The 41,118-nt window shown below is 72.2% G+C and carries 38 protein-coding genes and 3 tRNA genes; 23 read left to right on the forward strand and 18 right to left on the reverse strand.

What is annotated here, in order from left to right:
- Positions 1-69 precede the first annotated feature (69 nt).
- The 3 genes from EST54_RS20260 to EST54_RS20270 form a co-directional block, all read right to left on the reverse strand.
- Positions 70-666, reverse strand: coding sequence for a histidine phosphatase family protein (locus tag EST54_RS20260; RefSeq protein WP_129249054.1), 597 nt, complete (start codon positions 664-666; stop codon positions 70-72).
- Positions 663-1,070 carry a thioredoxin gene (trxA, locus tag EST54_RS20265; protein ID WP_129249055.1) on the reverse strand — a complete coding sequence of 136 codons (408 nt, stop codon included), beginning with the start codon at positions 1,068-1,070 and terminating at the stop codon, positions 663-665. Before trxA ends, EST54_RS20260 begins: the two co-directional genes overlap by 4 nt.
- A gap of 326 nt (positions 1,071-1,396) precedes the next feature.
- The gene (locus tag EST54_RS20270) at positions 1,397-1,759 is read right to left on the reverse strand and encodes a cupin domain-containing protein (RefSeq protein WP_129249087.1); all 363 of its coding nucleotides are present in this window, start codon (positions 1,757-1,759) and stop codon (positions 1,397-1,399) included.
- A gap of 223 nt (positions 1,760-1,982) precedes the next feature.
- Here EST54_RS20270 and EST54_RS20275 point away from each other — a divergent pair, with 223 nt between their 5' ends.
- Positions 1,983-2,858 carry a glycosyltransferase family 2 protein gene (locus EST54_RS20275; protein ID WP_129249056.1) on the forward strand — a complete coding sequence of 292 codons (876 nt, stop codon included), beginning with the start codon at positions 1,983-1,985 and terminating at the stop codon, positions 2,856-2,858.
- 716 nt (positions 2,859-3,574) lie between these two features.
- On the opposite strand, the gene EST54_RS20280 is transcribed toward EST54_RS20275, so the two are convergent.
- The 3 genes from EST54_RS20280 to EST54_RS20290 form a co-directional block, all read right to left on the reverse strand.
- Positions 3,575-3,648 (reverse strand) — tRNA-Ile (locus EST54_RS20280).
- Between the two features lie 179 nt (positions 3,649-3,827).
- A tRNA-Asn gene (locus tag EST54_RS20285) sits at positions 3,828-3,900 on the reverse strand.
- Positions 3,901-3,905: 5 nt separating this feature from the next.
- Positions 3,906-3,978 (reverse strand) — tRNA-Asn (locus EST54_RS20290).
- A gap of 222 nt (positions 3,979-4,200) precedes the next feature.
- On the opposite strand from EST54_RS20290, the gene EST54_RS20295 reads away from it, so the two are divergent.
- Together EST54_RS20295 and EST54_RS20300 are read left to right on the forward strand one after the other, a co-directional pair.
- Entirely contained in the window at positions 4,201-4,500 is a 300-nt protein-coding gene (locus EST54_RS20295) for a YtxH domain-containing protein (RefSeq protein WP_129249057.1), read from the forward strand.
- Between the two features lie 98 nt (positions 4,501-4,598).
- Positions 4,599-6,080 (forward strand): FGGY family carbohydrate kinase, encoded by a 1,482-nt coding sequence (locus tag EST54_RS20300; RefSeq protein WP_174857477.1) that lies wholly within the window; start codon positions 4,599-4,601, stop codon positions 6,078-6,080.
- 81 nt (positions 6,081-6,161) lie between these two features.
- Here the strand turns inward: EST54_RS20300 and EST54_RS20305 are convergent, their stop codons facing one another.
- From EST54_RS20305 to EST54_RS20340, 8 genes are all read right to left on the reverse strand, one after another.
- Positions 6,162-7,388: a sigma-70 family RNA polymerase sigma factor gene (locus tag EST54_RS20305; protein WP_129249059.1), complete on the reverse strand. Its 1,227-nt coding sequence runs from the start codon at positions 7,386-7,388 to the stop codon at positions 6,162-6,164.
- 128 nt (positions 7,389-7,516) lie between these two features.
- Positions 7,517-9,436: a DNA primase gene (gene dnaG, locus EST54_RS20310; RefSeq protein ID WP_129249060.1), complete on the reverse strand. Its 1,920-nt coding sequence runs from the start codon at positions 9,434-9,436 to the stop codon at positions 7,517-7,519.
- Positions 9,437-9,532: 96 nt separating this feature from the next.
- Positions 9,533-10,534, reverse strand: a complete 1,002-nt coding sequence (locus EST54_RS20315; RefSeq protein ID WP_129249061.1) for a threo-3-hydroxy-L-aspartate ammonia-lyase — start codon at positions 10,532-10,534, stop codon at positions 9,533-9,535.
- A 9-nt stretch (positions 10,535-10,543) separates the two neighbouring features.
- The gene (locus EST54_RS20320; RefSeq protein ID WP_129249062.1) at positions 10,544-11,827 is read right to left on the reverse strand and encodes an NAD(P)/FAD-dependent oxidoreductase; all 1,284 of its coding nucleotides are present in this window, start codon (positions 11,825-11,827) and stop codon (positions 10,544-10,546) included.
- 250 nt (positions 11,828-12,077) lie between these two features.
- The gene (locus EST54_RS20325) at positions 12,078-13,391 is read right to left on the reverse strand and encodes a deoxyguanosinetriphosphate triphosphohydrolase (protein WP_129249063.1); all 1,314 of its coding nucleotides are present in this window, start codon (positions 13,389-13,391) and stop codon (positions 12,078-12,080) included.
- Positions 13,388-14,380, reverse strand: coding sequence for a sirohydrochlorin chelatase (locus EST54_RS20330; RefSeq protein WP_129249064.1), 993 nt, complete (start codon positions 14,378-14,380; stop codon positions 13,388-13,390). Before EST54_RS20330 ends, EST54_RS20325 begins: the two co-directional genes overlap by 4 nt.
- A gap of 259 nt (positions 14,381-14,639) precedes the next feature.
- Positions 14,640-15,653, reverse strand: coding sequence for an adenosine deaminase (locus tag EST54_RS20335; RefSeq protein WP_129249065.1), 1,014 nt, complete (start codon positions 15,651-15,653; stop codon positions 14,640-14,642).
- 78 nt (positions 15,654-15,731) lie between these two features.
- Entirely contained in the window at positions 15,732-16,226 is a 495-nt protein-coding gene (locus EST54_RS20340) for a gamma-glutamylcyclotransferase family protein (RefSeq protein ID WP_129249066.1), read from the reverse strand.
- Positions 16,227-16,399: 173 nt separating this feature from the next.
- Here EST54_RS20340 and EST54_RS20345 point away from each other — a divergent pair, with 173 nt between their 5' ends.
- On the forward strand, positions 16,400-17,101 hold the full coding sequence (locus EST54_RS20345; RefSeq protein ID WP_129249067.1) for a SanA/YdcF family protein: 702 nt from the start codon (positions 16,400-16,402) through the stop codon (positions 17,099-17,101).
- A gap of 21 nt (positions 17,102-17,122) precedes the next feature.
- Here EST54_RS20345 and EST54_RS20350 read toward each other — a convergent pair whose 3' ends face one another.
- Positions 17,123-18,121, reverse strand: a complete 999-nt coding sequence (locus EST54_RS20350) for a trypsin-like serine peptidase (RefSeq protein ID WP_244942571.1) — start codon at positions 18,119-18,121, stop codon at positions 17,123-17,125.
- Between the two features lies 1 nt (position 18,122).
- Positions 18,123-18,488 carry a divalent-cation tolerance protein CutA gene (gene cutA, locus EST54_RS20355; RefSeq protein WP_174857478.1) on the reverse strand — a complete coding sequence of 122 codons (366 nt, stop codon included), beginning with the start codon at positions 18,486-18,488 and terminating at the stop codon, positions 18,123-18,125.
- A gap of 277 nt (positions 18,489-18,765) precedes the next feature.
- Between cutA and EST54_RS20360 the strand changes: the two genes are divergently transcribed.
- Both EST54_RS20360 and EST54_RS20365 read left to right on the forward strand, forming a co-directional pair.
- Entirely contained in the window at positions 18,766-19,134 is a 369-nt protein-coding gene (locus tag EST54_RS20360; protein ID WP_129249068.1) for a cupin domain-containing protein, read from the forward strand.
- A 71-nt stretch (positions 19,135-19,205) separates the two neighbouring features.
- Entirely contained in the window at positions 19,206-20,024 is an 819-nt protein-coding gene (locus EST54_RS20365; protein WP_129249069.1) for a class I SAM-dependent methyltransferase, read from the forward strand.
- Between the two features lie 36 nt (positions 20,025-20,060).
- Here EST54_RS20365 and EST54_RS20370 read toward each other — a convergent pair whose 3' ends face one another.
- Positions 20,061-20,849 carry a sulfite exporter TauE/SafE family protein gene (locus EST54_RS20370; RefSeq protein WP_129249070.1) on the reverse strand — a complete coding sequence of 263 codons (789 nt, stop codon included), beginning with the start codon at positions 20,847-20,849 and terminating at the stop codon, positions 20,061-20,063.
- Positions 20,850-21,223: 374 nt separating this feature from the next.
- Here EST54_RS20370 and EST54_RS20375 point away from each other — a divergent pair, with 374 nt between their 5' ends.
- The 3 genes from EST54_RS20375 to EST54_RS20380 all read left to right on the forward strand — a co-directional run bounded on the left by EST54_RS20375 (position 21,224) and on the right by EST54_RS20380 (position 23,485).
- Positions 21,224-22,639: an Ig-like domain repeat protein gene (locus EST54_RS20375; protein WP_129249071.1), complete on the forward strand. Its 1,416-nt coding sequence runs from the start codon at positions 21,224-21,226 to the stop codon at positions 22,637-22,639.
- A 161-nt stretch (positions 22,640-22,800) separates the two neighbouring features.
- On the forward strand, positions 22,801-22,959 hold the full coding sequence (locus EST54_RS34740; protein WP_167511578.1) for a DUF7196 family protein: 159 nt from the start codon (positions 22,801-22,803) through the stop codon (positions 22,957-22,959).
- A gap of 238 nt (positions 22,960-23,197) precedes the next feature.
- Complete coding sequence (locus EST54_RS20380; protein WP_129249072.1) at positions 23,198-23,485, forward strand: hypothetical protein; 288 nt, start codon at positions 23,198-23,200, stop codon at positions 23,483-23,485.
- On the opposite strand, the gene EST54_RS20385 is transcribed toward EST54_RS20380, so the two are convergent.
- Complete coding sequence (locus EST54_RS20385; RefSeq protein ID WP_129249073.1) at positions 23,449-23,769, reverse strand: hypothetical protein; 321 nt, start codon at positions 23,767-23,769, stop codon at positions 23,449-23,451. The two genes, EST54_RS20380 and EST54_RS20385, sit on opposite strands and share 37 nt — an antisense overlap.
- 149 nt (positions 23,770-23,918) lie before the next feature.
- On the opposite strand from EST54_RS20385, the gene EST54_RS20390 reads away from it, so the two are divergent.
- The 14 genes from EST54_RS20390 to EST54_RS20455 form a co-directional block, all read left to right on the forward strand.
- A complete protein-coding gene (locus EST54_RS20390) occupies positions 23,919-24,755 on the forward strand; it encodes a helix-turn-helix domain-containing protein (RefSeq protein ID WP_129249074.1) in 837 nt (278 codons plus the stop codon).
- On the forward strand, positions 24,752-25,105 hold the full coding sequence (locus EST54_RS20395) for a DUF397 domain-containing protein (RefSeq protein WP_129249075.1): 354 nt from the start codon (positions 24,752-24,754) through the stop codon (positions 25,103-25,105). Before EST54_RS20390 ends, EST54_RS20395 begins: the two co-directional genes overlap by 4 nt.
- A gap of 52 nt (positions 25,106-25,157) precedes the next feature.
- Complete coding sequence (locus EST54_RS20400) at positions 25,158-26,114, forward strand: NAD-dependent epimerase/dehydratase family protein (protein ID WP_129249076.1); 957 nt, start codon at positions 25,158-25,160, stop codon at positions 26,112-26,114.
- 263 nt (positions 26,115-26,377) lie between these two features.
- Positions 26,378-27,931 carry an IPT/TIG domain-containing protein gene (locus tag EST54_RS20405; protein ID WP_129249077.1) on the forward strand — a complete coding sequence of 518 codons (1,554 nt, stop codon included), beginning with the start codon at positions 26,378-26,380 and terminating at the stop codon, positions 27,929-27,931.
- Positions 27,932-28,066: 135 nt separating this feature from the next.
- Positions 28,067-30,076, forward strand: a complete 2,010-nt coding sequence (locus tag EST54_RS20410; RefSeq protein WP_129249078.1) for a glycoside hydrolase — start codon at positions 28,067-28,069, stop codon at positions 30,074-30,076.
- Positions 30,077-30,237: 161 nt separating this feature from the next.
- Positions 30,238-32,895 (forward strand): nitrite reductase large subunit NirB, encoded by a 2,658-nt coding sequence (nirB, locus tag EST54_RS20415; protein ID WP_129249079.1) that lies wholly within the window; start codon positions 30,238-30,240, stop codon positions 32,893-32,895.
- Positions 32,895-33,335: a nitrite reductase small subunit NirD gene (gene nirD / locus EST54_RS20420; RefSeq protein ID WP_239013759.1), complete on the forward strand. Its 441-nt coding sequence runs from the start codon at positions 32,895-32,897 to the stop codon at positions 33,333-33,335. Before nirB ends, nirD begins: the two co-directional genes overlap by 1 nt.
- A 213-nt stretch (positions 33,336-33,548) precedes the next feature.
- Positions 33,549-34,046, forward strand: a complete 498-nt coding sequence (locus EST54_RS20425) for an SRPBCC family protein (protein WP_129249080.1) — start codon at positions 33,549-33,551, stop codon at positions 34,044-34,046.
- A gap of 158 nt (positions 34,047-34,204) precedes the next feature.
- Positions 34,205-34,510, forward strand: a complete 306-nt coding sequence (locus tag EST54_RS20430; RefSeq protein ID WP_129249081.1) for an ArsR/SmtB family transcription factor — start codon at positions 34,205-34,207, stop codon at positions 34,508-34,510.
- A 99-nt stretch (positions 34,511-34,609) separates the two neighbouring features.
- Positions 34,610-35,560, forward strand: a complete 951-nt coding sequence (locus tag EST54_RS20435; protein ID WP_129249082.1) for an oxidoreductase — start codon at positions 34,610-34,612, stop codon at positions 35,558-35,560.
- Positions 35,561-35,789: 229 nt separating this feature from the next.
- The gene (locus tag EST54_RS20440) at positions 35,790-37,763 is read left to right on the forward strand and encodes an APC family permease (RefSeq protein WP_129249083.1); all 1,974 of its coding nucleotides are present in this window, start codon (positions 35,790-35,792) and stop codon (positions 37,761-37,763) included.
- A gap of 94 nt (positions 37,764-37,857) precedes the next feature.
- Positions 37,858-38,658: a maleylpyruvate isomerase family mycothiol-dependent enzyme gene (locus EST54_RS20445; protein WP_129249084.1), complete on the forward strand. Its 801-nt coding sequence runs from the start codon at positions 37,858-37,860 to the stop codon at positions 38,656-38,658.
- A gap of 424 nt (positions 38,659-39,082) precedes the next feature.
- A complete protein-coding gene (locus EST54_RS20450) occupies positions 39,083-39,547 on the forward strand; it encodes a hypothetical protein (protein ID WP_129249085.1) in 465 nt (154 codons plus the stop codon).
- A gap of 107 nt (positions 39,548-39,654) precedes the next feature.
- Positions 39,655-41,118, forward strand: a 1,464-nt coding sequence (locus tag EST54_RS20455; protein ID WP_244942572.1) for a WXG100-like domain-containing protein, incomplete at its 3' end; no start/stop codon positions are given.

Genomic DNA, 41,118 nt, shown 5'->3' on the forward strand with positions numbered 1-41,118 from the left:
TCCCCGCCCTGACAGCCGTCGTCCCCGAAGACATCGTCCCCACGGCCGTCGTCCCCCCAGCCCTCGCCCTCACAGAATTCGCGCGTTCCAGGCCACCACCGCGGGGCGGTCGTGTTCGGTCCCCAGCACGCCCACCGTCCCGGTCTCGAAGGTGAAGAGCCCGCCGGCGGCGGCCGGCAGCCCGAGACGGCGGGCGGCCAGCACCCGCAGGAAGTGCGCATGCCCCACCAGCGCCACATCGCCCTCGTCGGCGGCGAGCTGTGGCGCGATCCGCGCCAGCACCCGGTCGGCGCGCGCCCCGACCTGCTCGGGCGTCTCCCCCGGATGTGCCGCGGGACCCTCGGCGACACCGTCGGAGAACAGATACCAGCCGGGCCGGCCGCGGTGGATCTCGGCGGTGGTGATGCCCTCGTAGCCGCCGTAGTCCCATTCCCGCAGGTCGGCGTCGATCTGTGGGCGGGCGAGGCCCGCCAGCTCGGCGGTGCGCAGCGCCCGCTGCATCGGGCTGGCGTACACCGGCCCGATCTTCCGGTCCGACAGCAGCGGCCGCAGGGCGCGGGCCTGCTCCTCACCGTCCACGGTCAGCGGCAGATCGGTCCAGCTGGTGTGCCGGCCGTCCCTGCTCCACTCGGTCTCGCCGTGCCGGACCAGAAGGAGATCGCTCACGAGCTCTGCGCCTGCTGTCCCTCTTCGCCCTGCGCCTGCTCGGCCTGCTGGGCCTCGGCGACCGACGCCCGGACCGCGTCCATGTCCAGCGCGCGGGCCTGGCCGATGACGTCCTCCAGGGCCTCCGCAGGCAGCGCGCCCGGCTGGGCGAAGACGGCGATGTTCTCCCGGACGATCATCACGGTCGGGATGGACTGGATCTGGAGGGCCTGCGCCAGCTCGGGCTGCGCCTCCGTGTCGACCTTGGCGAAGACCAGGTCGTCGTGCGTCTCCGACGACTTCTCGAAGACCGGGCCGAACTGCTTGCACGGCCCGCACCACTCGGCCCAGAAGTCGATCAAAACGAAATCGTTGCCGGAGACGATTTCGTCGAAGTTTTCCTTGGTGAGCTCGATGGTGCTCATGCGAATTTCCCTGCTTCCGGTCTGTCGACGATTACCAGTCGGTCTCCGGCTGCGGTAACGGGAACATCCCGTGACGTATTCCGCGCGCCGGACCGTCCCGCACCCCTGCCCACCGATCACGTTCCTAGACATCCCGATTCACGTGGGGCTCGCCACGCCGTCCGACGCCCTCCGGCCCGGCGCCCACAACGTCTCCGACGCCCCTGCGCGGGGGCGCCGGCCCGGCTTCCCGCCGCGCACAGCGCCCCTCACCGGCCGGTGCGGCAACCGACGGCCGCCGCGCCCCGGCCGTACTCCGGCCTCCACCTCGCGCAGGGCGCGGCCGGCTACCCCTTCGCCTTTCCGTACTCGGTCGCCATACCGCCCGCGAAGTCGTACACGACGACCTGCTCGTCGCCGACGACCCAGGCGTCGTGACCGGGCGGAGCGACGAAGACGTCGCCGGGTCCCACTTCGGACTCCGCGCCGTCATTCATCCGGATCCGCATACGGCCCTGCACCATGAAGCAGTTGTGGTGGATCTCGCAGCTGTCGGTCCCGGCGAGCGGGCGTACCGACTCCGACCAGCGCCATCCGGGGTCGAAGGTCGCCACGGCGAAGTCCAGCCCGGTGAGGTGCAGGGCTTCGAGGTGACCTAGGGGAAAGTCGCGCCGTTCATCCGGCTTGTCGACCGTCTTGACTTCCAACAACATGAGGGTTCCCTCCTGCCGCCCCCCTGGTCGTGCGTGCCTGCCCCCTGGCCCAACCATCTGGTCCTTCCATGGTGCGCCGCGACCGGGCCCCCGGCCACCGGTGAGGCCGCCCCGCCGGGGCCGCCCGGCCGGGATGTCGCCGGGGAGGTGCGATGGCACGCAGCCGCCTCCCCCGGCGGCTAGCATCCCGAAAGGACCGCAAAGAACGGAGCATCCTTCTGTGCGTCATCTGCGCGTAGGCGTCGCCATCTTGACCATGGGGAACCGCCCCGCCGAGCTACAGGCCCTGCTGGATTCGATCGCCAAGCAGGACCTCCAGCCGGCGCACATCGTGGTCATCGGAAACGGCTCGCCGCTCCCCCCGCTGCCGCACGGCGCGCGGGGCGTCGAGCTGACCGACAACCTCGGCGTCTCCGGTGGCCGGAACGTCGCCCTGGACGAGCTGCGCAAGCTCGGGGACCTCGACCTGGTGATCGACCTGGACGACGACGGCCTGCTGATCAGCCCCGACGTCTTCAGCCGGCTGGCGGAACTGCACAGCCGCGAGCCGAAGTTGGGGATCGTGAGCTTCCGCATCGCCGACGAACTGGGCCGCACCCAGCGCCGTCACGTCCCCCGCCTGAAGGTCGGCGACCCGGCACGCGGCGGCCTGGTCACCACCTTCCTCGGCGGCGGGCACTCGCTGTCCGTGCCGATGCTGGACAGAATCGGCGGCTGGCCCGAGGAATTCTTCTACGCGCACGAGGAAACCGACCTCGCCTGGCGGGCCTTGGACGACGGCTGGGACATCCGCTACGCACCGGAGCTCGTACTCCAGCACCCCTACACCTCCCCCACCCGGCACGCCGTCTTCCACCGCATGGTCGCCCGCAACCGCGTCTGGCTGGCCAAGCGCCACCTGCCCGCCCTCCTGGTACCGCTCTACCTGGGCGTATGGGCCATACTGACGGCCGCCCGCACCCGCTCCCTGCCCGGCATCCGCGCCTGGGCCGCGGGCTTCGCCGAGGGAGTACGCACCCCCTGCGGCCGCCGCCGCCCGATGCACTGGCGCACGGTATGGCGCATGACGAAACTCGGCCGGCCACCGGTCATCTGACGCCCGACGCCCATGCCGCCCGACGCGCCATGCCGCCGGCAGCGGATCCCGGGCCGGCACAGCGGAGGACCGGGGCGGCCGCGATCCGCTCCACGAGCGAGAGCATGAACGTTTTGAGACCGTCGGAATCGAGCCCGAGATCGCCCTGGTCGCGCAAGGCCGACTCGCTGCCGCGCACATCGACGGCCACCTGGAGCGGCCCGGCGGCGGTCCGGAGGATCCGCAGGACCCGTTCTCACGCGGCTTCAGGCGCCCTTTCAGCAGCATGCCCGCACCGGTGGTGATCCCGTTGAAGTCCGTGCCCTCGTAGACGGCACGCAGTAGTTGCACGAACCGGGCCCGGTCGTGCTGAAGCTGCGGACGACGGCAGCCATACCGCAGGTGCCATAGAAGCGGCTCAGCCCTCCAGGTGAGCGTGCGTCAAGGTCGTTGCCGACGGCGCCACTCTGGTGGGTTACTTGATTCAAACCGGTGAGCCGCACCCTCTCCCCCGGGGATGTGCGGCCCATACCTGTGGGGCCACATGCCAGGAGAGTGCCTCAGAAGGCGGCGTGAAGCTCCGCTGTCCACGGGTCCGGGCGCGCGTCCACTACGCGTCCACCACGTGCCCGCTGGATCTTGGTCTGAACGGATGAACGGGGGCCACCGCGCTGTGGCGGTGACCCCCGTTCTCACGTTTCCCCAGGTAGAAAGGGGCTTCGCCCTGGGTGCTGCGGTGGGGCGGGTGGGACTCGAACCCACGGCCGACGGATTATGAGTCCGCTGCTCTAACCGGCTGAGCTACCGCCCCCCACGGCGCGTCGCGCACATTTGTGCGCGCCGTCTGCCGCAGCATAGCCGCTCATACGATCTGCTGCCCGTGAGGGCTGCCGTCCGGCGACCACGCACGCCCAAGAGGACCGCGATCACCGGGGGTTCGGTTCCATGGCACAAGAAAAAGGACCCCTCGCGGGGTCCTCGTTCTCTCTGCTCCCCCGACTGGACTCGAACCAGTAACCCTCCGGTTAACAGCCGAATGCTCTGCCAATTGAGCTACAGGGGACCGAGCTCCCCCGACTGGACTCGAACCAGTAACCTGCCGGTTAACAGCCGGCTGCTCTGCCAATTGAGCTACAGGGGATTGCTCTGTGTGCCTCGAATGCGCCGCTGTCCGGGGGAACCGGACGGCGCGCGCTCGCTGCGACACATACATTAGCGCAAGCAGGGGGGTGCTCCGCCAATCGGTATCGCCTCAGGTCACCTCGGGTGATCTGCGGCCCCGGAGGGTAGGCGCGCGGCACAGCCCGGCACTCAGGTGCGTACCGGCACCGGACGGGAACCGACGAGAGGGAAAGGTGGAGCAATGCGCTACCGGCTCACGTTCATCGCGGGACTGGCCACCGGGTACGTGCTCGGCGCACGAGCCGGCCGGGAGCGGTATGAGCAGCTCCGCAAGGCCGCCCAGCGGGTCACCCAGAATCCGGCGGTCCGGAACACCGCCGAGTCCGCCGCGCTGACCGGGCGCGACGCGGCCTCGAAGGCGTTCGGGACGGTGTCGGCCAAGGTCGGGGAACGGATGCCGCACGCCGTCGGTGACCGGGTCCGTTCGCTGCGCGAGCAGCGCGGCTCCGACGAGGACGAGTGGGGTACCAGTAATACCTGAGTGGGGAGAGAAACTCGGCCGGGCCGACTCGGGGCCGAGCCCGGTCGGGTAATCCCTGACTCTTTGCTCAGGGGTCTCATGCGGCATCATCTGGAGTCATGGGGATAGTCGCCGGATTGGACAGTTCGTCCGAAAGCACACGGATCGTCGTCTGCGATGCGGACACAGGTGCCGTGATCAGGCAGGGGTATGCGCCGCACCCTGTCGAGAAGGGGCCCGAGGTCGATCCGCAGGCGTGGCTGATTTCCCTCGGTGAGGCGGCGGGCCACGGGCTGCTCGAAGGGGTGCAGGCGATCGGCGTCTCGGCGCAGCCGCACGGCCTGGTGCCGCTGGACGTCGAGGGCAACCTCGTCCGGCCCGCGCTGGTGGGCAATGACAAGCGGGCGCAGAGCGCGGCCGCGGATCTGATCGACTCGCTCGGCGGGCGCAGCGCCTGGGCGCAGGCCGTCGGGGCGGTGCCGCAGGCGACGCATCCGGTGACGAAGATGCGCTGGCTGGCGCGTACGGAGCCGGCGCATGCGGCCCGGATCGCGGAGATCATGCAGCCGCAGGACTGGCTGGCGTGGCAGCTGCTGGGGCGGCCCGCCCGGCGTACGACGGACCGTGGCGGGGCCTCGGCGACCGGCTTCTGGTCGGCGGCGACCGCGACGTACCGGCCGGATCTGGTGGAGCTGGCGCTGGGCCATCAGGTGCGGCTGCCGGAGGTGCTGAGCCCGTCGGGGACGGCCGGGTTCACCCCGGAGGGGCTGCTGATCTCGGCCGGTACGGGCGAGACGATGGCGGCGACCTTCGGGCTCGGGGTCGGGGAGGGCGACGCCGTGGTGTCGCTGGGCGCCTCGGGGTCGGTGTTCGGGATCCATCACGAGGCGCTGGCCGACCCGACCGGGACGATCACCTCGTTCGCGGACGCGACCGGCCGGCATCTGCCGGTGGTGCACACCAGCAACGCGGTGCGGGTGCTGCGCGGTGCGGCGGAGATGCTGGGGACGGACCTGGAAGGGCTGTCCGAGCTGGCGCTGAAGTCGTCGCCCGGTGCGTACGGCATGGTGCTGCTGCCGTATCTGGAGGGTGAGCGGACGCCGCATCTGCCACACACCGCCGGGTCGTTGCACGGGATGCGGCGGGAGAGCATGAAGCCGGAGCATCTGGCGCGGGCGGCCGTGGAGGGCATGCTCTGCGGGCTCGCGGACGCGCTGGATGTGCTGCGCGGGCGGGGTGTGGCGGTGCGCCGGGTGTTCCTGCTGGGCGGGGCGGCGGATCTGGGTGCGGTGCAGGCGGTGGCTCCGGGGCTGTTCGGGGTGCCGGTCGTGGTGCCGCAGCCGGGTAACTACGCGGCGCTGGGTGCGGCGCGGCAGGCGGCCTGGGCGTGGGGGGTGGCGCACGGCACCCTCACCCCGGCCCCCGGCGCGGAGACCGGGCCGGGCGGCCAGAGCGCCTGGATCGATCCGCCGCAGTGGCCGGCCGCGGCGAGCCAGGTCTTCGAGCCGGGCGAGGAGTTGCCGGTCGGCCGGGCCGTGCGCCAGCAGTACATGGCGGTGCGGGACGAGGCCCATCCGGGGGCGTTCCAGCGGGAGGGGTGAGGCATGCGGCGGAGCGTGCCGGGCCTTCCGGCGGGAACTGCCGCGTCACCGGAGCAGGGGCTCGCGGGAATCCGTGCGGCGTCAGTCGAGGTAGCCGCGGAGCTGGTCGGCGAAGGCGTGGTCGCGGAGCTTGCCGAGGGTCTTGGACTCGATCTGCCGTATGCGTTCGCGGGTGACGCCGAAGATCCGGCCGATCTCCTCCAGGGTGCGGGGGCGGCCGTCGACGAGGCCGTAGCGGAGCTGGACGACCTTGCGCTCGCGCTCGCCGAGGGTGGACAGGACCGCGTCGAGGTGCTCGCGGAGCAGCAGGAACGCGGCGGATTCGACGGGTGAGGCGGCGTCGCCGTCCTCGATGAGGTCGCCGAGCGCGACGTCCTCCTCCTCGCCCACGGGGGCGTGCAGGGAGACCGGCTCCTGGGCCAGCCGCAGCACCTCGCTGACGCGTTCCCCGGTCAGGCCGAGGTGGGCGGCGACCTCCTCGGGGGTGGGTTCGTAGCCGCGTTCCTGGAGCATCCGGCGCTGGACGCGCACCACGCGGTTGATCAGCTCGACGACATGGACCGGGACGCGGATGGTCCGGGCCTGGTCGGCCAGGGCGCGGGACATCGCCTGGCGGATCCACCAGGTGGCGTAGGTGGAGAACTTGTAGCCGCGGGCGTAGTCGAACTTCTCGACGGCGCGGATCAGTCCGAGGTTTCCTTCTTGGACGAGGTCGAGCATGGTCAGTCCGCGGCCGACGTAGCGTTTGGCGACGGAGACCACCAGGCGCAGGTTGGCCTCGATCAGGCGGCGCTTGGCCATCCGGCCCAGGACCACCAGCCGGTCGAGGTCGACGGCGAGCCGGGTGGAGAGGTCGGGGGTGTTGGTGAGCTTCTCCTCGGCGAAGAGACCGGCCTCGACGCGGCGGGCGAGCTCGACCTCCTCGGCGGCGGTGAGCAGCGGGATCCGGCCGATCTCGCGGAGGTACTGGCGGAAGAGGTCGGAGGACGGGCTGCCCGCCTCGGGGCGCGGTACCGGCTCCGGGGTGATCTCCTCGACGAGCATCTCGGCTGCCGGGGGTTCGGCCTGCTGCGGCACGGTGAGCGGTTCCGCGGCCGGGTCCGTGAGCGGTTCTTCTTCGGCGGCCGGCGCGTCGGCGAGGGTCTGGGTCTGCACGGGGGCGACCTCCAGGGTGATCGCTGCTGAGGCGGCAGAAAGGTCGGGCACGGTTGCGGCCGAGCCGCCGTCCGTCCCGTACGTCAAGAGCGGTTCCGCGGGGGTTTCCGGTGGGGGACGTCCGGGACCGCCGCGCTCCGATGACTCAGGCACCGCTTTTCAGTGTGGAGTACGACACAGGCTTGCCACGAGGGGCGTGCGAGCACTTTTTGAGTCCGTTCTGTGACCGGACGGCTACCGCGGGGTGGTCCAGTGGTGCTCGGGGCGCCCGGCCCGGCGGACTACAGTGCGGCGGCGCCGCGCTCGCGCAGTGTCTTGCCGTACTGCTGGAGGACCCAGAGTTCCTGGAGCATGGCCGCGGAGCCCGCGTGGTCGCCCTGGGCCTCGCAGCGGCGGGCGGCTCCCTCCAGATCGGCGATCCGGGCGTCGACGGCGGCGATGCGGACGGTGGCCAACTGGACGCCGGCATAGGCCTCGTCGGGATCCCGGCGGGTCAGCAGCGGTTCGACGGCGAGCTCGGTGACCAGGGCGCGGACGGTGTCGTCGGGGGCGGCCTCGCGCACCCGGGGGATGTAGGACTGGTCGGCGGCGCCGGCCGTGGCGCCGCCGGCCTCCTCGATGCACTGGCGGACCACGGCGTAGGGCGGGGCGGTGAACTCATCGGCACCGTAGGCGTCGAAGGCCGGGGAGACCAGGTCGGGGCGTTGCAGCGCCAGCTTGAGGAGTTCTCGCTCGACGCGCCGGGCGGGGCTGCGGAGGTTGAGGGCCGGGCCGCGCGGGGCGGGTGCGGAGGGAGCCTGCTCGGGGGGCGCGGCCTGGCCGCGGCGCGGCGGACGGCCCTGGCCGGGGCCGCCGCCCTCGCGGCCGCGTTCGCGGGCCCAGCGGGCGAGCTGGCTGACCCGGCGGACGACGAACTGGGTGTCCAGGATGCCGAGCATGCCGGCGAGCTGGACGGCGGATTCGTGCTGGATGGAGCTGTTCTTGATGCGGGCGACGATGGGCGCGGCCTCGTCGAGGGCGGCGGCCCGGCCGACGGTGGTGTCGAGGTTGTGCCGGGACGCCACATGGCGCAGCGCGAACTCGAAGAGCGGGGTGCGGGACTCGACGAGGTCGGCGACGGCCTGATCGCCCTGGGCCAGCCGCAGATCGCAGGGGTCCATCCCGCCGGGGGTGATGGCGATGGAGGTCTCGGCGGCGAACTTCTGGTCGTCCTCGAAGGCGCGCAGGGCGGCCTTCTGGCCTGCGGCGTCGCCGTCGAAGGTGAAGACCACCTCGGAGCCGGAGTGGTCCATCAGCAGCCGGCGCAGGATCTTGATGTGGCCCTCGCCGAAGGACGTACCGCAGGTGGCGATGGCGGTGGTGACACCGGAGAGATGGCAGGCCATCACGTCCGTGTAGCCCTCGACGACGACCGCGCGGCTGGTCTTGGCGATCTCCTTCTTGGCGAGGTCGATGCCGTAGAGGACCTGGGACTTGCGGTAGATGGGGGTCTCGGGGGTGTTGAGGTACTTGGGGCCGTTGTCGTCGTCGCGGAGCTTGCGGGCGCCGAAGCCGACGACCTCGCCGGCGATGTCGCGGATCGGCCACATCAGGCGGCCGCGGAAGCGGTCGATGGGGCCGCGGCGGCCCTCCTGGGAGAGGCCGGAGAGGACCAGCTCCTGGTCGCTGAAGCCGCGGCCGCGCAGGAAGCGGGTGAGGTGGTCCCAGCCGGCCGGGCTGTAGCCGACGCCGAAATGCTGGGCGGCGGACTGGTCGAAGCCGCGCCCGGCGAGGAACTTGCGGGCGATCTCGGCCTCGGTGCCGTCCAGCTGGTCGACGTAGAACTGCGCGGCGGCCTTGTGGGCCTCGACCAGGCGGGTGCGCTCGCCCTGCTGGCGGCCGGGGGTGTAGCCGCCTTCTTCGTAGCGCAGGGTGATGCCGGCCTGGGAGGCGAGCCGCTCGATGGTCTCGGCGAAGGAGAGGTGGTCGAGCTTCATGATGAAGTCGACGGTGTCGCCGCCCTCCTGGCAGCCGAAGCAGTGGTACAGGCCCTTGGCCGGGCTGACGTGGAAGGACGGGGACTTCTCGTCGTGGAAGGGGCACAGGCCCTTGAGGTTGCCGCCACCGGCGTTGCGGAGCTGGAGGTACTCGGACACGACGGCGTCGATCGGGACCGCGTCCCGTACCGCCTTCACATCGTCATCGTTGATCCTGCCTGCCACGCGTGAATTCTACGGCCGGGGTCGGACAGTCCGGGCCGGGAGTCGTCCGGGAGCGGCGAGGGCGGGCGGCGAGGGGGAACAGCCGCAGCCGCGCCCTCACCCCAGTAGCTCCAGAAACCGCTCCACCCCCACGTTGCCGCCCGAGATGATCACGCCGACGCGGGGTGGCAGCGGCTCGATGCGGCCGGCGAGCAGGGCGGCCAGGGCGCTGGCGCCGCTGGGCTCGGTGACGATCTTCAGTCGTTCGAAGGCGAGCTTCATGGCCGCGCGGATCTCGTCGTCGCTGACCAGGACGACCGAGTCGAGCAGCCGCCGGTTGACGGCGAAGGTCAGCTCGCCGGGGCTCTCGACGGCCTGGCCGTCGGCGATGGTGCGCGGGACGGGGATGGTGACCGGGTGGCCGGCGGCCAGGGAGCGCCGGGTGTCGTCGCCGGCTTCCGGCTCCACGCCGATCATGCGGATGCCGGGGGCCAGGGCGGTGGCGGCGAGGGCCGAGCCGGCCATCAGCCCGCCGCCGCCGACCGGTGCGAGCAGCGCGTCCAGCGGGCCGGTCTCCTCGATCAGCTCCAGGGCGGCGGTGCCCTGCCCGGCGATGACGTGCGGATGGTCGTACGGCGGGATCAGGGTGAGACCGCGCTCCTCGGCGAGCTGCCGGCAGACCGCGTTGCGGTCGCCCGTGTAGCGGTCGTAGCGGACGATCTCGGCGCCGTATCCGGCGGTCGCGTCCACCTTCGACGCCGGGGCGTCCTCGGGCATCACGATGACGGCACGGCTGCCCAGCTCCCGGGCGGCCAGGGCGACGGCCTGGGCGTGGTTGCCGGAGGAGTAGGCGGCGACCCCGCGGGCGAGTTGCTGCTCGGACAGCCGGGAGAGGGCGTTGTAGGCGCCGCGGAACTTGAAGGCGCCGACCCGCTGGAAGTTCTCGCACTTGAGGTGGACCTCGGCGCCGACCAGCGCGTCGAGGGTCCGGGAGCGCAGCACGGGCGTGCGGTGTGCCACGCCCGCCAGCAGCCGGGCGGCGTCCCGGACGTCGTCGAACGTGACGACCGGGACGTCGGGGCCGCCAGGGCCGGTGGGACCGTTGGGGCTCGGGGTCATGGCCGCACGCTACGGGAGCAGCGCGGCCAGCGGAACCTCCGGATCGGCCAGGGCGCCGGGCGTCAACGGGGCCCCGGAACGGATCAGTTGCTGGATGGGCTCGACGACGTCCCAGACGTTGACGTTCATCCCCGCGAGCAGCCGGCCGTCCGGGCCGAGCCAGAAGGCGATGAACTCCCGCTTGGCGACGTCCCCGCGGCAGACGACCTGGGCGTACGAGCCGGGCGGGGCGTAGCCGGAGTACTCCATGCCGACGTCGTACTGGTCGGAGAAGAAGTAGGGGATGCGGTCGTAGCTGACGTCCTGGCCGAGCATGGCGCGGGCCGCGGCCGGGCCGCCGTTGAGGGCGTTGGCCCAGTGTTCGACCCGCAGGCGGGTGTCCTGGAGCGGGGTGCTCCCGGAGAGGGAGAGGGGGGCGGCGGCGACGTCGCCGGCGGCGTAGATGTACGGGTCGGAGGTGCGCAGTGCGGAGTCCACCGCGATGCCCCCGCCGGCGGCACGGTCGACCAGGTCGAGCCCGGCCTGGTCGGCGAGGGCGGTGCGCGGCGCGGCGCCGATCGCGGCGAGCACGTCGTGGGCGGGGTGTTCCTCGCCGTCGTCGGTGCGCACGGCGAGGACCATGCCGTCCTGTCCGACGATCTCGGTGAGGCGGGCGCCGAAGTGGAAGCGGACGCCGTGTTCGCGGTGCAGATCGGCGAACAGGCCGCCGAGTTCGGGGCCCAGCACGCCGTGCAGCGGGGTCGGGGCGGCCTCGACGATGGTCACCTCGGCGCCGTAGGTGCGGGCGGCGGCGGCGACCTCCAGGCCGATCCAGCCGGCACCGGCGATCACGAGGTGGCCGTTGTCCCGGCCGAGGGAGGCCAGCACGCCGCGCAGCCGTTCGGCGTGCGCGAGTCGGCGCAGGTGGTGCACGCCGGCCAGGCCGGTGCCGGGGACGTCCAGGCGGCGCGGTTCGGCTCCGGTGGCCAGCAGCAGCCGGTCGTAGACGATCAGGGTGCCGTCGCCGAGGCGGACCGTTTTGGCCTCGGGGTCCAGATGGACGGCGGGCTGGCCCAGGTGGAGTTCGATCTGTGCCTGGGCGTACCAGGCGGGTTCGTGGACGAAGACGCTGTCGCGCTCCTCCTTGCCGAGCAGGTACCCCTTGGAGAGCGGGGGGCGCTCGTACGGGTGGTCGCGCTCGTCACAGATGAGGATCACCCGGCCGGTGAAGCCCTCCGAGCGGAGCGTCTCCGCGGCCTTCGCTCCGGCCAGGCCACCCCCGACGATGACGAACGTCTGGTGTGCGTCGACCACTTGCTTCCTCCTCGTTGCGGTGCCGTACGTCCGCGTCCGCGTCCGTAAACGCCCCCCGATATACCCCCGGATTCCTCTCCCCCGTTGATGTACGGGGCGCCGCCGGGGTTCCCGTTCGCCGCCGATCGGGCTCTCCCGTGTGCCGTGGCCTGGGTCGCTGTGCGCCGTTGTCAGGGTGGTCCGTGCGCCAACGGCCGGGTTCGAGCGTCCCGCACGGAGCGTGAGGGGGGAAGAGGGGCTCCCTCCAGGGTCACCCCCCGTTGCCCCTTCGGTCACCAGGCGGTCCGGTGAGACGGGCGTGCAGGGAGCGGGCCGACGTGTCGGTCAGGGCCGCGATCTGGTCGATGACGGCACGCATCCGCGCGGTGTCGTCCGGGGCCGCGTCGAACAGTGAACGGAACTGTGGATCAAGGCCGTCGGGGGCGCGGGCGAGCAGCGCCTCGGCCAGTTCGGCGAGGACGACGCGCTGGTCGGCGCGGAGCACCTCCTGGTCGGGGCGCTGCATGACGTACCGGTCGGCGACCGCTTTCAAAACGGCGCATTCCAGCCGGGTTTCGTCCGGAACCACCAGCTCGGCGCCGTAGCGGGTGAGCCGCCCGCTCCCCCACTGGGCCCGGGTGGCGGCCTCGGCCGCGAGGCAGAAGCGGCCGATCAACTGGCTGGTGGCGTCCTTGAGACGGGCCTGCGCGAGGGCGGAGCCGTCGTAGCCGTGCGGCCACCACTCCTGGTCCAGCAGGCGGTCCAGCGCCGCGGCCAGCTCCTCGGGGCCGGCGCCGGGCGCATAGCGCGCGGCGGCGACCGCGAAGATCTCGGCCCGCTCGGCGTCCGCGAGCAGGAGGTTGGGGTCCAGATGCCCGGCGTGCAGCCCGTCCTCGACGTCGTGCACGGAGTACGCGACGTCGTCGGACCAGTCCATGACCTGCGCCTCGAAGCTCTGTACGCCGTCGGGGGCGCCCTGCCGGAACCACTCGAAGACCGGCACGTCGTCCGCGTAGACCCCGAACTTCCGTGACGCGGGGTCACCGGGGTGGGCGCCGCGCGGCCACGGGTACTTGGTGGCCGCGTCCAGGGCGGCGCGGCTGAGGTTCAGCCCGACGCTGACCGCCGTGCCGTCCGCGGCGGGCACGAACCGCTTGGGCTCCAGACGGGCCAGCAGCCGCAGCGACTGGGCGTTGCCCTCGAAGCCGCCGCAGGGCGCGGCGACTTCGTTGAGGATCTGCTCGCCGTTGTGGCCGAAGGGCGGGTGTCCGAGGTCGTGCGCCAGACAGGCGGTCTCGACCAGGTCCGGGTCGCAGCCGAGGGCGGCGCCGAGTTCCCGGCCGACCTGGGCGCACTCCAGGGAGTGGGTCAGCCGGGTGCGCGGGGTGGCGTCCCAGGCGTGGGTGTGTCCGCCGGGGGTGACGACCTGGGTCTTGCCGGCCAGCCGGCGCAGCGCGGCGGAGTGCAGCACCCGGGCGCGGTCGCGCTGGAAGGCGGTGCGCCCCGGCCGTTTGTCGGGCTCGGTGACCCAGCGCTCGATGTCGGCCGTGGTGTAGCCGGGGATGGTCGGTCGTGTGCCCGTCATACAGCGACGGTAGCCGCCCGGGTGCGCTCGGAGTCGGATCCGGTGCGTGCGAGCAGCGCCTGGTCGTAGCGGTGCAGCACGAGACGGGCCAGTGCGGGGTGGTCTCCCAGGGGTGCGGCGGCGATGCCGGGGGCGGCGTCGGCGCACCGGGTGGCGAAGCGGCCGGGGGCGGTGAAGCAGGCGGCCACGGCGAGCTGGTCGACACCGCGGGCGGTGAGCGTGCGGACCGCGTCGGCGACGGTGGGAGCGGCGCCGTCCGAGGCGGCATCCCCGGCCGGCGCGGAGTGGGCGAAGGCGGGCTGGACGGGGAGGCCGCCGAGCCGGGCCGAGAGCAGCCGTGCGATGCGCGCGGTGTCCTGGGCGGACTGCGGGGACCGGGAGCCGGCGGCGGCCAGGACCACGGCGGTGCGCGGCCCGGGGTCCGGGGGGAAGCCGGCCTCCAGGAGGCGGCCGTGGAGCGCCTCGGCAAGGAGGGTGTGCGGCCCGAGGGGGGTGGCGATCCGGCCGGTCAGATGGGGTGCGGCGGCCAGCGCGGCGGGCAGGTCGTGGGTGACGTGGTAGCCGCGGCCGAAGAGCAGCGGGACGAGGACGGCCTCGCCGCGCAGCTCGGCCAGGGTGTCGCCGAGCAGCGGCCGGTTCAGCTCGACGTGTCCGAGCCGTACGGGCAGGCCGGGACGGAGCGCCCGGACCCGGTCGAGCAGCGCACGGACGACGGGCAGGGCGCGCGGGTCACGGCTGCCGTGGGCGACGGCGACGAGCGTGGGGGCGGGCGGCTGCGGGCGGAAGCCGTGCAGCCGCACCCTGCTGAGCCGCCGGCTGAGCTGCACGGTGATCTCGGCGGCGAGCTCCCCCGTGCCGAGGGGCGCGGCCCAGCCGCACGAGGGCTGCCGCGCGGGCCGCCCCTCGGGGCGGTCGTCCGGGACGGCCGGCTCCGGGCCGGTGGTGGCGGGGGCGGGACGGGAGGCGGAGTGCGGTATCGGCGCCGTCATACAGGGAGCGTGGCAGCGGGGCGTTGCGGCCTCGTTTCCCGGCCGCGACGTTCGTGTTCCGTCGCGCTGTCACGGGCCGGGCCCGCCGGGCAGGGCTGTCACCGCGGCCCGCCGGGCGGGGCGGACGGCCGGGCCGTCGCGCGCCCTGCCGCCCGTCCGCCAGGGGCTCCTGCCGCCCGTCCGCCAGGGCCTTCTGCCGCCCGTCCGCCAGGAGGCGCACCGGGCCTGAGCGCCCGGTGCGCCTCTCCTTCGGTGCGCGCTACGCCTGGTGCGCGTCCACGTCCCGCAGATGGCGGTCACGGGCCGCCTCGTCGAGGAAGGAGGCGCGGAAGGAGTTGCGGGCGAGGGTGCGCAGGGTCTCCTGGTCGAGGCCGAGGGCGTCGCGTACGGCGCGGAAGTTGTCGTCCACGTAGCCGCCGAAGTAGGAGGGGTCGTCGGAGTTGACGGTCACCAGCAGTCCGGCGTCCAGCATCGCGGGCAGCGGGTGGTCGGCGAGGTCGTCGATGACCCGCAGCCGGACGTTGGACAGCGGGCAGACGGTCAGCGGCACCTGGTCCGCCACCAGGCGGGCCACCAGCCGCGGATCCTCCATGGAGCGCACCCCGTGGTCGATCCGGTCCACGCCGAGGACGTCCAGGGCCTCCCACACGTAGGCCGGCGGCCCCTCCTCCCCCGCGTGCGCCACGCACTTGAGCCCGGCCTCCCGCGCCCGCGCGAAGACCTCCCGGAACTTCGACGGCGGGTGCCCGACCTCGGCCGAGTCCAGGCCGACGGCGGTGATCCGGTGCAGGTGCGGGCGGGCCGCCTCGAAGGTCGCCAGGGCCGACTCGGCGCTCTCGTCGCGCAGGAAGCACATGATCAGGCGGGTGCTGATGCCGTAGGTCTCCTCGGCGGCGTCCAGCGCGCGGGCCAGGCCGTCGATGACGGTGCCGATCGGGACGCCGCGGGCGGTGTGCGCCTGCGGGTCGAAGAAGATCTCGGCGTGGCGTACGCCCTGCTCCTGGGCGCGGGCCAGGTAGGCGTGCGCGAGGTCGGCGAAGTCGTCCTCGGTGCGCAGCACGGCCATCAGCGCGTAGTAGAGGTTCAGGAAGGACTGCAGGTCGGCGAAGGAGTAGGCGCGGCGCAGCGCGTCCTCGTCGGCGTAGGGCAGCTCGATGCCGTTGCGCCGGGCGAGCGCGAAGGCCAGCCCGGGCTCCAGAGTGCCCTCGATGTGCAGATGCAGCTCCGCCTTGGGCAGCGGCGCGGGAGAGGGAGCGGACGGGGAGGAAGGCACGCGGGTCAACCTGTTCTGCGGTACGGGAAGGGGCCATTGGCCGGGAGTCGTCGGCCTTCGGCCGGGGAGTCGTCCAGGTTAGCCGGGGTGCGGCCGGTGGCCGTGGCGGCACCCCGGGCCGGGCGGGTGGCGGTGCTGATCCGCCGGCTTCCCGCCCCGCCAGTCGCCGCCGGCGAGGGGGGTGCCGGTGGCGCGCAGCCGGGCGGCGAGCGGGGCGGCGGCCAGGTAGACCCAGGCGCGGACGGGGCGGCCGTCGGCGCGGACCGCTTCGGTGCGCACCCGCTCGTAGAGGTTGGCCGGGTCGCCCGGGACATAGCCCTCCAGCCGGTCCAGAGCCGCGCACACCTCCTCGTAGTCGCCCGCGCGGGGCAGGACCAGGGCGCCGTGCACCTCCGCCTCGGCGGGCCCGGCCGTCGCGTACGGGAATCCGGGGCCGTCGTAGAGCAGGGCGCCGCGGATCCGGGCCGGTTCCTCGGCCGCGGTCCGGCCGCGCAGGGTCCGGGCGTAGTTGGCCTCGCCGGGGCGCAGCGTTCCGTAGACGAAGAACGGCAGCCGCTCGGGCTCGGTGGTCATGGTGGTGGCTTCCTCTCCGGGACACGGGCTCCCCCGACCACGATGCCAGGCCACCGGTGCAACCACCGCCGCGCGCCCGGCGTCGCACCCTGCAAGGCCGATCACGCACACACAAGCGAACAACACACGCGAATACAGACGCGAGCAACGACGCAAGCAGGGACGGGGCGCAGATGCGAGTACCGGAGCCGGTACGCCGGATACGACAGGGGGTGCGGCGGCTGCGGCTGCCGCGGACCCGGCGGGGCCAACGCCGGGCGTTCCAGGCCGTGGTGGCGCTGACCGTGCTGGCGCTGGCGCCGGCGACCTGGATGAACGCGACCACGGGGCCCCGGGTGCACAGCGTGGCGGACGCACCCGCCGCACCCGTCGCGCTCGTCTTCGGCGCGGGCCTGTGGCAGGGCGAACCGTCGCCGTATCTCGCGCACCGGCTGGACGCGGCCGCCGAGCTGTACCACCGGGGCACGGTCCGCGCGGTGCTGGTCACCGGCGACAACAGCCGGCGCGACTACGACGAGCCGGACGCGATGCGCGGCTATCTGCTGCGGCACGGCGTCCCGGCCCGCCGGATCGTCAGTGACTATGCGGGCTTCGACACCTGGGACTCCTGCAGCCGTGCCCACCGGATCTTCGGTGTGGACCGGGCGGTGCTGGTCAGCCAGGGTTTCCACATCCGGCGGGCGCTGGCGCTGTGCGGGGCGGCCGGGGTCGATTCCTACGGTGTCGCCGTCGCCGCGAAGCACGATGTGACCTGGGCGTACGGCGGCGTCCGGGAGATCTTCGCGGCCGGGAAGGCGTCGGCGGAGGCCTTGTTGCGGCCCGATCCACACTTCCTCGGGCCGCACGAGAAGGGGGTGACGGAGGCTCTGCGGTAGAGCCTCCGTCCCCCTCCTCGCTCACCCCTGGGTCGCTCGGGCGTAGAGGCTGAGGATCTTCGTCCCGAAGTACGGGCTGTAGCTGGTCCGGTCGTTGTCCGGGCCCTTGGGACCACCGCCGTTGAGCCCGCCGATCAGGCCGATGACCCGGCCGGTGTGGCTCTGCTCGTCGTAGTCGGCCAGCCAGGGGCTGCCGGAGGTGCCGCCGTAGAACCCGCCGCACGACATGCGCAGTTCGCGGGTTCCGGTCAGCCGGGCGGTGCGGGTGGCGCAGCGCACCGCCCGGTCCTCGGGGTCGTTGCGGACGTTCGGGTAGCCGATGACGGTGACGTCGTTGCCGTAACCGGGCGTCGGGGTCAGGGTGTTGCCGCCGGTGACGTCCTCGATGCGGCGGCCGTCGTCGTCGGACGCGACGGTGGCGAAGGCGAAGTCGAGGTCCGCCCCGTCGCCGGTGGTCCCGCGGCCGGGGTAGGCGAAGGTGTCGTCTATGGCCCACACGCCGTACGGCTGGCTGGTCGCGCCGGAACGATACTGCGGGACAAAAGCCGCGCGGCTGCCCGGGTTGCAGTGCCCGGCGGTGAGGATCAGATTGCCGTGCGGGCTGTGCACCACGCTGGCGGTGCAGTGGTGCGCGCGGGCGTCCCCGTCGACGGAGAACAGCACGCCGACGGACGGGATGCCGTCGAAGTGCCGTGCGGTGGCGGCGCGTCCGCCGGCGGCCGGGGCCGACCGGGCCGTCAGGGCGGAGCCCTGGGCATCGGGTCCGGCGGGCGCCGCGGCCGCCATCCGCTCGGCCGTCCAGTAGGCGGCGGCGTCCCGGCTGGTCCAGCCGGCGCCCGTGCCGGGGCTCTTGGCCCGCGGCGCCTCGGACCGGGCGCCGTCGACCGCGTGGCCGAAGGGCGCGGCGGCCAGGCACACCGCGAGGCCGAGTGCGGCCGTCGCGCCCCTGCGCCACCGGCGGTTGCGCCGCCGCTGCTCGGCTCGCGTCATCTCGTGGTTCCCCGTGTGGTCTCGCTGCACGTCAGCTCGTCTCCTTGGTGACCCAGGACAGATAGCCGGCGCCACCGCGGGTGACGGGGGTGGCGATGATCTCGGGGGTGTCGTAGTCGTGTGCGTCGAGGAGATAGGCCTCCAGCGCGTCGTAGCGCGCCTCGGCCGTCTTGAAGAGCACCTGCCACTCCTGGCCGGTCTCGACCGCGTTGTCCCAGCGGAACACCGAGGTCACCGGGGCGCTGATCTGTGCGCAGGCGGCGAGCCTGCCCTCGATGGCGCCGCGGGCCAGTTGCCCGGCCTTGGCTTCGCTGTCGATGGTGGTCATGACGGTCAGGAACCGGGCCTGCCGCCCGGTGGGGTCGGGCACGTCGTTCAGGGCACTCGGGTCGGCCACGTTGCGCATCCTTCGCGGTGGGGGGACGGGACGGTGGGGCCGCATCGGACAAGCACGCCTGTCCGATGGCGCTGGACCGCAATGCATCGTACGGACCGAGATGATCATCCCGTAAGTGACTTGGCCCGCTCGGCTCGGGTATGCACCCGGACGCAGGCCCCGCCCCCGCCACAAAGGTCCGGTCCGCCCGGATAACTCCCCGGTTGCGCGGCCCCGTGCACCGGCAACGATGGAAGGGGAGCCCGGCTCGCCGGTCCGCACGCGAAAGGCCCGCATCATGGACGACCTCAGCGCACTCGCCCGTCAGCAGCTCGACGACGCCAGGGCCTCCGCCCACGGGCGCAGCGGCCATCTCTTCCTGCACGACGGCCCGCTGCGGCAGAGCGTGATCGCGATGATCGCCGGCACCACGCTCGACGAGCACAACACCCCTCCGGCCGCCAGCCTTCAGGTACTTCACGGGCGGGTCCGGGTGACCGGGTCCGGCGGCGGCCAGGAACTGACGGCCGGTCAGGTCGCCATGAGCCCGCGCGAGCGGAACGGCCTGCTGGCCCTCGACGACGCGGCGGTGCTGCTGACGGCCGTCACGGAGGTACCGGACCGGGACCACCGGAGGGCGGCACCGGTGGGGGCGGCCCCGAAGTAGCGGACACGGGTTCCCGCACCCGGGACTTCTCAGTCTTCACGTTTTTCTGAATGTTATGTACTCTCGTGAGCATGACCAGTCCGCGTGCGAAAGTGCAGCTGACCGGCGAGAAGGAAACCCTCCTCGCCACGCTCTACGGCCGCGCGGTCGACAGCCGCGCGAAGGACCCGATCCTGGGGGACCCGACGGCCGCCGACACCGTGCGGCGACTCGACTACGACTTCACGAAGATGCGGATAGGCCCCGGCGACGCCGCCGGAATCGCCCTGCGCGCCCGGCAGTTGGACGTCTGGACGGCGCGCTTCCTCGCCCGGCACGAGGAGGCGACGGTGGTCCACCTGGGCTGCGGCCTCGACAGCCGCGTCCACCGGCTCGACCCGGGCCCGGGGGTGCGGTGGTACGACATCGACTACCCCGAGGTCATCGCGCTGCGGCGGGAGCTGTATCCGGAGCGCGCGGGATACACGGCCATCGCCTCGTCGGTGACCGACCCGGCGTGGACGGCGCGCATTCCGTCGGACCGGCCGACGATGGTCGTGGCCGAGGGCCTGTTGATGTATCTGACCGAGGAGGAGGGCAGTGCGCTGCTGCGCCGGCTGATGGCGCACGCACCGCGCGGTGAGCTGGCCTTCGACGCCTTCAGCCGGTTCGCGATCCGCAGCCAGCGGATCAACCACGTCGTCGTGGCGGCCGGCGCGCGGCTGTACTGGGGCACGGACGCCGCGGGCCTCGCGCGGCTGAGCCCGCAGCTGACGATCGTCGAGAGCCTCAGCATGCTGGAGCTCCCGGGGATCGCGAAAGTGCCGGCCCGCTACCGCCTGGGGCTGCGGGCCCTGGCCAAGGTCCCCGCGGTGCGGGACATGGCGCGGCTCTACCGCTGCCGGTTCTGAGCGGGGCGGCCCGCGGCGGGACCGGCCGGTGCCCGGTCAGCCCGCCAGCCACTGGTCGTAGACCAGCTTGCACAGCAGGGCGACGACCACGACCACCAGCACCCCGCGGACGAAACCCACACCCCGCTTGAGCGCCATCCGGGCGCCCACCATCCCGCCGGTGAGGTTGAACAGCGCGAGCACTGCGCCGAGTTGCCACAGCACGGTGCCCTGGAGCGAGAACATCGTCAGCGCGCCGATGTTGGTGCAGACGTTGACGACCTTGGCGGTGGCCGAGGCGGTGACCAGGTCCATGTGCAGCAGCGCGGCGAGCGCGAGGATCAAGAACGCCCCGGTCCCGGGCCCGATCAGGCCGTCGTAGAAGCCGATGCCCAGGCCCGCGACGAGGACGGCCGCCAGCATGCGCCGGGCGGAGACCGGGCCCGAGGGCGCGGGCGCGGTGCCGAAGGCCGGGCGGAGCAGGACGAAGACGAGCACCGCCAGCAGCACGGCCATGATCAGCGGGCGCAGCACCGCGCTGTTGATGCCCGCCGCGAAGAACGCCCCGCCCAGCGAACCGGCCATCGCGGCCAGGCCGATCCGCAGCGCCGTGCGGACATCGATCGGGGCCTTGCGGACGTAGGTGACCGCGGCCGCGGTGGTGCCGACGATGGCGGTGGATTTGTTGGTGGCGAGCACGCAGGCGGCCGGGGTGTGCGGGAGGCCGACCAGCAGCGCCGGGAGCAGCAGCAGTCCACCACCGCCCACGACGGCATCGATCCAGCCCGCCGCGAGCGCGGCCAGCGCGAGCAGGGTCAGGGTGAACAGCGATATGTCAGCGGGCACCAGGTGATCTTAGGGACCCCGCGCGCCCGAGCCGGGGGAATTCGGCCGCTGGGCCGCGGACGCATGGCGCCAATTTCCGGGCGGGCCCGCGCCGTTGCGTCCGGGGGCTGGTACCCGCCGCCGAAGTGCGCTGCGCCGATCGGGCTAAATGGCGCGCCAACTGTGGTGCGTCGTCGGGCCGGTCACTTCAATCGGTGCTACCGACGGTGGGGTGCCCATCCCCTGTCGGGGGACCAGGGACGACTGCCGTCATGCGGCGATGCCGTCCTGTTCTTCAGGGCACCCCCGGCAGGAGAGCGCGGGGGGAGTTGCCTTCCCTCTGGCGTGCAGCAGCCCCACCTCCCTCGTGGAGCCTTCGAAAGGGGCTGTCCAACATGGCACTTTCCCTCACCCTCACCCCGTCGACCGTTGCACCGGGCGGGACCTTCACGGCCACCGCCACCGGTGCCGTAGCGGGAGAGGCGATCACCTTCACCTATGACGCGGCAGTACCGGTCACAGTGACCGCTGACGGCACCGGTAGTGCGTCCGCCACCTTCACGGCGACCACCTCGGGGGCGGTGGTCGCCGCCGGTCCCACCAGTGGGGCCGTTTCAGCGGAGCTGACCGTCGCCGCGCCGAACTGTGTGGTCACCCTGACCTCGTCGCCCGCGACCCCGGTCGCCGGCCAGCCCGTGACCCTCACCGCCACCGTCACCTGCGGCGGCGTCGCCGTCCCGGGCGCGACGGTCGTCTTCAGCACCACCAGCGGAACCCTGGGAGTCGGTGTCACAGGTGCCGGCGGCACGGCCACCCTGACCACCCCCGCGCTGCCCACCGGCAGCACCGTCGTCACGGGCACCGTCGTCGCCGCCAACACCACTTGCACCTGTGTCGGCCTCGCCGGGACCACGACCGTGACCGTCGCCCCGCCGCCGAGCTGCGTGGTCACCCTGACCTCGTCGCCCGCCACCCCGGTCGCCGGCCAGCCCGTGACCCTCACCGCCACCGTCACCTGCGGCGGCGTCCCGGTCGTGGGGGCGGTGGTCCTGTTCACCACCACCAGCGGTCCCCTGGGCGTCGGCGTCACCGGTGCCGGCGGCACGGCCACCCTGACCACCACCGCCCTGCCCGCCGGAGCCAACGTCGTCACGGCCACCGTCGCTGCTGCCACCACCACCTGCACCTGTGTCGGCGTCGCCGCGACCACCACCGTGAACGTCACCCCGGCGCCGGGCTGCGTGGTCACCCTGACCTCGTCGCCCGCCAGCCCGGTCGTCGGCCAGCCGGTGACCCTCACTGCCACCGTCACGTGCAACGGCGCCCCGGTCGTGGGCGCGGTGGTCCTCTTCACCAGCACCAGTGGTCCCCTGGGCGTCGGCGTCACCGGTCTCACCGGCACGGCCAGCACGACCACCAGCGCGCTGCCCGCCGGCGCCAACGCCGTTACGGCCACCGTCCTCTTCGCCCCCACCACCTGCCCCTGCACCGGGTCCTCCGCGACCACGACCGTGACCGTCGGGGGCGTAGGGACAGGGGGGCTCACGGCGCACCCGGCCTGCTACCGGCTGAACTTCCCGCCGCTGTCCGCCCAAGCCACGTTCAGCGCGAGTGGCGCGACGCCGGGTTCGACGGTCACGTTCCACCTCGACGGGGCCGGCGGCCCCGTGGTGTGCACCGCCGTGGCCGACGCGAGCGGCAACGCCAGCTGCACGGCCACCCTCAGCCTCTTCCAGCTGGGGTTCGCCTCCTACACCGCGACCAGCGGGACGCAGGTCTCCTCCAGCACCCTGTCCCTCTGCCTCACCTGATCCCCGACGCACACGCGGCACAGCCACACAGCGTGCCGTCGCTCACCTGAACCAGTGCAACCGGCCCAGGGCTGCTGAGCGGCCCGGCAACACAGCCGTCCCCCGTATCGCAACTACGGGGGACGGCTGTAGGGCCACAAGGATAGGCAAAGGAGTGCGACATGGGTTGCAATTGCGGCGGAGGTGCCCGTCCGAGCCTCACCGTCTACCAGCTGAATCTGCCCGACGGCACCGCCCGCCAGTTCTACACCTGGCAAGAGGCAGAAGCCGCCAATCAGCGGGCGGGCGGCCTCGGCACCATCGTCATCATCAATCAGTAGCCGAATTCCCCTCGGCACGAACGGAATTCTCCGGCCCAGCGCACGGCCACAGCGGACGCCTTCGGCCGGAGCGCAGCGGGCCGGTCGGCCGGGGCCGCCGTCTCTTCCGCCAGCGGGTCGGGAAAACGGCCGGCCCCGGCCTTCGAAGCAGGGCAGGTGCCGAGGCGCGAGGCGACCCCAATTCCTTTTCGGGTCAGGCTCCTTTTCGGGAAACTCACGGCGAGAGGACGGACTCCCCATGAGCCTTTTAGAGTTTCTGCTTTCCCTCGGCGCCACGTGCCGCCTCATCAGATTCCTCACGAAGGACACCCTCGCCGGGGGTTTCCGCTCCTGGATCGCCGACCGCTTCGGCGACGACTCCAAACCCTCCTATCTGGTCAGTTGCAGCTGGTGTACGAGCATCTGGGTGGCCGCCGCCATGACCGCCCTCACGCACTGGGCCGGCGGGACCCTCGCGCTGCAGCTCACCACCACCGCCCTGTCGCTCTCCTACCTCGCCGGACTCGCATCCCGCTGGCTCGACTGATCGTCGCGGAAGAGCAGACGCGTACCCCGACTCTTCGCGACCCGGTGCACCTCCACCAGCGCATCGGTCAGCTCGACGGCCAGCAGCTGAAGCTCCCCGGACGTCCACCCGCGCCCCGCGAAGACGCGCCGCGCTTCGTCGATGAGGTCGACGGCCGAGGCGAGCTGTTCCTCCTCGACGGCGTCGGCGACGCGGGCCACGTACCCGGTCCCGTCGCTCACCAGAAAGCACGGCTTGCCGTCCAGGCTCGTCCACGGCAGCAGCCGCGCGATGGGTTCGGTCATTTCCTCAACTCCCCTACTCATGGACACCAGGTGTAGTCAAATCGTCACCGGAACAACGCAACGGGCAATAGAATCGGGGTGCTTGAGGCAGTAGGACTCAAGCCTGCGACCTGCTGCGCCCTGGGCGCGCGCTCACATCCCAAGAGGTCATGGCGTTGGACGAAACGACCCCACCCGAGCACTTGAATCCGCTACAGCGTTTCGGCCGTGACGTCAGACAGGTACGTCTGGCCCGCAAGCTCACCCAGAAGCACCTGGGCAAGGCCACGGGCTACTCCGAGGGGTACGTCAGCAAAGTCGAATCCGGCACGATGCTGCCCAGACCCAGCGAGAAGTTCGCCAAGGGCTGCGACACCGTGTTCGGAACGGGCGAGCTGTTCGCCGGCCTGCTGCGACGGATCGACGAGGGGGATCACCCGAGTTGGTTCGTGCCGTATCTCAACTTGGAGCGGAAGGCTTCGCGGATACTGGCCTACTCGGCAAGTGTTGTGCTGGGTCTCCTCCAGACAGACGACTATGCGCGGGCGATCTTCCAGGGGTACTTCTCACGCGAAAACGAGGAGGCAATCGAAGCCAAGGTCGCCGCCCGTTTGCGGCGCCGTGACGTGTTCGACCTGGAGACTCCACCATTCCTGTGGACCATCCTTGACGAGGCGTCCCTGCGAACTGTCGTGGGAGGCCGGGAGGTCATGGCGGGGCAGCTTGAGTACCTGCTGACAGTGGCAGCGGCACCGAACGTCAAGCTTCAGATCATGCCCTTTTCGGCAGGCGCTCCGGCGGCATCCACAAAGCCGTTCATTGTGTTGCGTTTCACGGACGCCCCCACGGTGCTCTACACCGAGACGCGGGTAGGTGGCAGGATGCACGACTCCGCACAAACGGTCGACGCAGCCTTGGACGACTATGATCTGCTCAGGGCGCACGCGTTGTCCCCGGACCGGTCAGTCACCCTGATCAAGACTCTGCTGAAGGAGTACCGCGCATGAGTGCCGACTTGGATCTCGCCGGGGCTGAGTGGGTCAAGTCGTCCTACAGCGACGCCAACGGCGGGGAATGTGTCGAGTTCTCCCGCACCTTCACTTGGGTCAAGTCGTCTTACAGCGGTGGCGACGGCGGCCAGTGCATCGAATTCTCCCCCGACCTCGCCTGGCGCAAGTCGTCCTACAGCGATGGTGATGGCGGCCAGTGCATCGAGTTCTCCCCCGCCCTCACCCAGGTCCAAGGCGTCGTCCCCGTCCGGGACAGCAAGAACCCCGACGGCCCGGCGCTCGTCTTCCCGGCGGGCGGCTGGTCGTCCTTCGTCTCGGCCGTCCAGCGCGGGGAGTTCGCCGCCTGACAGCCGAAAACCCGGTGCTGTCCCGCGGGCACCGCCGATAGCGTCAACGGCCATGCGCATTCTTGTTCTTGGCGGTACGTCATTCGTCGGCCGCGCCATCGTGGAGGACGCCTTACGCACCGGGGCCGAGGTCACCCTGTTCGGCCGGGGGCGGACCGGGGCGGAGCTGTTTCCGGAGCTGACCCGGCTGATCGGTGACCGGGACACCGGTGACTACGCGGCGCTGGGCGCGGGCAGTTGGGACGCGGTCGTGGATGTCAGCGGCTATGTCCCGCGGCATGTCGGGCAGGCGATGGACGCACTGGGCGACCGGGTCGGCCGGTATCTGTTCCTCTCCAGCCATGCGGTGTACCAGCGGGCGGGGGTGGGGCCGGGTTCCGACGAGGACACCCCACGGCGGCCGCCCGTACGCGACACCGAGGAGCTGACCGAGGCCACCTACGGGCCCTGCAAGGTGGCCTGTGAGGACGATGTGCTGGCGCGGTACGGCGCGCGGGCGACGATCGTGCGGGCCGGGAAGGTGGCCGGGCCGTACGACCCGTCGGACACGTTCACGTACTGGGTGCGCCGGGCCGCCCGTGGCGGACGCGTGGCGCTGCCCGCCGACCCCGGACAGCCGGTGCAGATCATCGACTCGCGGGATCTGGCCCGCCTCGTCGTGCGGCTGCTCGTCGACGACCGTCCGGGCGCCTTCCACGCGGTGGGACCTGCCGAACCGGTCACGCTCGGCGGGCTGATCGAGACCTGTGCGCGGGTGGCCGGCAGCCGCATCGAGCTCGTACGGGTGCCGGACGACGATCTGCCGCTGTTCTTCCCGCTGGTGCGGGACGACTGGGCGAGCCAGCAGCGCAGCCCGGCCCGCGCGCGGGCGGCAGGCCTGCCCGCGACGCCGCTGGAGGTGACCGCCGCCGACGTGCTGGCCTGGGACCGTGCGCGTGGCGAGCCGCCGCTGACGGCGGGGTTCACGCCGGAGGAGGAACGGGCGCGGCTGCTGCGCCTGAGGGAGTGAGGCCGGGGCTGCCGGCCTCCGGCCGTCGCCCACGAGAGGGGGGCGAATGTGGATGTTTCGCTGCCTCGCGGCGTGGGGAGAAGGCCCGTACCGAACCAAACGGGCTGCCCATCCCTCCTCGGGGTGCGCAGCCCGCCTTGTTTTTGTGACGTGCGGTCTGTGGTGAGGGCTTGTGGTGACCCGGACAGGGATCGCCGGCCCTTCGCCGTTCCCCCGTGTGGGGCTTGCCAGGTCCAGGGCGGCCCCCCACCGAAGGGGTCCACATGAGTACCAGCGTTCAGGCACCGTCAGAGGAACTGCTGCGGACGGCTTCCTTCCCCGGCCTGGTTGAGGCGACCGCCGGGGCGGGAGCAGTGAGCCGGGCGGCGGCGCCCACATTCCTGGCAGTTACCACGATCCCCGTCGGCACCAACCCGGTCGGGCTGGCGTTCATCCCCAACGGCGACCTCTACGTCGCCAACTCCGGGTCGAGCAATGTGCAGACCATCGACACCGCCACGGACACCGTCATCGGTGCCGCGATCCCGACCGGCACCACGCCGGCCTGGCTGACCGTCGCGCCCAACGGCAGCGCCTACGTCCCCAACAACATCTCCAACAACGTGACGGTGATCGACACCGCCACCAGCACCGTCCTCACCACGATCCCCCTCAGCGGCGGCCCCGCCGCGGCGGCGGTCATCCCCAGCGGCAACGTCTACGTCAGCCGCTTCGGGGCGAACAGCGTGCAGGAGATCTCCGTCACGACCAACACCACCATCGGCCCCGCGATCCCCACCGGCAGCGGCCCGGTCGGGATCGCGGTCGCCCCCAACGGCAAGGCCTACGTCGCCAACCGGAACGCGAACAGCGTGACGGTGATCGACACCGCCACCGCCACCGTCGTCACCACGATCCCCGGCTTCAACCAGCCGAACTTCGTGGCGATCGGCCCCAGCGGGGACGCCTACGTCGCCAACATCGGGTCGAACAACGTGACCCTGATCAACACCACCACGGACACGATCGCGACCACGATCCCCGTCGGCACCAACCCCTGGGGCATCACGGTCGGCCCCGACGGCCACGCCTACACGGCCAACCGCGGGTCGAACAACGTGTCGGTGATCGACACCACCACCAACACCACCATCGGCGCCCCGATCCCCGTCGGCAGCCAGCCGATTGCCCTGGTGGTCGCGCCCAACAACAAGGTCTACGTCACCAACATCGCCGGGGCCAGTGTCAGCGTCATCCAGTTCGACCCGACGATCACCAGCATCACCCCCAACTCAGGGCCCGTCACGGGCGGCACGGTGGTGACGATCACCGGCACCAACCTGACCGGCGCGAGCGTCACCATCGGCGGCAACCCCGCCACCGGCGTGACCGTCAACTCCACCGGTACGCAGCTCACCGCGACCACTCCGCCCGGGGCGCCCGGTCCCGCGGACGTCACCGTCACCACCCCTGGTGGCAGCACCACTCTGGTGGGCGGCTTCACCTACTTCATCCCCGTCCACGCCACCTCGCTGACCGCGACCCCGGCGCTGACGAAGCTGTTCCCGCCGCACGTGTACTTCCCGTTCCTGACGGCCACGCTGACCGACACGGTCACCGGCCTTCCGGTGCCCAACCAGCCGATCCTGTTCAAGGCCGGCACCAACGTCCTGGGCATCGCCAACACCGACGCCAACGGCGTCGCCCGGGTGAACGAGACGCTCACCCTGACGCTCATCCTCCTCAACCACGGCTATGACGTCAGCTTCGCCGGCGCGGTCACCCCGACGGCGATCCTGTCGCCGTCCAGCGCCCACGCGGGAGTCATCGAGCCCTGAGCTCCCGCCCGCTCACCGGCCGGTGAGCGGCAGGCGTAAGACCGGCCTGGCCGTGGGCAACCGTCCACGACCAGGCCGGTGTTCGCGCGGCGGTTCTTAGAACTCTCTTAAATCCGCCGACTATTCACTCCATTCATGATCTTCAACCCCCACAAGACCGCGGTACCCGGCCGTCCCACGCGCGTGCTCGCCGCCTCGCTCGCGCTGGCCGCGACCACCCTCGGCGTCGTCGGATGCGACCGCGCCGCCGCCGGCACCCTGGAGGGCAGCCGTCTCCAACTCCCCGTCTCCGGCGGCACCGTCGCCGTCGACACCTCCTCCCTCGCGGTGACCGCGCACACCGGAGCGGGGCGGCAGCTGGTGCTGTCCGAGGGAGCCGCGGGCGGGCTGGGCAAGCCCGGGCCGGTGACGCAGACGGCCGACGGGGCGCGCTGGAGCTACCCCGACAAGGGCCTTCAGGTGACGGCGAGTTCGCAGGGCGGGCGGCTGCGGATCAAGCTGCGGTCGGACCGCGACGAGTCGGTGAAGTGGCCGGTGACCGGGACCGACCGGGCCGCCTCATCCGTCCAGGTGCCGCGCGGTGAAGGACTGGACATCCCCGTACGGGACGCGTTCTGGAACCGCGACACCGAGAAGGGCGGGCTGGCGGGCAGCAGCATGGAGGTGGGCGGCGAACTGGCCCTTCCTCTGTGGGGCTACTCCATGGGCACGGCAGGCGGTAAGGGCGGCGGGAGCGGCGTCAGCTATCTCACCCCCACCGACCTCGGCACATCACTGGGCTTCGCCTCCGCCGGCGGCCGGCTGCGAGCCACCGCCGCCCACGACTTCAACGCCGGTGAGGGCACCCGCGACTACGAGGTCTCGTTCGCGCTCACCGACGGCAACCCGGTCGCCCCCGCCGCCGACTACCGCTCCTACCTCTCCCAGCGCGGACAGCTCGGCAGCCTGCGCGAGAAGATCGAGCAGAACCCGGCCGCCGAGAAGCTGCTGGGTGCGTTCCACGCCTATGTGTGGGGCGACGCGCGGACGGCCTCCGGGGTCGACAAGCTGAAGAAGCTGGGCGTGGACCGGATGTGGCTCGGCTACGACTCCGGCCCCGGCCCGATGAAGGCGCCGGCGGTGCGGGCCGCCAAGAAGGCGGGCTACCTCGTCGGCCCGTACGACACCTTCGCCAACGGCCAGGACCCCAAGACGGCCGACAGCCCCACCTCCGTCTGGCCGGACCGGGTCTACCCCGACTTCTGTGTCCGCAAGGCCGACGGCACCCCGGTGACGGGCTTCGGCAACCGCGGCTGCTACCTCAGCTCGCGCGCCTTCGAGAAGGCCGAGCCGACCAAGCACTACCTCGCCGACCGCACCCGCTCGATGGTCGCCAACGGCGCGGACAGCTACTTCCTCGATGTGGACGCCACGGGAGAGCTGTTCCGCGACCACGGCAAGGGCCACGAGATGACCAAGGCCGGTGACCGCCGGGCGCGGCTCGCCCGGATGAAGCGGCTGTCGAAGAACCTCGTCCTCGGTTCGGAGTCCGCCCAGTGGTGGGCCAACAAGGTGCTGGCCTACAACCACGGCTCGGGCACCCCGGTCGCCGACGGCCTGTGGAAGCTGGAGCGCGACAGGAAGACGTGGGGCGGCTATCTGCCGGCGAAGGCTCCCGGTGCCTTCTTCAAGCCGGTGGAGCTGCCCCGCGAGCTGGCCACCGCCATGTACGACCCCACCTACCGCGTGCCGCTCTACGAGACCGCGCTGCACAGTTCCGTGGTCAACGCCGAGCGCTGGGAGCTGTCGTACGACAAGCTGCCGGCCCAGAAGACCACCCGGGCGCTGCTGGCGATGCTCAACAACACTCCGCTGAACTACGTCCTCGACGGGCCCACGCTGGAGAAGAACGGGCCGGAGCTCGCCGCGCTGCAGAAGTTCTTCTCGCCGCTGCACCGCGCCGCAGGCACCGAGCGGATGACCTCGTTCCGGTGGCTGACCGGTGATCGCAGCGTCCAGCGCACGGTCTTCGGCGACGGCAAGCTGACCGTCACCGCAAACTTCGGCAGCAAGGCCCAGGGCGGCCTGCCGGGCGGCTGCGTGGATGCCAAGCTGGCCACCGACCAGCAGCCGCGGCGGCTGTGCCCGGCACGGGTGACCGGCTGACCGACCGGTCGGCAGCCCGCTGACCTGCTGATCTGCCGGAGGGCGGCCGCCCGCGGGGCGGCCGCCCTCACACGGCGGCCGCCCCGCCACTGAGGGCAGCGTTCCGCCCGGGAAACAGAGCAGATGCGGGCGGGTAACAGCCACGCCCCAGTCTGAGGGGCATGACCTCGATGCCGCCGCACCCGGATGCCACCACAGATGCCGCGCCCGGCACCACGCCCACCCTCGTCCTCATCGGCCACGGCATGGTCGGCCAGCGCTTCCTGGAGGAGCTGGCCGACCGCGGCGTCACCGAGCGGACGCGCGTGGTGGTGCTGTGCGAGGAGCCCCGCCCGGCCTACGACCGCGTCCAGCTGACGTCGTACTTCGCCGGCCGCACCCCGGACGACCTGAGCCTGGCCGACCCGGAATTCCTGGCCCGGCACGGCATCGAACTGCACCTCGGCGATCCCGCCACCGCCGTCGACCGCACCACCCGCACGGTCACCGCCCGCTCCGGGCTGACCGTCCGCTACGACACCCTGGTGCTGGCCACCGGCTCGTATCCGTTCGTGCCGCCGGTGCCCGGCAAGGACAGCGCGGGCTGCTTCGTCTACCGCACCATCGACGACCTCCTCGCCATCGAGGAGTACGCCAAGAACGCCCGCACCGGCGTGGTGGTCGGCGGCGGGCTGCTCGGCCTGGAGGCGGCCGGTGCGCTCAAGGGCCTCGGGCTGCACACCCACGTCGTGGAGTTCGCCCCGCGGCTGATGGCACTCCAGGTCGACGAGGGCGGCGGCCGCGCGCTGCGCCGCACCATCGAGGAGATGGGCCTGGAGGTGCACACCGGTGTCGGCGGCAAGGAGATCGTCGCGGACGAGAGCGGTGCGGTGGCCGCCATGGGACTCTCCGACGACTCCCGGATCGACACCGACCTGGTCGTCTTCTCGGCCGGGGTGCGCCCCCGTGACCAGCTCGCCCGGGACTGCGGGCTGCCGGTCGGCGAGCGCGGCGGCATCGTCGTCGACGCACAGTGCCGCACCGCCGACCCGGCCGTGTACGCGATCGGCGAGTGCGCGCTGGCGGCCGACGGCCGGGTCTACGGCCTGGTCGCCCCGGGCTACGACATGGCGCGGGTGACGGCCGGCGACATTGCCGCCCGGCTCGGTGACGACACCGACGGGCCCGACGGTTTCACCGGTGCCGATCTGTCCACCAAGCTCAAGCTGCTCGGCGTGGACGTCGCGTCCTTCGGGGACGCGCACGGCACGACGGACGGCTCGCTGGACGTGGTCTACGCCGACGCCCGCAGCGGCGTCTACAAGAAGCTGGTGATCGGCGCCGGGGGCGAGCTGCTGGGCGGGGTGCTGGTCGGCGACGCCGAGGCGTACGGCATGCTGCGGCCGCTGACCGGCACCGTTCCGCCGCTGGCGCCCGAGCAGCTGGTGCTGCCCGCGGGGGTCGCGGCCGAGGGCGGCGGCGCGCTCGGCCCGTCCGCGCTGCCGGACGAGGCGGTGCTGTGCAACTGCCACAACGTGACCAAGGGGACGGTCCGGGCCGCGGTCACCGAGCACTCCTGCACCACCCTGCCCGAGGTCAAGAAGTGCACCAAGGCCGGCACCGGCTGCGGCAGTTGCGTCAAGTCGCTGACCGCGGTGATGAACGACGAGCTGACCGCGTCCGGCGCCACCGTCGACACCGGGCTGTGCGGCTGCTTCCCGCACACCCGCGCCGAGCTCTACGAGGTCGTGCGCACCCTGCGGCTGACGTCCTTCGCCGAGCTGCTGGACTCGCACGGCCGCCCGGAGGCCAGGAACGGCGACGGCTGCGAGATCTGCAAGCCCACCGTCGGCTCGATCATCGCCTCCCTCGCGCCGAGCGTCGGCGCCGGCGGCTACGTCCTCGACGGGGAGCAGGCCGCCCTCCAGGACACCAACGACCACTTCCTCGCCAACCTCCAGCGCAACGGCTCGTACTCGATCGTGCCGCGGATCCCCGGCGGCGAGATCACCCCCGAGAAGCTGATCGTGATCGGTGAGGTGGCCCGCGACTTCGGCCTCTACACCAAGATCACCGGCGGGCAGCGGATCGATCTGTTCGGCGCCCGGGTCGACCAACTCCCGGAGGTGTGGGCCCGGTTGGTGGATGCCGGCTTCGAGTCGGGGCATGCGTACGGCAAGGCGCTGCGCACCGTGAAGTCGTGTGTGGGACAGACCTGGTGCCGCTACGGCGTCCAGGACTCGGTCCGGATGGCCATCGAACTGGAGCTGCGCTACCGGGGGCTGCGCTCCCCGCACAAGCTGAAGTCCGCGGTCTCCGGGTGTGCGCGCGAGTGCGCGGAGGCCCGCGGCAAGGACTTCGGCGTGATCGCCACCTCCAACGGCTGGAACCTCTACGTCGGCGGCAACGGCGGCGCCGATCCACGCCATGCCGATCTGCTCGCCCAGGACCTGAGCGACGCCGAACTGATCCGGCTGATCGACCGGTTCCTGATGTTCTACATCCGCACCGCGGACCGGCTGGAGCGCACCTCCGCCTGGCTGGAGCGGATCGAGGGCGGCCTCGACCACGTCCGGGACGTCGTCGTCCATGACTCCCTGGGGCTGTGCGACGAGCTGGAGGCCCTGATGGCCACCCATGTCACCCACTACCGCGACGAGTGGGCCGAGACCCTCGCCGATCCCGAGCGGCTCGCCCGGTTCGTCTCGTTCGTCAACGCACCCGATGTACCCGACCCGTCCGTCCGCTTCGTACCGGAGCGCGACCAGGTCAAGCCGGACCTGACGCTGCTGGCCGGCCCGACCCTGCCCGTTCGGACCCTGGAAGGAAGCTCCGTCTGATGACCACCCTCACCGTCGAACACCACGCCTCCGCATGCCTCACCACCGACGCGCCGCCCACCCCCGGCGACACCGGCGCGACGGCGACGGACACGGCCGCGGTCGAGATCCGCTGCCCCGAGGGCAGCTGGCTCCCGGTCTGCGGGCCGGACGACCTGCTCCCCGGGCGCGGCGTCGCCGCCCTGCTCCCGGACGGCGCCCAGGCCGCGCTGTTCCTGGACCGCGGCGGCCGGATCCATGCGATCGGCAACCGCGACCCGTTCACCGGCGCCCAGGTCCTCTCCCGCGGCCTGACGGGCTCGGCCGACGGCCGCCCGTTCGTCGCCTCGCCACTGCTCAAGCAGCGCTTCGACCTGCTCACCGGGGACTGCCTGGACGACCCGGCGGCGTCGATTCCGGTGTATCGCGTACGGGTCCGGGACGGGGCGGCGGGGCGCTGATTCGGCTGGGCCGAGGCCGCGGGGCTGAGGCCGCACCAGGCGGGCGGAGCCGTGGCTCGTGGGCCCGGCGGAGGCGCAGCGCGTGAGCCGGAGCCGCGGCTCGTGACGGGCCCGTCGGCCGCGCAATGTGCAACCACGGGGTTGCACCTCCTGTCGCAACGTGCAACCATTGGGTAGCACGCAAGCGGAATCAGCGCGGCAGGAGGAGCCCCCATGAGCACCCACAGCGCCAACGACGCCGGCAAGGGCGTCGGTGCGGACCGCAACCGCATCGAGCGCGAGATCAGCATCGCCGCGCCCGTCGAACGGGTCTGGGCGGTACTGACCGAGCCCGAGCATGTCGGCTCATGGTTCGGCCAGGGCGAGCCGACCCCGGTCGACCTGCGGCCGGGCGGCATCATGCAGCTCGACCACGGCCAGTACGGCCAGTTCCCGACCACGATCGTGACGGTGGACCCGCCGCGCCGCTTCTCGTACCGCTGGGCCAGCGCCCACCCGGGCGAGGTGGCGGTCGAGGGCAATTCCACGCTCGTCGAGTTCACCCTCACACCGGAGGGCGACGGCACCCGACTGCGCGTGGTGGAGACCGGATTCGAGGAGATCGCCATCCCGGAGGAGCGGCAGCCGACCGCCGGCTACGACAGCCACTCCGAGGGCTGGACCGGCCAGATGAAGAACGTCAAGCAGTACGCGGAGCAGCTCGCGGCATGACGACCGGCGAAGAATCGGGACGGGGCGTCGCGGGCCGGGATTCCGTAGGGGATGCCGGACGGGGCTCGGGGGCGGGTAAGGGCCGTGGCTCCGTAGGGGATGCGGGCCCGGGTTCCGTAGGGGATGCGGGCCGGGATTCCGGGGCGGGCGGGGACGCCGTGGCGGAGGTGTTCTCCGCGCTGGCGGACCCGACCCGCCGCCGAGTACTCGACGCCCTCGCCGCGCACGGCGAGGCGACCGCCACGGTCCTGGCGGCCGAACTACCGGTCAGCCGCCAGGCCGTCGTCAAGCACCTGGGCGTCCTGGACCGGGCCGGCCTGGTCGCCGGCCACCGGGAGGGCCGAGAGGCGCGCTACCGGGTCATACCGGAGCGGCTGGGGGTCACCGCCCGGTGGATGGACCGGGTGGCCGCCGCCTGGGACAGCCGCCTGTCGGCGATCAAGCGCCTCGCCGAGGGCGAGTAACCGGGCGCGGGGCGGACGCTCTGTTGACTTCCGCCCCACCAGCCCCAGCCGTCCCAGCCCACGACGTACTCTTGTTGCCCCCTACGGAGGAGTGCAGGCGTGACCCGGTGGAACACCAGCCACATCCCCGACCAGACCGGCCGCTCGGCGGTCGTCACGGGCGCGAACAGCGGCATCGGCTATGTCACCGCCCGTGAACTGGCCCGCCGCGGCGCCCGGGTGCTGCTGGCCTGCCGCAGCGAGTCGCGCGGCCTCGCCGCACTGGACCGGCTGCGGTCCGAGGTCCCCACCGCCGAGGCCGAGTTCCGGCCCCTGGACCTGGCCGACCTGACCTCCGTACGGGACTTCGCCGCCACCCTCGACGACTTCGACGGCGACCGCCTCGACCTGCTCATCAACAACGCGGGCGTGATGGCGCTGCCGTACCGCACCACCGCCGACGGCTTCGAGATGCAGTTCGGCACCAACCACCTCGGCCACTTCGCGCTGACCGGTCTGCTGCTGCCCAAGCTCCTCGCCACCCCGGGCGCCCGGGTCGTCACCGTCTCCAGCATGCTGCACGCCCTCGCCGACCTCGACTACAGCGACCTCAACAGCGCGCGCTCCTACCGCCGCTGGATCGCCTACGCCCGCTCGAAGAGCGCCAATCTGCTCTTCGTCCACGAGCTGTCCCGGCGGCTGGCCGCGGCCGGCTCGCAGGTCGTCGCGGTCGCCGCGCACCCCGGATACGCCGCCACCAATCTCGCGACCGCGGGCGTCCGGATGGAGGGCCGCACCTCCGCCGAGCGGGCGGTCGAGCTGGTCAACCGCGCGGTCGCACAGTCCCCGGACGGCGGCGCCCTGGGCACCCTCTGTGCGGCCACCGCCCCGCACATGCGGCCGGACTCGTTCATCGGCCCGCGCAGCGGCCTGCGTGGCGCCCCCGCCCAGTCCTTCCGCGCCCCGTGGACCACCAAGGATGCCCATGGCGAACGCCTGTGGGCCGCCTCCGAGCAACTCACCGACGTGCACTACGACTTCGACTTCTCCCGGCCGGCCACGGCGCGCTGAGCGGCGTTCGCACACCGTCCGGGTATCCGCCGCGGTGCGGGCGCGCCGCCGACGGCCGGGCCCCGCGAGGGCACACCCACTCCACGCGCCCGGACACCCCGCCCGCGTCAAGGACCCGTAGAGAACCCGCCGCCACCCGCCAAGGGGCCGCCAAGCCCCGCTGACACCGGCCGTCGCGCCCCGCACCCTGAGCTGGTCCCGCACGGTGCGCACGGAGGTACGACGAACGATGGCGAGGGAGTTCCCGCACGACGGCCGGCCCGAGGAACCCCCGGACACCGGCACCGCCACCGTCGGCATACGGCCGGGCGGCACCGGCGGGAGCCGCCCCGGTGACCGTGTGGACGGCAGCCCCGGCCCGGGCGGCGTCCCCGGCCCGGGCGGCACAGCGACCGAAGAGCCCGACGCCCGCCACCGGCTCACCGCCCTCCAGGGCCTGGCCGCCCTCTCGCTCGACGCCATGGCCTCCGTCGCCTACGGCCCCGAGTCGATCGTGCTGGTCCTGGCCGCGGCAGGCAGCTACGGCCTCGGCTTCACCCTCCCCGTCACGCTCGCCATCGCCGCCCTGCTGGCCGTTCTGGTCGCCTCGTACCGCCAGGTGATCGCCGCGTTCCCCAATGGCGGCGGCTCGTACGCGGTGGCCAGGACCCACCTCGGGCGACGCACCGCGCTGGTGGCCGCCGCCTCCCTCGTCCTCGACTACGTCCTCAACGTCGCGGTCTCCGTGACGGCCGGTGTCGCGGCCCTCACCTCGGCCTTCCCCGCCCTCTACGGCGACCGGACGGTGCTCTGCCTGGCGGTGCTCCTCCTGATCACCGGCATCAACCTGCGGGGCATCGTCGACTCGGCGAAGGCGTTCCTCGTGCCCACCGCCGTCTTCATCGGCGCCATCCTGGCGATGGTCGTCGTCGGCCTCTTCCGCGCCGGACCCGCCTCCACCCTCACCGCCGACGGGCACGCCTCCGTCCTCGCCGGCCACGCCACCGCCGTCGGCGCACTGCTGCTGCTCAAGGCGTTCGCGTCCGGCTGTTCGGCGCTGACCGGTGTCGAGGCGGTCGCCAATGCGGTGCCGTCCTTCCGTGCCCCGGCCGTCCGGCGCGCCCAGCACACCGAGGTGGCGCTCGGCGCCCTGCTCGGGGTGATGCTGATCGGCCTGTCCGTCCTCATCGGCCGCTTCCACCTCCAGCCGGTCGCGGGCGTCACCGTCCTCGCCCAGCTCGCGGACGCCTCCTTCGGCCACAACGGGGCTTTCTACGTCGTCCAGTTCGCCACCATGGTGCTGCTGGCCCTCGCCGCCAACACCTCGTTCGGCGGCCTGCCGGTCCTGATGGGCCTGCTCGCCCGCGACAACCACCTCCCCCATGTCTTCGGCCTGAAGGCGGACCGCCAGGTCCACCGCCACGGCGTGCTGGCGCTGGCCGCCGTCGCCGCGGCCCTCCTCGTCTTCTCCGGCGGCGACGTCAACACCCTCGTCCCGCTGTTCGCCATCGGTGTCTTCGTCGGCTTCACCCTCTGCCAGATCGGCATGGTCCGGCACTGGCGCCTGCACCGCTCCCCCGGATGGCGCGGCAAGGCCCTGCTGAACGGCTTCGGCGCGCTGCTCACCGGCGTCTCGGCGGTCGTCGTCACCGCCACCAAATTCACCGAGGGCGCCTGGCTCCTGGTCGTCGCCCTGCCGCTGCTGGTCCTCGCCTTCGAAGCGGTCCACCGTGCGTACGACCGGATCGGCGTGCGCCTGGACCTGGGCCGGATCCCCGAACCGCCGCGCCGCGCACGCTCCCTGGTCATCGTCCCGGTCTCGCACCTCTCCCGGCTGACCTGCGAGGCCCTGAACGCGGCGGTCTCCCTGGGCGATGAGGTGATCGCGGTGACCGTCACCCACGACACCCCCGAGGACCGCCCGGCCACCGAGGCTCTGCGCCGCGACTGGGAGCTGTGGAACCCCGGCGTGGAACTCCTCGAACTGCCCTCCGCCACCCGCTCCCTCGGCCGCCCGATCGCCGCCTACGTCACCGGCCTGACGGCCCGCCGCCCCGGCACCCGTATCACCGTCCTGATCCCGGAGGCCGAGCCCGCCCACCTGTGGCAGCGCCTGCTGCAGAACCAGCGCGGCGCGGTCGTCGCGCACGCCGTCCGCCGCGACACGGACGCGGTCATCTGCCGTTTGCGGTTCCGGCTGGCGGCGGGTGGCCGGGCGCGGTGACGGCAACGGGCGCCGACATGATGACGGCGCTGACGGCACGGGGCACGCACCCCGGTGACGCCGGATTGTCAGTGCCGCGCTCTACGGTGACGTCATGAACTCGACCATGGCGTACGACGGTCATTGCGCCGAGATCGTCGCGCAGACCGGCCTGCTCGCGTCCGGCCTCCGGAAGGAGGGCGCCGACCTCACGGCAACGGTGCCGTCCTGCCCGGACTGGAACCTCGCTCAGCTGCTCCGTCATCTCGGCGAGGCCCACCGCTGGGTCGAGGAGATCGTCCGCACCCGCGCGGACCAGCCCCCGCCCGATACCGCCCTGCGCGTCCTGCCCCGCGACACCACCCGGTCCCCGGCCGACGTCGCCGACTGGCTCACCGAAGGCGCCGAACTCCTCGCCGCGACCCTGCGTGCCACGGACCCGGACACCCGGATCTGGACCCCGCTCCCCTCCGGAAGCCCGCGCTTCTTCGCCCGCCGGATGGCCCACGAGACGGTCATCCACCGCGCCGACGCCACACTCACCCTCGGTACGGACTTCACCGTCGGGCAGCCGGTCGCCCTCGACGCCCTCGACGAGTGGATGGCGCTGGGCTCGCTGCCCGAGATGTTCGACTTCCACCCCGACCGGCGCGAACTCCTCGGCCCCGGCCGCACCCTCCACTTCCACGCCACGGACACCCCGCCGGACGCGGCCGCGGACTGGCTGGTCGACCTCACCGGCGACACCCTCGCCTGGCGCCGCGCCCAGGAGCCGGCCGCCGTCTCCGTCCACGGCCCCCTCACCGACCTCCTGCTCCTCATCTACGGCCGCCGCCCCGCCGACCGCGACACCTTCGAGATCACCGGCGATGCGGAACTGCTGGAGTTCTGGCTGGCGCGGGTGCTGTTCGGCTGAGCACCATGCCGACCGGTTCCCGCACGGGGCGAAGGGGCGGAGGGGCAAAGGGGCGAACCATTCAGGCCACTGCGGCGTACTCGTCCTTGACCGCCAGCGACACGATCAGTCCCACGGAAGACTCTCACCATGGCCGATTCCGACCGTACGCAGCACCACCCCGGCCTGCCCCCCACGCCTCCCCCGTACCCCCGCACGCCGGCGCCGGGGACGGCGCCCCGCGGCCTTCCCTCCCGAGGAGGCCGTGCAGCTTTACCACCACTCCAACCGCCCGAAAAGCGCCTGAATACGGGGGATTTGCCCGTTGAGGAACTCCTGGTCGGGCGCCAGGAACGCCCGCTAAACTTTGGCTTGAAGAACTCATGAGGCAACCATTACGAACGCGGGGGACGTTGTGGCAGGTGCCGGTGGTTTCCAGACGGATGTGGAGAGCCTCAAAGCCGAGGGGACGAACTTCGTCAAGCTGGGCGAGGATTTCTACTCTTCCGTCGCGCGGCTGATGGACGGCCTGCATGCGCTGGGAGCGGGGCCGCCCAGCAATGGGCAGGAGGCGGCGCCGCCGGAGAAGTCGTTCGGCCAGCAATTCATGAGCGGCCTGACGACGTTCGACAGCAAGGACGGCGCCCCGCCGTGGGGGGATGACGACCTCGGCGAGAAGTTCGGGGTCGTCTACGAGGGCGTGCGTGACGGCATGAACGAGTCGATGGGCCATCTCTCCTCGAAGCTCCAGGAAATCGGCAAGGCGCTGACGTCGATGTCCAGGAACCACGCGGAGAACGAGGACTTCAACGACTCGCTGATGAAGCAGCACGTCGAGAACGAGCAAGCGTGGCGGGACCCCACGGCCGACCCCAACGTCAAGGTTTCCTTCCGGCCCGTCCAGCACTGAGCCGCCGAACCGGTTCGGGATTCTGACCCGGCTGCCTTCTCACACCACCTGCGTCTGCCGCACGCCTCATTGCACGTTTTTCACGGGGGAGCTCCATCGTGTCTGTCATGCTGCCGGATCCTCTTGAGTGGGTCCTGGAGATGCTCGGCTTCAACTGGCCGACCGCAGATGAAGACAAACTCATCGAATGCGCCCAGGTCTGGCGGCAGTTCGCGGCAGAGGTCGAGGGGCACCAGTCCCGCGGCAACACCTATGCGAGCAATGTCCTCGGGGAGAACTCCGGCGACGCCATCGAGGGCTTCAGCAAGGCCTGGGAGAAGTTCTCGGGCAGCTCGGGGTATCTGAACGACGCCCGTGAGGCGGCCGAGGTCCTCGCCTTCACCTTCGAGGCCGCCGCCGCGCTGGTCATCGGCATGAAGATCGCCGTGATCGTCCAATTGGCGATTCTGGCCGCCGAAATCATCGCGGCACAGGCGGCGGCTCCCTTCACCCTGGGGCTCTCCGAAATCGGCGGTGCGGCCGCCACCCTGGCCACCCGTGAAATGGTCCGCAAGATCCTCAAGGAAGTCGCCAAGCAGGTCCTTGACGCGATCATGGAGGCCGCCAAGGAACCGGTGATCTCCGCACTGGAGGCCATGGCCTCGGACCTCATCGCCCAGACCGTCAACCAGAACTTCGGCGCCCAGAACGGCTACAACGTCGGCCGGACCCTCAAGGAGGGCCAGAGCGCCGCCACCGACGCCATCAAGAACACCGGCGAGTCCCTCGGCGAGAGCCTCCGCGACGGCGCCGGCCACCGCGCGGGCCACCGCGCCCGCGGCGGGCTGGACCACGCGGCCGGCCGCAGCGACGGACACGGGGACAGCGGCGGGGACGGCAGCGACAGCAGCGACGGCGGATCCGACGACTCCGGACGCAGCAACTCCGGCGACTCCAGCAGCAACAGCGGGAACAGCGGCGACTCCAGCGGCTCGGACAGCGGGTCCGGCAGCGGGTCGCGCGGCGGCAGCGGGGACGGGGACGGAGACGGCGGCGGCTCGGGGTCCGGCTCGGGGTCTGGCTCGGGGTCCGGCTCGGGGTCTGGCTCGGGGTCCGGCTCGGGGTCCGGCTCGGGGTCCGGCAGTGGGGCTGGTGCCGACGGCGGTTCCGGGAGCAGCTCGGACGGCGGCTCCGACGGCGGCGGTTCCACCACCCACAGCCCCCGTGCGTCGGACCGCACCGGAGCGGCGGACGGACCGGACAACGGCGGAGGCACGGGCCACAACCCGTCCTCCTCCGACACTCCTTCCCGCGGCTCGGACCCCGCGCACCACGTCCCCGACGCCCAGCCCCTGCCGCCCCCGGCGCAGCGCTCCCCCTTCGACGAAGGCTTCCAGGGCGGCAACGACAGCCCCTACGGGGACTCCCACACCCCTGACTCCGGCACCGCCCCGGACTCGGGCACCACCCCGGACTCGGGCTCCGCCCCGGATACATCCCGTCCGGACTCGGGCACGGCCGGCCCCCACCTCGCCCCCGACAACACCCCGGACGCCGCCCGCCCGGAAGGTGACTCGGCCAGCACCCACCCC

Source organism: Streptomyces sioyaensis (assembly GCF_004122735.1).
Classification (GTDB): domain Bacteria; phylum Actinomycetota; class Actinomycetes; order Streptomycetales; family Streptomycetaceae; genus Streptomyces; species Streptomyces sioyaensis.

Coding starts and splice junctions, on each gene's coding strand:
- trxA (WP_129249055.1), bottom strand. CDS start 1,070: ATGAGCACCATCGAGCTCACCAAGGAAAACTTCGACGAAATCGTCTCC.
- EST54_RS20295 (WP_129249057.1), top strand. CDS start 4,201: ATGCGCTACCGGCTCACGTTCATCGCGGGACTGGCCACCGGGTACGTG.
- EST54_RS20300 (WP_174857477.1), top strand. CDS start 4,599: ATGGGGATAGTCGCCGGATTGGACAGTTCGTCCGAAAGCACACGGATC.
- EST54_RS20315 (WP_129249061.1), bottom strand. CDS start 10,534: ATGACCCCGAGCCCCAACGGTCCCACCGGCCCTGGCGGCCCCGACGTC.
- EST54_RS20325 (WP_129249063.1), bottom strand. CDS start 13,391: ATGACGGGCACACGACCGACCATCCCCGGCTACACCACGGCCGACATC.
- EST54_RS20330 (WP_129249064.1), bottom strand. CDS start 14,380: ATGACGGCGCCGATACCGCACTCCGCCTCCCGTCCCGCCCCCGCCACC.
- EST54_RS20340 (WP_129249066.1), bottom strand. CDS start 16,226: ATGACCACCGAGCCCGAGCGGCTGCCGTTCTTCGTCTACGGAACGCTG.
- EST54_RS20345 (WP_129249067.1), top strand. CDS start 16,400: ATGCGAGTACCGGAGCCGGTACGCCGGATACGACAGGGGGTGCGGCGG.
- EST54_RS20360 (WP_129249068.1), top strand. CDS start 18,766: ATGGACGACCTCAGCGCACTCGCCCGTCAGCAGCTCGACGACGCCAGG.
- EST54_RS20365 (WP_129249069.1), top strand. CDS start 19,206: ATGACCAGTCCGCGTGCGAAAGTGCAGCTGACCGGCGAGAAGGAAACC.
- EST54_RS20375 (WP_129249071.1), top strand. CDS start 21,224: ATGGCACTTTCCCTCACCCTCACCCCGTCGACCGTTGCACCGGGCGGG.
- EST54_RS34740 (WP_167511578.1), top strand. CDS start 22,801: ATGGGTTGCAATTGCGGCGGAGGTGCCCGTCCGAGCCTCACCGTCTAC.
- EST54_RS20380 (WP_129249072.1), top strand. CDS start 23,198: ATGAGCCTTTTAGAGTTTCTGCTTTCCCTCGGCGCCACGTGCCGCCTC.
- EST54_RS20385 (WP_129249073.1), bottom strand. CDS start 23,769: ATGACCGAACCCATCGCGCGGCTGCTGCCGTGGACGAGCCTGGACGGC.
- EST54_RS20390 (WP_129249074.1), top strand. CDS start 23,919: ATGGCGTTGGACGAAACGACCCCACCCGAGCACTTGAATCCGCTACAG.
- EST54_RS20395 (WP_129249075.1), top strand. CDS start 24,752: ATGAGTGCCGACTTGGATCTCGCCGGGGCTGAGTGGGTCAAGTCGTCC.
- EST54_RS20400 (WP_129249076.1), top strand. CDS start 25,158: ATGCGCATTCTTGTTCTTGGCGGTACGTCATTCGTCGGCCGCGCCATC.
- EST54_RS20405 (WP_129249077.1), top strand. CDS start 26,378: ATGAGTACCAGCGTTCAGGCACCGTCAGAGGAACTGCTGCGGACGGCT.
- EST54_RS20410 (WP_129249078.1), top strand. CDS start 28,067: ATGATCTTCAACCCCCACAAGACCGCGGTACCCGGCCGTCCCACGCGC.
- nirB (WP_129249079.1), top strand. CDS start 30,238: ATGACCTCGATGCCGCCGCACCCGGATGCCACCACAGATGCCGCGCCC.
- nirD (WP_239013759.1), top strand. CDS start 32,895: ATGACCACCCTCACCGTCGAACACCACGCCTCCGCATGCCTCACCACC.
- EST54_RS20425 (WP_129249080.1), top strand. CDS start 33,549: ATGAGCACCCACAGCGCCAACGACGCCGGCAAGGGCGTCGGTGCGGAC.
- EST54_RS20440 (WP_129249083.1), top strand. CDS start 35,790: ATGGCGAGGGAGTTCCCGCACGACGGCCGGCCCGAGGAACCCCCGGAC.
- EST54_RS20445 (WP_129249084.1), top strand. CDS start 37,858: ATGAACTCGACCATGGCGTACGACGGTCATTGCGCCGAGATCGTCGCG.